Origin of the sequence: Streptomyces sp. NBC_01298 (assembly GCF_035978755.1) — a bacterium.
Classification (GTDB): Bacteria; Actinomycetota; Actinomycetes; order Streptomycetales; family Streptomycetaceae; genus Streptomyces.
On the sequence record NZ_CP108414.1, the window covers coordinates 3,370,942 to 3,425,704 of the forward strand.

Consider the following 54,763-nt stretch of genomic DNA (forward strand, 5'->3'; position numbering starts at 1 on the left):
CGGACGACGAGGAGGTCACCGTCCTGGACGTGGCCATCCAGCAGCTGCCGGCCCGGCGCGACTGGGAGATCGACCGGATCTTCGTACGGAAGGGCAAGTCGGGCGCGCTGCGGCGGCGCGGCGAGACCCTGACCGTGGAGTGGTCGGCGGTGACGGGCTTCTCGCTGGAGGAGCACGGGCAGGGCGCCGAGAACCTGGTCGCCACCTTCGAGCAGATGCGGCCCGCGGACGTGGCGAACGTCCTGCACCACCTGACGCCGAAGCGGCGTGCCGAGGTGGCGAGCGCGCTGGACGACGACCGGCTCGCGGACGTCATGGAGGAGCTGCCCGAGGACGAGCAGGTGGAGATCCTCGGAAAGCTGAAGGAGGAGCGCGCCGCCGACGTCCTGGAGGCGATGGACCCGGACGACGCGGCCGACCTGCTCTCGGAGCTGCCGGAGGACGACAAGGAACGGCTGCTGACGCTGATGCGGCCGGACGACGCCGCCGACGTGCGGCGCCTGCTGTCGTACGAGGAGAACACCGCGGGCGGTCTGATGACCACGGAGCCGATCGTGCTGCGGCCCGACGCGACGGTCGCCGACGCGCTGGCCCGCGTACGGCAGTCGGACCTGTCGCCGGCGCTGGCGGCGCAGGTGTACGTGTGCCGCCCGCCGGACGAGACGCCGACGGGCAAGTACCTGGGCACGGTGCACTTCCAGCGGCTGCTGCGCGATCCGCCGTTCACCCTGGTCAGCTCGATCGTGGACACGGGCCTGGCGCCGCTGCGGCCGGACTCCTCGCTGCCGGTGGTGACCAGCTACCTGGCCGCGTACAACATGGTCGCGGTCCCGGTCGTCGACGAGAGCGGCTCGCTGCTGGGCGCGGTCACCGTGGACGACGTACTGGACCACCTGCTGCCGGACGACTGGCGGGAGACGGACTTCCATTCGGAGGGCCCCGGCGGTCCCGAGGATTCCGAGCGTGCGGAAGGGGCCCTCCGTGGGGACTGAGCGGGGGCGCGGCGAAGAGCCGCGCGAGCGGCGCAGGGAGCAGATCCGGGAGCGGCGCGATCAGGCGCGGGCGCAGGCCCGCGAGCACGGGCTGGCGGAGGCGGCCGCGGAGCGGGCGGAACGTTCCTCCTTCGAACGCGGCGAGCGGGCGAAGGCCGGCCAGTCGACCGGGGCGAGCGCGCTGACGCGCTCGCGCACCCGGCTCGACCTGCCGCGTCCGGCCCGCCGGCGGCTGCTGCCCGAATACGACCCGGAGGCCTTCGGGCGGCTCTCGGAGCGGGTCGCGCGGTTCCTCGGCACGGGCCGGTTCATCGTCTGGATGACCGTCGTCATCATCATCTGGGTGCTGTGGAACATCTTTGCGCCCGAGAGCGTGCGCTTCGACCAGTACCCCTTCATCTTCCTGACGCTGATGCTCTCGCTCCAGGCCTCCTACGCGGCCCCCCTGATCCTGCTGGCGCAGAACCGCCAGGACGACCGGGACCGGGTCAACCTGGAACAGGACCGCAAGCAGAACGAGCGCTCGCTGGCCGACACCGAGTACCTGACCCGGGAGATCGCGGCCCTGCGGATGGGTCTGGGCGAGGTCGCCACGCGCGACTGGATCAGGTCCGAGTTCCAGGATCTGATCAAGGAGATGGACGAGCGGCGGCTATTCCCCGCCGAGAGTGACGAAGGCGACCGCTAGCGGGCTTTCCTGAGGCCCGCCACCGCGCCGTACCATCGGGGCATGGCTACCGACACAAGCTCCGCCTCCGCCGCTGCCTTGCCCGAACAGGACGCGATCCTGGACGCGCTGGCGACGGTGAACGACCCCGAGATCCACCGGCCGATCACCGAGCTGGGCATGGTCAAATCGGTGGAGATCGGTGACGGCGGCGAGGTCGCCGTCACCGTGTTCCTGACCGTGTCGGGCTGCCCCATGCGCGAGACCATCACCAACCTCGTCACCGAGGCCGTGCAGCGGGTCCCCGGCGTCACCTCGGTCGCCGTCACGCTGGACGTGATGAGCGACGAGCAGCGCAAGGACCTCGCGGCGACCCTGCGCGGCGGCACCGCCGAGCGCGAGGTCCCCTTCGCCCAGCCCGGCTCGCTGACCCGCGTCTACGCGGTCGCCTCCGGCAAGGGCGGCGTCGGCAAGTCCTCGGTCACCGTGAACCTGGCGGCGGCGATGGCGGCCGACGGCCTCAAGGTCGGCGTGGTCGACGCCGACATCTACGGCCACAGCGTGCCGCGCATGCTCGGGGTCGAGGGCCGCCCCACCCAGGTCGAGAACATGATCATGCCGCCGTCCTCGCACGGCGTGAAGGTCATCTCCATCGGCATGTTCACCCCGGGCAACGCGCCCGTGGTGTGGCGCGGTCCGATGCTGCACCGGGCCCTCCAGCAGTTCCTGGCCGACGTGTACTGGGGTGACCTGGACGTCCTGCTGCTCGACCTGCCGCCGGGCACGGGCGACATCGCGATCTCCGTGGCGCAGCTCGTGCCGAACGCCGAGATCCTCGTCGTGACCACCCCGCAGCAGGCCGCGGCCGAGGTCGCGGAGCGGGCCGGCTCGATCGCCGTGCAGACGCACCAGAAGATCGTCGGCGTCGTCGAGAACATGTCCGGGCTGCCCTGCCCGCACTGCGACGAGATGGTCGACGTGTTCGGCTCCGGCGGTGGCCAGAAGGTCGCCGACGGCCTGACCAAGACGGTCGGCGCGGCCGTACCGGTGCTGGGCTCGATCCCGATCGACGTCCGCCTGCGCGAGGGCGGCGACGACGGCACCCCGGTCGTCCTGTCCGACCCCGACTCCCCCGCCGGCGCGGCCCTGCGCGCCATCGCGGGCAAGCTCGGCGGCCGTGCCCGCGGCCTGGCCGGCATGTCCCTGGGCATCACCCCGCGCAACAAGTTCTGACATGAGGAAGGGGCCCGCGGCGATGGAATTCCATCGCCGCGGGCCCCTTCCTCGTACGTCCTACTCGTACGCCGCCAGGTCCCCGATCACCGAGAAGCCGAGCCCGTACGCGCTCATCCCGCGCCCGTAGGCTCCGAGGTGCACCCCGCTCCCGGTCGATCCGGCCAGGACCCACCCGAACTCCGACTCGCGGTAGTGGAACGGCGTCGGCTCCCCGTCCACCGGCAGCGACAGCGTCGACCAGTCCGGCCCCGCGAGGTCGTCCGCGAGCTCCCACGCCGCCTCGGTCTGCTGGTCGAGCCAGTCGTCGCGCAGGCTGTGGTCCATCTGCCCCGGCCAGCTGTAGGCCAGCAGCCCCGAGCCGGCCAGCCAGGCCGCCGAGGAGACCGAGGTGGCCTCCAGGACGCCGGTGCCGTCGGCGGTGCGCCGCAGCGGGTTGCTGGCCACGGTGACGACCACCGCGAAGCGCTCCTTCTCCCCGGTGGCGATCTCGCCGCGGGCGGAGGGCTCGTCCCCGTGACCGGTCGAGCCGTGCTCCACGCTGCCGTCGGCGCCGGCGGCGACCTGCATCAGCCAGCGGGGGCCGGCGAAGGCCCCGTCCAGGCCGTACCAGGGGAAGTCCGCCCGCAGGTACCCCTCGGCCGCCCGGCGGGCGGCAGGGACGGGCGGGGCGGCCGCGTCCGGGGACTGCGGAGGGTCCTGGGGTGCGGGCGTCTGCGCCTCGGCGGGCTGCGTGCCTACCCGGCTACTGCGCGTCGTCTCCATCGATACGGCCTCTCGTTCCGTGGGCTCCGGAACGGCCCACCCCCCTCGGGCGTCCTGGATCCGGACTCAAAGGAGGATAGCCACCGGACCGCGGTTCGCCGGGCAGGCGGGCGCGCGCGTGGTCCCGGGTGGCGTCAGGTCGCGTCGGCGTCGAAGCGCGTGAGCTGCTCCTGCGCCGGGGCCGCGGGCTTCTTGACCATGTCCGGTCCGGCGCCCGGCGTGGCGCCGGGGAGGGTGCCGGCGGCGGCCGCGGCCGCGTCGGACTCGTTGCCGTTGACCACGTCGGTGACGTCGTTGAGTTCCTTGCGGAGATCGAAACTGCTCCGGATCTCCTTGAGGTCCTCGTTCTCGGTCAGCTGCTTGCGGATGAAGTTCTTCGGGTTCAGGTCCTCGAACTCGAAGTCCTTGAACTCCGGGCCGAGCTCGGAGCGGATGTCCTGCTTCGCGCTGTCGGAGAACGCGCGGATCTTCCGGATGACGCCCGTGATGTCCTGGATGACCTTGGGCAGCTTGTCCGGGCCGAAGATGAGAATGCCGAGCACCACGATCGTGACCAGCTCGAGTGCGCCTATGTCGTTGAACACCTTGCCCCGCTCCTCGGCTCTCTTCACGTCAGGCCTGTCACACGGTACCCGGCCGGGTCCGCAGGCCAATACACCAGGACCGGCTGATTACCGGCCGGGTTCGGCTTTCACCCGCCCGTCACGAACCGTTCGCCGATCCGAGGACCACCTCCAGCGTGCGCTCCCGTCCCTCGCGCAGCACGGTGAGGGTGAGCGGGTCGCCCGGCCGGTGGGCCCGGATCTTGATCACGAGCTCGTCGCCGCCGTGCACCCGTACCCCGTCGACCTTGGTGATCACATCTCCCGGCTTGATCCCGGCACGGGCTCCGGGGCCGCCCGCGGTGACCGCCGGCTTCCCGCCCTCGCCCTTCTCGCCCACCCGGGCCCCGTCCCCGGAGTAGTCCATGTCCAGGGTGACGCCGATGACGGGATGGGTGGCGCGGCCGGTGCGCATCAGCTCCTCCGCGACGCGCTTGCCCTGGTTCACCGGGATGGCGAAGCCGAGGCCGATGCTGCCGCGCTGCTGTCCGGAGCTGTCCCCGCCGTCGCCTCCGCGGATGGCGCTGTTGATGCCGATGACCTGGGCCCTGGCGTCGAGGAGCGGCCCGCCGGAGTTGCCGGGGTTGATGGGTGCGTCGGTCTGGAGCGCGTCGACGTAACTGACGTCGCTGCCGTCGCCCTTGTCGCCGCCCGCGGTGATGGGGCGGCCGGTGGCGCTGATGATTCCGGCGGTGACCGTGTTGGAGAGGTCGAAGGGGGCCCCGATGGCCACCACCGGGTCTCCGACCTTGACGTTCTCGGAGTTGCCGAGCGCGAGCGGCCGCAGGCCCCGTACCCCGTCCACCTTCACCACGGCCAGGTCGTAGCCGGTGTCGCCGCCGACCAGTTCGGCGGCGACGCTCTCGCCGGTGCTGAAGGTGACCGTTATGGTCCGGGCCCCGTTGACCACGTGGTTGTTGGTGAGGATGTGGCCCTGCCCGTCGAGGACGAAGCCTGTGCCGGTCGAGCTGCTCTCCGCGCCGTTGACGTGCAGGGTGACCACGCCGGGCAGCGCGGCGGCGGCGATCCCGGCCACGCTGTCGGGAGCGCGGCCGCGGTCGGCGGGGGCCGCCTGCGGGAGTTCGAGGCGGGTACCGGCCCGCCGCTCGGCGAGGACGCCGGCGTAGCCGCCGATGCCGCCGGCCAGGAGGGCGATCCCGACGGCGAGGAGGACGCTGTGGCGCAGCCGCGGCCGGCGGGATCCCGTCCTGCCGTGGTCCACCGGCTGGAGCGGCCGCACGTCCCACGGGTCGTACCGCGGCTCGGGCGCGGCCTCCGGCACGGCCGGCGGGGGCGGTACGGGTTCCTCGCGCGCGGCGACGGTCCGCGCGGGCCGGCTCCACCACTGGGGCACCGGCGCGGGGGCCGGGGCAGGGGCCGCCTCCGGATCCGGCTCGGTGTGGGACGCGGATCGGGGAGGCGGGACGGAGGCCTCGTGCGCGCCGGCGGGCGCCGCGGGCCGGCTCCACCACCGGGGCGGCAGGGCGGCGACCGGATCCGCCGCCGGATCGGTCTGCTGACTGTCGGACATGGGCGCTCCCCGCCTACCTGTCGGTCTCCGCCGGCCGCCCGGGGCGGCGCATCTGGCGGAGATTCAACCAGGTCGCCCGTGCCGCCCGCCCCGGCGGGCCGAAGCACGGGCACCCGAACGGGACGGGACGCACCGAACGGCCAAGCCGGGCACGGCCCGGCGCGGGGGCCGGCCTAGGTCGTCTCTTTCGGATCTTGTCGGCCGAGTCCGCGGCGTCTGGCGCCGTGCCTGGGCGTGCTGTCGGGGCGCTCGCGTACTGGGCGTACGTGGTCGCCTCGACAGTGCGGCCAGGCGCGGTGCCAGACGCCGCGGGCCCGGCAAGATCCGAAAGAGACGGCCTAGCGGTACAGGGAGACAGGGCGGGCGGAGGCCGACGCGGTCGGGCGGGACGGTGCCGGGGTCACGAGGGGGTTGACCGGGTGGAGCGTCGGGATGGTGCCCGGCTTCGGCAGCCGGTTCTCCCGGACCACCGCGTCGAACACCGGGACGACGGGTCCCGTCCGCGCGGCCGGAGCCTCACCCCGGGCATTGGGCTCGACCGACTCGATCGGCAGCGTGCCGCCCAGCGCGATCGCGGCGAGCGACACCGCTCCGGCGGCCACGAAGGCGAAGCGGCGCCGCTGGCGGCCCACCTCGTGTATCCGGAAGCCCTGCTGCTGCGGCGCGGCGGCCGCGGGCGGCGCGTAGCCGAAGGACGGGAAGGGGTCGGCGCCCACAGGCGAACCGAAGTGGCCGGCAGGTCCTGACGGCCCGCTCGGGCCCTCGGGGCCGCCTCCGGGCAGCCCCTGCAACCGCGCCAGCAGCCCGGCCGACAGCGGAGGCGGCGCGCTCTCCACGAACATGGTCTTCAGACGCCGCTGCGCATCGGCCTCGGCCTTGCACCGGGCACACGTCGCCAGGTGCGCCAGGACCCGCTCGCGCGCGTCGTGGCTCAACTCCCCGTCCACGAGGGCGGCGAGCCGGTCGCCCAGATGGTGTTCGGCGGGCGACGGGGAGGACGGACTGATCCCGCTCACTCGGCTCCGCCCTCTCCCCCGGCGCCGGGGGCGCCCACCGCCACACCGGCCAGCGCGCGCTGCTCGGCACGGGCCTCGGGAGACCGGTGCTTGAGCGCCTTGCGCAGGTGGGAACGGCCTCGGTGGATACGGCTGCGCACGGTGCCGAGCTTCACGCCGAGCGTGGCGGCGATCTCCTCGTACGACAGGCCCTCGATGTCACAGAGCACCACGGCCGCGCGGAACTCGGGCGCGAGGGTGTCCAGCGCCTGCTGCACGTCGGCGTCGAAGTGGGTGTCGTGCAGCACCTGCTGCGGGGACGGCTCACGGCTCGGCAGCCGCTCGGCGGCGTCGTCGGCGAGGGCGTCGAAACGGATCCGCTGCTTGCGGCGGACCATGTCGAGGAAGAGGTTCGTCGTGATCCGGTGCAGCCAGCCCTCGAACGTGCCGGGCGTGTACGTGGACAGCGAGCGGAAGACGCGGACGAACACTTCCTGCGTCAGGTCCTCGGCATCGTGCTGGTTGCCCGTCAGCCTGTAGGCGAGGCGGTAGACCCGCGCACTGTGCGTGCTGACGATCTCCTCCCACGAGGGAGGGGTCCACGCCTGGGAGCCCGCATCGGCGGCGAACGTCGCGGTGGTTGCGGTGTCTACGGTGCGGAAACGGTCAGCAATGTTGGTCACGGATTTCGGCTCACCGGCCGACCAGAAGAGGCGTCGGAGGACACCCCCACGATCCACAGGCGCAGCCGCACCTCCCCTGTCGGCTCTGGTGGTGTCCAGCGGAATCCCTACCATAGCCACCCCTCCCGTCAGCTCTGGATAAGCATTTTTGCAGTAACTTTGCATGGGCTCCGGGCCCCAGGCCGCTCTTGCGTCTCTACTGCTCTCATCTCTTGCTTCAACGCCCGGTCCCATCTGCGGGTTCCCGACTCCAGCGGATACAGTCACCGTTGCGCCAACTATGGGGACAGGAGAGGGTCATTACCGGCAACCGGCAGACGAGCTGGGCGTTCGCCGACGCGTTTGTCGCCGAAGACGACGCTCTGCGATGGGCCCGCGACCGGTCCAGGGAAGCGGGATTGCGTTCCGTCTCCCCCGGCACCGGGGCAGCGCTGCGCCTGCTCGCCGCCACCGCGGACGCCAAGGCGGTCGCCGAGATCGGCACCGGAACCGGCGTGTCCGGCATCCACCTCCTGCACGGAATGCGTGCGGACGGGGTGCTGACCACGGTGGATCCCGAAGCGGACCGGCAGGCCTTCGCCCGCCAGGCCTTCCGCGCGGCCGGCTTCGCGGGCAACCGCGCCCGCTTCATCCCGGGCCGCGCCCTGGACGTACTGCCCCGGCTGGCCGACGGCGGATACGACCTCGTCTTCTGCGACGGAGACCCGTCCGAGTCCCTCGACTACCTCGCTGAATCGTTGCGCCTGCTCCGCCCCGGCGGACTCGTCTGCTTCGAGGGAGTCTTCTCGGACGGCCGTACGGTCGACTCCGCGGCCCAGCCGGTGGAAGTGCTCCGGGTACGCGAACTGCTGCGCACCGTCCGCGAGACCCCGGCCCTGGAGGCCGCCCTGCTCCCGGTGGGCGACGGCCTGCTGTGCGCGGTCCGGCGCTGAGCCGAGCGGGTCAGCGCGGCAGCGCGAAGGTCGGCGCAGTAGGTCGGCGCAGTAGGTCGGCGCAGTAGGTCAGCGCAGTAGGTCAGCGCAGTAGGTCAGCGCAGTAGGTCAGCGCAGCAGCGCGAAGGTCAGCGCGGCCGTACCGCCCAAGGCGGTGCCGGCGAGGAGCTGCGCCGCGGTGTGCGCCTTCAGGATCAGCCGGGACCAGCCCACGCCGGCGGCGATCAGTACGGCGGGGAGCACCACCGGGCCGAAGACCAGCAGCAGGACCATCACGGTGCCGCCGGCCACCGACATGTGGATGGATATCTGCCAGCCGACCGTCACCAGCAGCGAGGAGACGAGGCCGACCAGCATCGCGACGACGAGCGCGAAGACGTCGGCCGGGGCGCCGAGCACCCGCAGGAGGGTGATCCCGGCGACGACCGAGACCAGACTCAGCCCCATCGGGACGACCCGCTGGCGCCGGACCCGGATGTGCTGGTCGGTCAGCGCCCCGCGCCGGACCCCGAGCAGCACGATCCCGATCGGGACCATTCCGCAGAACAGGGCGGCGAGCAGCCCCCAGCCGAGGCCGGACCACGAACCCGTGCTGTGCCAGCCGACGAGCAGGAGCTGGGCCACCACCAGGTTCGCCGGGGCCAGGCCCTCCGTGAGGACCCGGGCCGCCTTCTCGCGGGGCGTGGAGTCGGCGAAGGAGGGCGGAACGGGTGGCGAGAAGGTCACGGCGCGGCTCCGGCGATCACGGGTGCGGACACGGACACGGGTGCGGGTGCGGGTGCGGGTGCGGGTACACAACACTGCCCCGACCGCTTGGCGCGGCCGGGGCAGTGCAGAGAATGCAGCGAAAGTACTGTCAGTTATCCCTGGGGGATCAGCCGACGACCTTCTTCAGGGCGTCACCCAGGGCGTCCGCCTCGTCCGGAGTCAGCTCGACGACGAGCCGACCGCCGCCCTCGAGCGGTACGCGCATGACGATGCCCCGCCCCTCCTTGGTGACCTCGAGCGGGCCGTCGCCCGTCCGCGGCTTCATGGCCGCCATGCTCGTTCCCCTTCCTGAAACCAGTTCATCGTCAGCCGACGGCCCCATTCAGGCGCCTAGTACCCGGCATCGAACACATTGCTTCCAGGCCATTATCCCGCATGTCAGGACCCGATGACCAACATCGGCTGGGAACGCTTGTGCAACGCGCTTGACCAAAACCACTCATTTCGGGGACACGCCTGCGATACTTCGCCGCCGCGGCACGACTCTGCCCTTCCGTTTATTTGACGCACATCACATGTGCGACCCCCGTCCGGTCCGCCATGCTGACCTTTGCACCGGCCGGTACCGGCCGGTAGCCAGCCCGCGACGAAGGGGGACCCCCGCCATGGCCGACAGCGTGCTCTACGAAGTGACCGACGGACTCGCGACCATCACGATCAACCGTCCCGAGGCCATGAACGCCATGAACACCGAGGCCAAGGTCGCCCTGCGCGACGCGGCCCGGGCGGCGGCCGCGGATCCCGCGGTACGGGCGGTCCTGCTCACCGCGGCCGGCAACCGGGCGTTCTGCGTGGGCCAGGACCTCAAGGAACACGTCGGGTTCCTCGCGGCCGACCGGGAGCACGGCTCCTCGCTGACCATGAACACGGTCGCGGAGCACTACAACCCGATCGTCCGGGCGCTGACGGAGATGCCGAAGCCGGTGGTCGCGGGCGTGAACGGGGTCGCGGCGGGCGCGGGCTTCGGCTTCGCCCTGGCGGCGGACTTCCGCGTGGTCGCGGACACCGCCTCCTTCAACACCTCCTTCGCGGGGGTCGCCCTGACGGCCGACTCGGGCGTCTCGTGGACGCTGCCCCGCCTGATCGGCGGCTCGCGCGCCTCCGATCTGCTGCTCTTCCCCCGGTCCGTGAAGGCCCAGGAGGCGCTGGACCTGGGCATCGCGAACCGCGTCGTCCCCTCGGACGAGCTGGCGGCCGAGGCGCTTGCCGTGGCCCAGCGGCTGGCCGAAGGCCCGACGGTCGCCTACGCGGCGCTAAAGGAGTCCCTGGCGTACGGGGCCTCCCGGTCGCTCTCTGAGGCGCTGGACCAGGAGGACGTCCTCCAGGCCCGTGCCGGGGCCTCCGAAGACCACGGCATCGCCGTGGCGGCCTTCCTCGCGAAGGAAGCTCCGCGCTACCTGGGCCGCTAGCGGCTCCGCCGGGCGAACCGGGCACCGCTGCGCGGGTGCGGGTGCCGCTGAGCGGGGCGAAGTCCCCTACCCGCCCTTCGCCCGTTCCCCGGGCTGCGCCCGGACCCCTCCTGGGGCTCCGCCCCGGGGGACCCTACACCCCGGGACCTAGAAAAACAGCAGGTCCGGGCATGCGAAAAGCCCCGCCCGACACGTGGTCGGACGGGGCTCGTCGTACTGTCTGAGGCTCGGCTACAGGGCAGCGTCGATGTCTGCCCGATCAGCGCGCCATGCCTTCTCGTAGCGTTCCCTGTCGCGCTTGAGACGCTTCTCCGGGGTCATGTCGTCTTCTACATACTCAGCCCGCTTGAGTGCGAGTAGGGCCGCGCGCTCCATGCCCGCAACGGTCTGCCGCACCGTCTTGTGTTGGGCAGGCTTGTTGTCGCGCTCCGAGCGGAGATACAGCCCCCATGCGTCACACAGGATGTCCGCGTACGTCGCCGATACTTCCTCGGTGAGTTCCTGGTGCAGGTACTGCCGCTCACGTGATGCAAGAGCCATCGTCGGCCCCTCCCTTCTGTTCCGTACCGATGGTGTCAGCCGACACTGTCACTGCGGGCTGATCAGCCGCAGAACGATGACTTAACGGCGGTCACGATGCGCGCTGCCTGGTCGTCAGTGAGGCTCGGTACGGTGCCCCCTACGAACCGTGCCTTTGCGTTGGTCTGCACGGTCGCCGCATCCTTGCCGCTCTTGATCTCCTGGCAGACGTTCCGCGCCCGATCAACGGCCTTGTCTTCCTTGGCCACTAGCCCCGGCTCTACGGCCCGGAGAGCGGCTATCAGGGCTTCGGTCTGCACAGCGTCCGGCGACGGAATGGCGGCAGGCTTCGACGGTTCCGGGCTCGGCTTGTCTGCGGGCTTGGCTGCCGCTGTGGCGCTCGGCTTGCCCTCGGGCTTAGCCGTGGCGGGCTCGTCTTCAAACAGGCTCAGCACTCCGCCGAACGCGAGCACTGCCGCGCCAACGATGATCCACGTCTTACGTTCCATGGTGGTCCCCCCACTTGTCTTGCAAGATCGTTCATACCTATCACGCGCTCTGACCTGCCTAGCTGGCACGGTGCACGTCTTCCGACGTCGGCCCCGCTCCGAGCTTTACAGCGTGCTCGGGGCATGCCCACAGCGTCGTACCGGGGCCGCTGGTGCTGTGGATCTCGCGGACCGCTACGGGCGCCCTCGTGAGCGTTTTACAGCCGATGCACAGCGCGACGCGTTCGGGCAGTACGAGCGGGAACGGGTTCTCGGCGGTCATGCGCTGACCCCCGTTGCGGCAAACGCGGAGCGCGGGAAGGGTGCCCCCGCGTACGTGTACGGGTAGTCCACGCCGATGGCCGCGAACTCTGCCGCATACCGCCGTTCCCGCTGGACCGGGGAGAGCACGAGGGTGCTTTCCGCGTCGGTCTCGGGCCGGAAGATCCTGAGCGCGTCCGAACTGCTAGGCCCGGTCCACGGGCGAGACCACGGGCTCACGCTTGCGGCGGGGGCAGGCTCGGGGCGGTAGGCGCTGGAGTGCTTTCCCGGGGCTCGCCGGCTCGGCAGGATTACGAGGAGTAGAGCGGTGACGGACGTCAGTCCGAGCACCATGGGGGCGATAAGCTCGCGCATGTCGTATCAGCTCTCTGATAGCTGGTTCGGCGGAGCCCCGGCGGACCGTTACAGCGGTCTTCCGGGGCGTTTTCGTGTTCGCGGAATCACGCTAAGGCAACACGTCTAACTCGTCTGCCTGTCTAAGTCATCTGCCTGTCTAAGTCGCCTGCCTTTGGCCCGTTGTCTACGCTCTCCCCATGCCCGAGAGCTCGCCCGACTCGTCCCGCGCACGCGCCCCGTACATGCGGGTGCTGGACGCGCTTACTGCCGACATTGAGTCGGGTGCGCTGCCGCCAGGGGCACGGCTGCCGAGTGAGGCAGAGCTCTGCCAGACGCACGGGGTCGCCCGGATGACCGCACGTCGCGCTGTGTCCGTGCTGAGGGAACGCGGGCTCGTCGTGACCGAGTGGGGCAAGGGCAGCCACGTAGCCGAGCGAGCCGGCGAGGACGAGCACCAGGGCGCCTAGTCGGGGTCCCCTTCGGGGTACTTCCGGAAGAGCCGGTCTACTTCACCCCGTGCCTGTATGCGCAGGATGGTTCCGAGCGGGTCCGTCACGACCCATGAGTGCACGGCGGGGTGTTTGTCGAAGAGCACACAGATATAGCCGCGCCCGCTTCCCGGGTGCTGTTCTGCGGGGCACTCGGGACGTTCTTCGAGGGCGTAGTGACGCGTCGATCCCTCGCCCGTCCAGAAGAGCCACAGTGCTTGCGGCTCGTCGGTATTGGCCATGCAGATCATGGCGGCATGTTCGGTGTGCTCGTCCTCGCCGAGCTCGCACAGCACCATGTCGCCGAGTAGATAGAGGGTGGAGGGAGGGTCACCAGGGGCTCCCTGCATGGTGACCATGGCAACGAGCGCGTCTATCTCCGGCACGCTCGTCACGGCGGTGCACTGCAACACGTGAAGTCCTTACGGGAACGGCAGAGCCCCGCCCGGTCCGGAGGGGGAGGGCTCCGGAACGGACGGGGCCGCTGTAGTCAGAGTGCGAGACAGAGCGCTTCGCACGCTTCCGCAGCAGTGGGCCGGTCCGCCGGCGAGGGCATCAACATGGCGTTGACCAACTGGCCGAGCTCACCGGGAATGGTGACCGGGCGGTGCGGCCCGTCGACGATTGCTTGCCGCTGAACGTCGCGCGGGGCGTCGTCGGGGTAGGCGACGTGACGCCAACCGGTCGCGCTGATCATCAGCGAGGCCCCGAGCGCGTAGACGTCGGATGCTCGCGTTGGTACGGCGGTGCCTGTCTCCAGAACGCTGCGGCTGATCTCGGGCGCTTCGTAGTGCACCAGACAGCCCCGGTAAGCAAAGTCGTAGCGTTCGGGGACCGTACGTCCCCGGGCCAATGCAAGATCGATCAACGTCACGCCCTGTTGCCCAACAATCAGATGCGCGGGCTGAACATCGCCGTGGACCCATCCGACACGGTGCAGCTCGGACAGAGCCTCAGTGCACGACAGCGCGTCCAAGACATCCGGTAGCGCCGAGCGTTTTGCCGATCGGCAAGGCTCCCACTTCTCGTACAGGCTCGGGCCCGGGTGCCACGGCTGAATGTTCCACGTTCCTTGCCCCCACTCGCCGTCTCGGATCACGTCCGGACGGAGGGTTCGCAAGACGTAGGCCTCGCGGCTCGGAGCAAGCGCGGTGTGAGCATGGGTCTCGCTCGCGTACCCAACCTTGACCGCGTAGGCGGCAGTTTCCTCCGTCGCACGATTCGCAGCGGTCACATGCCACACCGTCGACCCTCGCCGGTCCAGTACGAGCCGCTGCGATTCCGGGGTGATCACGTCAAGCACTTCGCGCGGGATCTCGCGCGGCGGTGTCGATGTCGTCATGCGTTGTTCCTCCTATGGCGGAGCCGACCACCAGGCCCGGCAGCCGGCTCCGCAGGTTTCACAGGTGGTGCGTCGGGTGTCAGGCGGCCCGGTAGTCCCGGCCACAGTCCGAGTCGCACTGTGCGCCGTCCTTGCCGTTCACGGTCCACCTACGGTCGATGACCATGAATCCGGCCGCCTTCATGGCGCGCGTGGTGCCCTGAACGTCTTCCAGGAGCCGGGGGCCACCGCCGGGGCGCGGGTTGTGGTGCAGCCTGCGGCCCGCGTGGATCTCGGCGAACGCGTCGATGTCGCGGGTGTGCAGGGTGAACGCGTGCACACCCTTGTCTACGGAGTCCGAGGGCACCATCTTGACCGTGGCCCCGCCAACCGTGGCGAGGAACGCAATGGCCTGGTCGGTGATCTCCTCGGCGGTGCCTCGGTCGGTCTCGCCGAAGTGGTCGAGCACGAACTGAGTAATGCTGTCGAACAGCTCGGGCTCGACCAGGCTCCGGCCGGTCCGCAGGTCATTCGCTATGGCGGTCATGTGCGTATCTCCTCGCGTTGGCGGTACAGGAACTGTGCAGGCCTGCCGTTAAACGGGCAGGTGTTTTGCTCCGGCCCCGCCGAGTGGTCGGGCACATCAGCGGGGACGGGAATCTAGGGGTTAAAGCAACTCGTCCAGCGTTGGGGCGATGGCCCAAACCATCTCCAGCTCGACGTCCGTGATTTCCCATGTGTGCCCGCCCGGGTGACGGAGGTACTGACAGCACCCGTCCCCCGAAGGGCAGTCAGGTAGCCAACGCAACTGGTGCGGACGCTGGTCATCAAGCCAGTGCACCCAGCACGCAAACCCATCGTCTCCCTCGTAGACCATTTCGGCGTGTGGGCCGTCGTGGGTTTCGAGAGTGCAGCGCATCTGAAAGGTTTGGTTGTCCATGGCCTTGACCGTGGGTTCACCCAATCCGGCAGCACGGGCCAGGACATCGAGCTCAGACCACAAGACGAGGAGCTTGGCGTTACACACGTACCGTCCGAGGGTCACACGCCCCACCCCTTGGCCACGATGACCGCCACCGTGAACACCCACAGAACCGAGCCGGCAGTCATCAGGGCGACGCTCGCGCGGGTGTGCTGTGCGTGCGCCTGGTGCTCGTTGTCGTCGCTCACTGGAGGCGCTCCACAACGGCCATGTCGGTGAAAGTCCGCTGAAAGCTCCGATGCTTCGAAGTGCCCGAGTGCCCGATACACGCGAGGTCGCACTCAGCCTCGGTAAGTCCCGGTCGCGTCAGCCATCCACAGTCCAAAGCGACACAGCGTGCCCCGACGAGCGGGACCGTCCCGGGGTGCCTACGGATGCGGTGGTTCGCCAACCCGAACACCCGCCTCACGCCGCACGCTCCTCGGAGTCGGGGCGGATCGCCTGCCGCAGCTCGGTCAGCGCCGCTTCCGCGCTCTGGACGATGCAGGCGGACAGTTCGGCCCGGAACAGCGCACGGAACGCGGGGTCCGACTCAATGCGCTGGAGCTCTTCGAACGGTGCGGCCCGAGCCGGCGAGGACCGGGTGAGCACCCGAACGAGTCGGGGGAAGTACTGGTGTAAGCGGTGTTCTGCGGCCCCCACAGCGAGGGCGAGCCGTACCGGGACGTGCGGGATGAACATCGGATGCATGGCCGCTCCCTCTCCGTAGCGGTTCCACTACCAAGCTCGGTCAGCGTGACCTACGCTCGACATCCCTTCAAGTAATCGTCAGGGAAGGAAGGGAAGGGCGGAGCATGGTCAACCGCAAGGAGTTAGACCCCAGCAAGAGCCCCGAAGATGCGTACGGACACCGTTTGCGCAGGCTGCGGGAGGGTCGCGGGTGGAGCCAGGACGAGCTAGCCGAGCGAATGGGATATTCCAGCCAGCATATTTCAGCGGTTGAAACTACTCGCAAACCGCCAACCCCTCGTTTTTCGCGTAAGGCTGACGTCGTGTTCGGCACAGCGGAGACCGCCGATTCGTTCGAGCGCGAGTCTCAACGAATCAAGCACGGTGTCCTACTCGAAGGGTTCCCCGAGTACGTCGCGTTTGAGGGCCGCGCGGTAGAGCTTCGCCTGTTCGAAGTGGGCATTGTTCCGGGTCTGCTTCAGACTCCCGACTATGCGCGCGTCCTTGCCAACAGCGCAGTCACCCGGGGCTCGATCACGGCTGACCAGGCGGACGAGCGCGTGTCCTTCTTGGCGCAGCGGCAGGGGGCATTGGTCCGCCCCAGTCCACCCATGTTGTTCGTGATCATGGATGAGAGCTGTATCCGGCGACCCGTGGGCGGGCACAAGGTGATGGACGCACAGTTGGTGCGGCTGCTTGAGTTCGCGAAGATGTCGAACACGATTCTGCAAGTGGCACCCTTCGCCATAGGCGAGCGCAGAACGTTCAACCGGCCTGTCAACCTGTTGACCATGCCCGACCGCTCCGTGATCGGCTACGCCGAGTCTCAGACCCAGGGGCACCTAGACCGCAACAGCACGTCAGTGCTGCCCATGCTGACGGCCTACCATCAACTCCAAGGCGAAGCCCTGTCGCAAGCGGCTTCAATGACCATGATCGAAGAAGTGCGAAAGGGTACCCCGTGACGACCACCGACACCCCCCGTTGGTTCAAGTCCTCCTACAGCGACAACGGCGGAACCTGCGTAGAGGTGTCCGACCACCTCGCCGGCTCGCTCGGCATCGTCCCCGTTCGGGACTCAAAGGTTTCCGGCGGTCCCGTGCTCAGCTTCCCCATCGCCGCGTTTTCCGCGTTCGTCGCGAGCGTCAAGACCGACCAGCTCGGCGCGCTCTAGCCGACGAGCTCGCGCACCAGGCCCCGCCACTCCACCCCCTTCGGAGCGGCGGGGCTCTGTTGTTTCAGGCAGCGCGCGAGACGAACGACAGCCCGACCGGCGGGGCCTGGTCGGGGGCACGGTCCGTGAGGTACACCCCCCACCCGTCATCGCCACGGCTGCCGACGATCCGGCGCGTGCTGACGCCGTACCGCTCGGTGAGTCCCGCACTTACGAGCAGAGCGGCGAGCCTGAACATGTCCGTACTTGCAGCGTTCCGGTCCTGGTGCCCGACGACGAACACACGTCGCGGAGTCTCAGTCTCGCGATGCGAACTTTCGGTTTCGCTTTGGTGTAGGTCCACCCTTACCCCCTGTATCCCTATGAGCCTGTCTGGCAACCTGTGCGAGAGCGCCCGACCAGGACATTGCGAGTGTCCTGGTCGGGCTTCTTTGCTACGCGGCGACCGTGGGTGCGTCCGCTGGCCAGTGAGTCCACGGCTCCGTTGCCGGAAAGAACTTCCCGGACTCAGCCGACTGCGCCCACTCGTAGTGCCCGATGAGCTCCCCCGAGGGAACGGCGCGGACTAGGACACGAAACCTCGGCGTGCGATGCCCCTTGAGCAGCCGCGCGGCCATGGTGGTGTACGTGCACAGCGCGCGGAGTAGCTGTGTCCCGCTGTTGATGTAGTCGTGCGTGTCTGGCATGTACGGCCCCGCAGGACGCCACTCCCATTGGGCGCCTTTCCGCACAAAGACTTGTACCGCCAGCAGTGCAGTAGGCACCGCTATGTGCTCCATCCCAACCCCCCGGCCAGACAGAAGGGCCGGACCTACCTCCCGCGCAAGTCCGGCCCCTGATGTGTCAGTCAGTGGCCGCTAGTCCCACTTCGTATCTTGCGGAACCACTGTTTCCGTAGGAGCCGGCGAGGTAGACACCGCATCCCATTGGGTGTCCGCACTGGCGAATGTGGCACCGCCGAGGACAAGAACCGCACTACCGACCACGGTGGCTACCAACTTCGGTACCTGGAAACGCAGTTGAAATTTCTTCATGGACCGCTCCCTTGACAAATCGTTCGCATGACTTAACGTGATCATTCCGCTGAACGTCGACTCCCGACGCGTCAGCGGTATAACCACTTGACCTGCTCAGATGCTCAGGCATATGCGAATTACATATGCCGTCGAATCACTATGCGTAGCTTGCCGCGTGCGGGTCCGGCGCGGCAAGCGAATGAGGCTAGAGGCTTCGCAGCCGAAAATTTTCCAGGGGGCAAACATGGACATCTCGAATGAGGGGCGCCGGAAACCGTTCATATCGGAAACGGCACGCGAGCTACTCCGGGAGATGCACGGGGGTCGAGCCGTGTGCAAGGACGAGCCCGCCATTGACGAGTTGCTCGCCCTTGGCTTGGCCAAGTGGGCCACACTTCCAGCGGCCTACGTTGCTTCGGACACTCGGGATGCCGAGCGCGCGTACACACAGCGCATGGCGCAGGAGATCCGGTCAGCCCTGCACCGCATCGAGTCCATGCATGCGTTTGCCGATGACCTGCGGGGGATCGAAGGGGGCGCGGGCGACGGTGGCGTACAGGTCATCGAGGACACTCGCGAGGTGACCGTTGCCCTTGGGCGGGTAGCGGGCTCAGCCAAGTTCAGCGTGCTCACAGCTCACCCCAAGATCCGGAAGCAAGACACGTTGGATCGCGCACTGCCAACGGACCTAGCGATGCTGGCACGCGGGGTAACCTTCCGCACCATCTATCTGGACAACGCGCGAAGTCGGGTTCCTGAGCAAGGCTATGCAGCCGCTATGACAGCAGCCGGCGCGGAGGTCCGTACAGCGCTGCCCGGCTTCGAGCGCATGATCATCGCCGATGAGCGCATTGCCTTTCTTGCAGACCATCTTGGGGACCCGGAACGCGTACCGGCCCTGATGGTCACGCACCCGAGCCTGGTCAAGCTCTTCGTAAACGTCTTCTGGCAACAGTGGGACCGTGCCGAGCCGTGGACAGGCGAGCCCCGACTTGCGGACTCGATTACAACGCCCCGCAGTCGACGCATGCTTCGGCGACTGTCCGAGGGCAAGAACATCAAGGCCATTGCTGCCGAGCTCGACGTTTCTGTGTCGACGCTATACGCGGACCGGAACGCCTTGCATGCGGCAACGGACACAACTACCGAGTTTCAGCTTGCTATTTGGTGGGCCACGTCCGAGCAAGCTCGCCGAGAGCGCGAGAAGGACCGATGACAGACCGCTTAAACGCAAAAAGGCCCCCGCCAATGGCGGGGGCTTCTTTGTGGGCTACCTGATCAGATGGTACGGCGCGGCGAGGACTAGCAGAGGCTCGCCGGCTGCACGGGTCACGGTCGCTACGGTCCGCCCCGACACGTCTCGAACGTGGATGTCCACCAGGGCGCCAACGCGGGTGAGTTCGATGGTTCCGCCGTCACGGGCGGGGAACGTGATCACGCGGTTGCACCCGCCTGGTAGAGCGCGGCAAACCGAGCTTTCCCCTTCACGCGCGCTTGCTTGACCTGGTAGGGCGTTGCGCCCATGTCGTCAGCAAGGACCGAGTCCGGGCCGTCGCCATAGAAACCCACGGGCGCTATGCCGTGGTCAGCCTTGAGTACGTGACGCTGCCTGTCGCTCAACTTGCCGAGCACGAAATGGACTTGGTCCCGTACAGCCTTTCGCGAAGTGCTCGCGTAGTCGGTCGAGTCCACCAGGTCCGCAGGTACACCGGACTTGAACGCGATTACATCGCCGAGTGTGAAGTACTCGCCGAAATCGCGCTCGTTGTACGGCCGGTCCAAAGAATCGATACCGAGCCAGGACAGCAGTGCAGCGTATGCCCGCTCTCGCGACATCTTGCGCGGCCCCATCGCGTCGGTGCATGCAACGCGCACAGCGTCGTACGGGTATCCACCAGCAAGGGTGATAGCGAGCTCAAAGTCACGTGCGGTGCGCTCGGAAACCCCGGGCCGGCGGATAGAGCGCCACTGGTCGGCCATAGCTGTACGCAGAGCCTTATCCAGGTAAGCCATAAACTCACGAGGTGTTTCACCTTCGAACTTTGCAAGGCACTGCCAGACCATTATGCGGCCTTCCTGTGCAAGATCCTCCGCAAGATCGCGGTCTATGCGCCCCGAAGCCTTTGCGTACTCGTTGGCTCGCTGAATTATCAAGGTCTCGGTTTCCGCGATGACTGCGGAAACGGCGTCAATGTCATTTCCCTTGGCCGCTGCTATCTGCTCTGCGGTGAAGTGCGTCATGGGGCGTGCTCCGTGCTCGGGTGGCTTTGCCCTCTGTGGAGGGCGGAGGTTTCCCGGAACAGGGCGCACGGAGCCCAAAAGGGGCCCGAGGCCATGACTGAACGCGCATTGAAAAGGGCATGGAAAAGCCCCGTCCCGGATTAGCAGGACGGGGCTTGCGCATTGCCTTCGCCTTTGCTGCGCACTACTCAAGTTGGAAATGAGTGCGGCAGCCACGGCTCATATCTGCAATGAGACCGTTAGTCTTTTAGCTGATCAATGGGCGTTTCCTATTCGATTGCATCGGGATAACGTCACCTACTGCGCCTGCGGTACAGGGCAGACGGGCACTCCTCCTCAGGGATGACTCGGAAGAGTCAAGGTCACGCAGAGGTAACGGCCTAGTAGTCGGCCCCGTACAGCGACCCCCAAGACCGTCCGCCGATCTCGGCACCCGCAACGATGGGCACTCCGTAGAGCGGAAAAGTCATGCACCGCTCGAACTCGCGGGCAATCTCTTCGGCCTCGCCGGCTGGTGCTGACGCCAACAGCTCGTCATGGATTGGCAAGCGGCAATAGTCGAGTAGGCCAGCCGACTGGATATTTAGCATGGCCATCCCGAGGACATCCCTTGCCGCACTCTGGCAGGCGTAATTGACTACGGCGTAAGTGCGGTCACGGTCCAGCGGAAGCCTGCGGCCGGTCGCCGAAATAAACACCATGCCGTTTTGGAAGGCCTGTCGCTGCCATCGCGAGGACGCCCGTTTGATCTCGGGGAAGGCCCGGTCGTAGGCGGCAACCGCTTGCGCAATTTCAGATTCGGGGGCGCCGGTCTGCCTCGCAATGGTGGCAACTCCACCCCCATAAACCTTGCCGAATCCGGCCCCCTTGAACACCTTCCGATCCTTAGGGGTGGCAGCGTCGCCCTTGATCAGGTGAGCGGTGTAGGCGTGAATATCGAATGCGTCACCGCCGTTGATGAATCCGGATTTCATGGCCTTGACGTCGGCGAGGGCTGCCAACACGCGCATCTCGATTGCCTGAAAGTCTGTCGAGATCATGAGGTGTCCGGGCTCGGCGAGAATGGCGCGGCGAATCACGTGGTCCGAGCTCGGAAGCTGATGGAGCCCGTCTGTGACAGACATGCGGCCCGTGCGTGCCGCGAGAGGCGATATCACCGGGTGTATGCGTCCCGCAGCGTCGAGTTTGGACATGAACCGCTCGGCGTAGCTGGTGCCCCACTTGTTGGCGCGCTTGGCGTGAAGTACCGCATGTGCTACCGGGTTTGGGGTCCGCGCCCCGATGCGCTGCCAGTCCCGGTCAAGGTCCGCCAGGGGCAGCAGTACGGCCTTATCAACTTTGAGCGCGCCGGAGTCGGTCCGCTCGGTAAGCGTCTCTCCCATGCCCTGAAGCGCTTCCGCCACCTGTGCGGGGCTGCCGACTGCGGATACTCCATATCGGGCCGCTATGGCGCTGTGCTCGGCTGCCTCCTCGGCGAGCCGGCGAGCGAGCGGGGCCGCGTAGTCCTGGTCGACCAGAAGCCCTCGGCGCTGCATGACCGCGCACAGTTCCGCTATCTGGTGCTCGTACGTCACGAGCTCTTCGCGGACCCCGAGCCGTGCGAGCTCGCGCTGTAGAACCGGGGCGAGTCGGGCCGTCAGTAGTACGTCAAGTCCCGCGTAGAGCGCATAGGTTGGATTGGTGAGAGGGATTCCCGCCCATCCGGTTTCCTTGGTCAGTCCGAGGGACCTGAATACGGCTGTGAGCCCGCCCTGAGTGTCCGGGGCGGCAGGGTCCACCCATCGGGCCGCAAGGGGCTTGAGCGCCGTTCCTATGCCGCCCTCTTGCGGCTGCCTGGGGTCGCAGAGCGCCGCGAGAATTCGGGTATCCGTGGTGTGTGGGGCGAGCTCTTCGAGCGGGATTCCCGCGCACTGTCCGAGGACGAGCCAGTCATAGGCTGCGTTGTGAATCAGGATTTCTCGTGACCGCAAGAGTGCGTCACGGGCGTAAGTCGAATGAGACCCGCCCCGCTCGTACAGAATCACCCAAGCGTCGCGCTTGTCGCCGAACTGCACCGTGCGGAGCCGAAAGGAAGGGCTGAACACGTCCAACCCTGTCGTCTCTGTATCTACAGCGATCGGACCCCGAGCCCGCGCCCGATAGAACCATGTCCAGAACTCGCCGAGATCCTCTGTGGTCTCGGGTACGTGCACTGTGACGGGCTCGCCGGCTAGCTGATGTCGATAGGTGATCATGTCTCCCCCGTGAAATGAAAGAAGGGGCCACCCACCAGTTAAGGTGAGCAGCCCCTTGTATGCCGTATCTACTTGCCGAAAATCCCCGGACCTACTGCGTCAGGGCTTTCGTCTGCGAGGCGGAGACAGCCCAGGGAAATACCCTTCTTGTTGCGCTTCTTGGTGGCCCCGCGCTCCTCCATAGCGGAATAGAAACCCTGTCGCGTCCAACGCTCTCGGGCGGGTAGGTTTTCGTCCTCGCACCATTCCAAGTAGATGTTGAACGCGTCGTTACCGGTCATGGTCACGGACTCATCCGCCCATTCGAGAACTCCCGGCAGAAAGCCCGCTAGCGGGTCCGAGGTCTCTCGGTACTCCTGCGATGCACCAGTAATGCGCTCAGGATCTTGGAGACCGTCCCGATACCAGGCCACGGCTCCGCGTACGGCCCAGGCTGCAATCCCTTCTGCCTCGGCGAGTAGCTTTCTGTCTAGTGCGGGGTCTCGCTCCTCGGGAGAGAACCACCGCTTGAATGGAATCAACTTGACGCGGCGCCAAAGCCCTTCATCCTGGCTTTTAAATTTAGGTTTGTGATTGGTGGCGAGGAGTAGAAGGAACGAGGGCCGGAACTCGAAGAACTCTTGCCGCAGGAACCGTGCGGAAATCATGTCTTTGCCAGTCACGCGTTTAAGGATTGATTCCGACATTGCCTTACCGGACTCGCCCTCAGACGCCATGACGAGCCGGGCACCCCGGAGTGCCGCGATATCATTTGGAATACCGCCGCTCTTCCGTTCTTCAAACGTGCTGAACGGAGTCGTGCGGGTGATGCTGCGGAACACTGACGTGATGGTGTCCACGAGTACGCTCTTACCGTTCGCCCCCTTTCCCCAGAGCACGCCGAATCCTTGCTCTGTGGTGTGGCCGGTAATGCCGTAGCCGATGAGCCGCTGAATGTAGGCGGGCATGTCCGGCATGCCGGGGAAGACTTCGGCGAGGAAGGATTCCCAGCGGGGGCACTGAGCATCAGGGACGTAATCAATGTCAAGCGTGTACGTCAGTAGGTCCGCCTGGTCGTGCGGGTGCAGCCGGCCCGTCTTCAAGTCGACTGTCCCGTTGCGGAAGTTGAGCACGTCGGGGCGGTCATCAAAGTCCGTGGCTTCAATGCTGACGTTGGGTACCGAACAAAGCTCGGTTAGCAGAGCGTCAATGCGCGAAGTCATCGTGAATCCGCGTGCGAGCTGGTTCTGTCCGGCGAGGACGAGCGCGGCCCCCATCCGATGGATTTCCTGCCGTACGCGCATGTCGGAGCGGACCCAAACCCGTCCGTCCCACGTGTAAAAGCCGAGCCCCGCCGCATACCGGATGCGGCCCCCGGACCACGCGACGAGTGCATGGGCGTTCATGGCGTCGCTCTCGCCGAATGTGCTGACGAGCTTGGACAGGATCTCGGCGGCTTCCGCGCCCTGGTCGCGGGACACGGTGTCAGCGCCGGTCCGGTTGGCGAGCTCGGCGGACCGTGCTTCCCGCTCCCGCTCTGCGGTATCCCGCACGGGACGAGCTCCCTTGACCGCACGGTGTAGATCAGCGGCGAACCGCTCCGGGGCCGCTTCGCGCCAGTCGGTCAAGTCCCAGTCGCGCACGGGTATTTCAAGCTTGAGCGCGTCTACGCCGTGTGCGGCTAGACCCTCGGCGAGGCGGGAGGAGAATCCCGTTCCCGCGCTGTCGTTGTCCCCGCAGATGATGACGAGCTGTCCGCGCAGTCCCTCGGCGAGCTCGGCAACCAGCTCGGGCGAGCCGGCGAGCGAGGCACCCCGTACGGCAACAGCGTCATAGCCGACCGCCACGGCCGTAAGAGCGTCTCCGGGCCCCTCAGTGATTAGGACCGTGCTGTATCCGCCCTGCCCCCGCATCACGCCGTATGTGGCCCAACGATGGCCCTTCGGGTTGGCGAGGGACAGCCATCGGCCCGGACACTCGCCCGTCAGATCCCGGCCCTGTAGGCCCCTGGTCACTCCGTCGAATCCGACCAGGGGGACCGTAAGACGGGGGTAGGCCTGGTAGGCACGGGACACGTACGGGAAGCCCCCGGCCTGGTCCCCGTGGTCCACACCGAGCCCGAGATCCGCAGCGGTCTCTAGGTCGAGCCCGAAGCGGTCGGCGAGGTAGGTACGAGCTCGCTGCGGCCAGTCGCCGGCAAAGTCCGCGAGGGCGAGCGAGGCCCGGTCCGCGTAGGCAGCGAGAGCGGCAGTCAGCGCGACGGGAACGAGCTTGGGACGTTCAGCAGGTACGACGGCACCAGGGCCGGTCACGTCGAAGAGATCGCCCCACGTGAGCCGCACCGCTGCAATCACGTCGGCGGTCTCGCAGCCGGCGCGGCACGTAATCCGCACTTTGGAGTTCGTACCGCGCCAGATACGGAGAGACGGACGGGAATCGGGGTGCGCGGGACACTGTGCGGCGTACCCTCCGTCTGCCTCCTCGCTTACCGACGCGAAGCGCCCGAGGAGATCAGCGAAGATCACGGAACACCCCCGGCTCGGCCACGTTCCGGCGGTAGTCCCCGATCAGGTGCCCGAGATCGCGCACGGTCGTCGTCATGTACCAACGGCCGGAGTCGAGACCCCGCAGCGAGACAGACCAGCCGTACAGCGCGGCAAACTCGTCCGTGGGCATCCCGAGGGCGAGGCGAATACGGGTCCACGTCCGGACCGACACATGCACACGTCCCATGTCGACGCTCGACCCTCGTACCTTTCGCACTGCGAGCCCGTACGGAAATCCCGCGTGCACCGCTTCAATTTCTGCCTGTCGAATCCACGCGGGAACAGCCGGAGACTTCACGTCCTTACATTCAAGGATGAACGGGGGCGCGTGCACGTCCCCAACGTCCCTAGCACCCTCTTGTGCGGCCCGGCGGACGTTGCCCGGATGGAATGGGTCAAGGAACACCCCGGAGCCGTCTACGAGCCCGAGGAAGCGGTTTAGGTGGTCCCTTACAGCGCTCTCCCACGCGGTGCCGCGTGCCTTATTCGGGTTAGCCACGTTCGGCCCCCTGGTGAATCTGTGCCCCCCGGGCCATGGCATGTGCTGCCGCAGCGAGTATGCGAATCCAATCTTTGCGGCTCTTCCAACCGGTCATCAGGTACAGCTCATCGCCCCGACCAAGTGAACGGATCTCGCCGAGTGCGGGTGCCTGGTGTTCTGTTACTGCAAGCTTCATATTTCCCCCCATGCAAAAGGGCCGGACAGCACCACGCGGGTACGTCCGGCCCTTTCGTTGTTCTCTTACTGGTTTCGCTCGCCCGGAATAATCAGACGGACGTGTTCCGAGCCGATCCACTCCTTTCGGAGCGTGCGCCGCTTCGCGAATCCCGACTCTGTCCCGGTCGGGCTGATTCGGAGCATCGGCCGTAGGCGGCCATCGACAAGACGAGCCGTTACCTTGTCCACAATGGCGTCAGCCATACGGACCCGATTTGCCTGCCGAGCCGCGTAGGCGACTAGATCGCCCTTGTAAAGCTCTTCGCCGGCATAGTCGGTGACGACTCCGCGCTTACCCATTGGTTTCCTCCTTGTAGTTCAGTAGATGCAGGTAGGCCGTAAAGGCTTGCTGCGATACGACGCCGTTACCAGCCGCCTTAAGCTGCCTCGCCCGATTGAGTCCCGGAATATGGGTGATCCACCCTCGGGGAAGACCCATCAGCCACTCGGCAAAAACCGATGCGAGGCGACGTCCGCCACGCGGGCCGAACTCGACCGGAATGGGCGCCGGAGTGCCCATCAGGGTTTCCCAGCGGTGCACAGCGGGTGCGAACTCTGCCCACCATTCCGGCGGGCTGTGAAAGGCGCCCGGGGTCTCCTCGGCAATGTCCGGATCTACGGGCAGCAGGAAACTAACCTCATCGTCGAGATTCGGTCCGTGCCCACCCGCGCGGCGCTTATCAGGATGCTGTGCAGCCCCGTTCGACCCGAGATTTGCCGTAGGGGTTTTGAACAGCTTGTGTGCCCGCTCCTTATCGAAGATTCGGGCAACTGCGGTAACGAGATCGTCCCCGCCGGCTCCGGGCCGGTCCGCTTTTGCGAAATCAGGTCCGCGCGATGCGTCGGAGGCTGTCGGAGTCGGCAATAGGGGTGGCGATGCAGAACCAGCGATCTCGCATGTGGGGGGCTCCAGTAGCGGACGCTCGGAAGCAACACCACCTTGCGTCATACCCGCTCTCGGCCAAGCCCCCGAGTACGTGCGCCAAGCCTCGGTTTCGGATGGCGGATACGTTCTCCAGGAAAATGAGCCGTGGTCGAAGAATGCGAACGGCCCCGAGGACGCTTTCCCAAATACCCGACCTCTCGCCATGAATCCCCGCCCGCTTCCCCGCATTGCTGATGTCCTGACAGGGGAACCCTGCCGTAATGACGTCCACCTGATCTTTCAGCGTGGACCAATCGAATTGTGTAATGTCGCCGATGTTCGGCGCGTGCGGATACCGGGTCGCCAGGATCAGCGAGGCGTACGGGTCTACTTCCGCTACGTACCTGATCCTGTCCCCGGTCAGAGCTTCAACAGCCCTGCCGATACCCCCGTATCCGGCGCACAGCTCCAGAATCGGAATGTGCTTCCCCCTCGGATAGGAAGGGGCCCCGAGGACTGCCCCGGGACCCCTCAGCCGGCTAGAAAGTCGGCTCGGCCACAGCGTCAGACCAGGACTTGAGAACCTTGATTACAGGCTTTCGGTACGACACGTCCCGGCCCATCTTCGTCGTGTACTCGACCAGCTCAAGTTCAATGGTCGCCAGGGCCTCGCCCCCAACCTTTTCGAGCGCGTTCTCAACCTCGTGCAGAACTTCCGCAAGCTTCCAAGAGCCCGTCTGGAATCGGAACAGCCCGAGCTCGTAATCCTCGGCGAGACGGAAGAGAACAGAAATCGACGGAGACGGACCGCGCTTCGTCTTTGCAGCGGCCTTCCGGTCCTCCATCAGAGCGGGGCAGCGGCACGGCATACCCCGATCTTCATCCGGGGAAAGGAACTCCACGCCGTCGCAGTGGTGGATAAGCTGCGAACCGTTCCACAGCTTGAGATCCGACGTAACAGCGCTCGGGCCAGAAAGAACGACCTTGACCTTATTGGTGGTCGTCAGAACCTCAATGAAGTTCTCAGACGTGGAATCGGTCTCCACCGCCTGTCCGCCCATGAGCTGTGCAATAGCGTCGGCAACTTCCGGATCTCCGGTAGTCACGCGCCACTCGGACAGAGCAACGGGAATGCCGTCCGTCTGCTTTCCGCCGTGGAAGCGACCAACGGTGTCATCGGAAAACGAACCCTTGGGCTTGGCGTTAGGGTCGGTCTCGAAAATGCGAAGTGCCATGTTTTGAAATCCCCCTGGTTTTGGGCATGAAAAAAGACGAGCCGCGTTCATTGCGGATCGCCTGGTATCAGGTACTGCGGGTGTTAGCTCGCTCGGCGCTGTGTTCCGGTGATGAGCCGGCGAACGCTCTGCGCAATCGGGCTGCCGAATACCGTCTTGCTGATTTCACGGTCCCACTGGAAAACGTGCCGCAGCGTCAGAAAGACATTGAAGATCTCTTCGTCAATCCGGACGGGCTTGAAAACCCAACCCTCCGGGGTGATGTGCAGAACTGCCGCACCGTCCACCTTCGGCATGGGCTCCGAAGTTCCATCGGGTGAAACAATCCGGTCGGCATGGGCATAGGCGGAAAGCTGTAGGGCCACGTCCGGGTAAGCAGACTTGGATGTCTTCCAGTCGACTAGGAGCGTGTGCCATTCGCCGTTTTCGTGATCGGGCTTTCCGTCCTCGCCGAGCCGGACACGGATGATCGCGTCAAATGAACCTGCATAGGCGTGCTCGTCGGACCAGCACACATCCTCGGCCCGGATAAGCTGCGGACGCACAGCGAGTAGGAATTCCGCGAAACCGAGCCGGTAGGGTTCAAGGTCGGGATGCACCCTGCCGATTTCCTCCAGCCGGATCATGCGCTCAAAGAGATCGTGCGCGTCCGATCCGACCTTCGCCCGAAGGCTCGTGTACCGGGTGTGACTGTTCCGCAGGAAGTCGATTGCTCCGGCGGGGTCGCGTTCAGCAATAGCGCGTACGGCGTCCAAGTTCTCGACTGCCGTTTCAGCGGTCATGCGAGCGGCCCAGAAGGTCAGGAAAGGCTTTGGGAGCATGCCGACAACGGAAGTGACTCCGGGAACCTTTTCGGCGGTCTCAGGGCTGATGTAGTAGCGCGAGCCACTGCGCTTGATAGTCCGGATCTGTCCGGGCATGGGTATCCCCTCGGGGGTTAGTGGGTTGGGAGGGGTGGCAGAGTGACGATTCCTTCCTATTTTTTTGAATCACAAGAAAAAATAAGAAAGAAGGGGAAGAAGGGCCACTCTCGCCACCCCGTAACGCTGGTAGGTCAGCGCCGTACCGCGAGGCGGTCGGCTGCGCTGTGCAGCTCGGCGAGCGACCCGCCGTTGATGAGCTCGGCATCGGCGAGAAACCCGTCTAGGGCGGTCTCGCTCACGTGCTGCCGCTGGTCCTCGCCGGCTGGACCCTGGTGCCCGGGACGGACCACACGGACGAGCAGAAAGCCCCGGCGGGTAAGCGCCCGAGCTTCGTTGACGTGCCGTACGTCCGTGATGACCACGGGCAGCCCCCACCTATCCGCCACGTCTACTTTGGCGAGGGCGAGGCGAATCCAGTGCTCGGGGTCATGGGCCCGGATTGACTCCCCGAGCCGCTGCAACGTCCGCCGAACTTCCGGGGCCCCCTTGGCCCGGTCCCACCCATGACGCCGTACAGCGTCAGACAGGCGGAGCGGGATCGGTCCGTATCCGGTCGGCTCGCTGCCGATGATCGGGTCGAGCCCGAGTGCGGCATCCCGCAGCGGATCGGCGAACGCCACCCGCGTGAACTGGTAGCGCTGAACGAGCCGGGCGGCAGCCGCATCCTTCCCGGCCCCCGCCCGACCCATCAGGGCTACATGCCTGTAGCTCACTCCTCGGTCACGGCCTGGTGCTCGCCGAGCTCGCCAGCTACGGCGGTCTTACCGTCCTCGGTCCGCTGTACCGCCTCGCCGATACCGAGCACCGCCGCAGCGAGACCAAGAATCAGGGCCGACGGCAGCGCCGGAACGTAGTGGACGACCAGGGCGAGCGCGGCAACGAGTACCGCATAGATCCGGGCCGGATGAGTCTTGATGAACTGCATTGAAAATCCTCCTAGTTGGTTGTGTCAGACCGCAGGCACGCGCAGTGCGTCCCACGTGGAGCGACCGGGCCACCCGTCCGCGTCGGAGCCGGTAAAGCCCCGCTTGCGCTGCCATGCCGCATAGCTCTGACGGTCCGCATCGGTCCACTGCGGACCGGGACCCTCGGAGTACCGACCGCATCCCTCGGCGGCGAGCCGGATACCCATAGCTGTGATCAGCGGGCTACGGGGCGAGGACTTGAACCAGTCGGCCCCCGGGAACGGGGCGGTGCCTCGCGGCTGGTCGTAGGCGGGCCGGCCGAACCCGAGGATCACGGACCGATTCCGGGTGCGCCGGTATACGCCGTCCCCGTTGCCCTGCGACCCGCTGTTGCCCGAACTCGTGTTGCCCTCGATGCTGCGGACCGCTGAGCCCGGGGCAGAGTCCTCGGTCACGATGCCGACGTGATCGGCGACCGGGCCCCCGTCCCACGTGAAGAACACGATGTCTCCGCGCTTCGCGGGACTGTTCTTGCCGATCCACTGGCCGCGAGCCTTGAACCAATTCACGTGGGAAGGGCAATAGGCAAAGTGCCCGACCGTACCCGCGTTGCCGCTCTCCTCGGCCCACTTCGATACCGCCATGTCACACCACGGATTGAAGTTCAGCCCATACCAGCGGCCATAAGTCGTGTCGTTGTTACGTCCTTCCTTATATCCGAGTGCAGCCGTTGCGGCACTAATCATCGCGTCTACGGTTCCCACAGTTCCTCCTGATTTTGGGCACGAAAAAGCCCCGCCCGGTATCCCCGGAACGGGGCTCGCTTGTGGTGCTGTTTGGCTATGCCTTACCGGTGGCCTTTGCTACGGCCACACCAGCGGCTACGACTCCCGACGCTGCGGCAACCGGCAGCGCGTACCGCCACCGCTCTAGGTCCCGGATTCGGGTTTCGTGGTCGTCCACGTCGGCCCGCAGTTCCTCGCCCTTTTCGGCGACGGATCGCATGTCCTCGCGGAGCCCGACCACTTCGTCATAGATTTCGCGGGCGCCGATCTCGACTACGCCGAGCCGGTTTTCCGTCTCACGTTCTGCCATTCATCCCCCTCGTTAGGGCGGGGGCGCGTTCGGGTTGGTCGGCGGATCAGGGACGAGCCCTGTATCGGCCGGTACCCCGTTTGCTTTGGTTCCTCGGAGCGTAAGGATTTGCGTTACGCGTCCGTCGTCACCCCCGCTGGTTTTGATTCCGACGACCCAGGCAAGGGTGTCGAGTGCTGCCCCCGTGCGGTCCACAACGCGCACCACGTCACCTAGTTCTAGGCGAGGGTCCGCGAGGATTTCGACGGATTGCAGTGATGGAATCGGGTACTGTCCGGCTGCCAGAATGGCGCCCGCCAGTTCAGCGGCAGAGTCCCGGTACTGCACCCATTCAGTGCCCTGGTGCTCGTAGACCTGTACCCCGTAAGCTCGCTGTGAGGCTGAGCTCTGTACCGTGGACAGTGCGTCCGTTGGGCCGGCTGGGCTATCTGCCGAAGTGGTCCGGGCAAAGGCACTTACACCGTGGTAATACACCGTGTACGAGGCTCTATTGCGCATGGATAGGGTGACCTGCCCACCGTCGCGGGTGAGCGTCACTTCTACTGCCCCGTATACCCCCGCCGAGTCGCTGTCTGCCGTTGCCTTGATCGAAACACAGTCAGGCAGACGGTCCACATAGACGTTGGGTGTACGCGGGTCCCATTGGTCCTCGCCGATTGGCAATACTCGCGTCAGAGTAGCTCCGGCTGCGATTGCCGTACCCGTGCGCGCTTCGGCTACCGGGGTTAGCTGGTCTCCCTTCACGCGCCCCCAGTTAGACCACTTCACGGCCACATAGTTCCGGCAAGCGTCGATTTCCTCGCCCACTGTGAGCGACGCCAATTCGCGCGTGGACGAGACAGTTAGGGCGGGTTGTGTCGGAACGGTTTCCCACCGCGTGTGGTCACGCCAGCGGAAGAATCCGTTACTGTCGAATTCGGCTGTCGCAAGCGTTGTCTTGGCTATCTGTGTAATAACATCCCATGCGCTTCCTTCGACACGGGGAATGTTCTCCAGCGGAAACCGTGGCTTACTGAGCGAGGCCCCGCGCTTCCACGTTCCGGCCTGACTGAATTCGGCAGGCGAGTTGGGCCGGCTGGCTTGCTGCGAAACTTGGAAGCATTCAGCCCGTATCTGCTTTATGGACAGTCGGACTTGGTCCAGGTTTGCGGGCGGTACCGGGGTAGCGCTCAAGACCGCGTCGCTGAAAGTCTGCGCCACGCCGATTTGATTGGTCACTACCGGCGAAAGGGTGGGAACTCCAGTGGTAGACCAGGACAGCCACCATCCGATGTGCCAGAGGCCCGGGGCTTTTAGCTGGTCGAATGTCCATTGGAGGGCTTGGTTAGCGTTGTAGTCGGCATTCGTCCCGTTCCAGACGGTGAGCTTTCCCGACTGGAAATTGGCTTCCATGGTGACGTAGCAGCGGTATACGCCATTGGCGATCCATGTCGTGTGGATGCGGGCAATGCCTTCATCGGACGTTGTGTTCCCGGTGGTGTCGAGCCAGTGTTCAAGCCACAGCCCATCGGAGCGCCGGTTTACGGGTTTGGTTCGCGGAATGTAGTCCGCATTCGATATGCGGTCATCACCGAGTGCGGCTGACTCCCAGGGCGCTTTGTAATCGGTCCAGTAAGACCACAGTCCCGAAGTACCTTCCAAGTAGCCGATGTTCGGGGCGACTCCGCCATGCAGCGAGGCATAGAGAATCGCCGTCGAGCGCGGGGGCGGGCACGTGTGAATACCGCCGAGTCGTAGCAGATGGTCCACGACCCATACGGGGGAGGCAGCCCAGCTTGTGGCCACGCCGAAAGTCAGCTCGTTCGCCAACACCCTGTCCGGGCGTGGCAGTCGGGCGGGAAAGCGCAGCCGCTCGGCTCCGTCAAGTGCGGACACCTTGACGGCATCCTCGCCCGAGCTCGCCGAACGCGTGCGCACGGTGCCCCGGAACGTGTCGAGCGGGTATCCACCGACTCCCCATGCGTGCACCACTGACTGACTCGGGCGGACGATGTCCCCGGTAGCCCTCGGAGCCCACGGCCCGTAGAGAGCGGGTGCGGGCTTTCCTGCGGTCCCTGACAACGTCACGTCGAGCTGTGCGGACGAGCTCCCGCTGAAAGCCCGCATGCTCGCCGGCAAGTCGGTTGCGTACGCCCTGTCCAACGACCAGTTGCGGACCTGCGGCCCGAGCTCACGACCGGCGAGGCGAACAGAGTGCGAGGCGGTGCGCTCGCCCTCGGACAGCGCGGCCGTGATGAGCGGCATCGTCATCTTCACGTGGTCACCTCGACCAGCTCAAGCGAGACGGACCGCAGGTCTGCCGAGCCGGCCGCCGAGCTCTGCGAGTAGCCCGTGACCGAGTAAGGCCGCATGCTCTCGCCCGGGGGCACGCTCGGAGCGGCGTAGATCTCCAGCGAGGCGGCCCCGATGGCTGTAGCCGGAGTAACCGCCCCGAGCTCCACCACGGGCCACACAAAGGATGCTCCGGCGGGCGCTCTGCCTATGGCTGTGTCTCGGGACTGACTGACGATCGCTCCCGCGCTGTCCGTCCATTGGAGCGTTGTTGTGCTTGCTCCGGGCACCACGTGCGTCAGGCTCACCAGCTCGCCCGGATTGACCGCGAAGCGGGTGGCCGTGCCAAAGCTGAGACTTGAATTCGCGCCCGAGCTGACGAGCATCGTCTTACCGCCGCTCACGGACAGCGTGACTCCGGTCCCCGGCGTGAAGTCCCCGACCGGTGCCGTACCGCCCTGTACGGCTGTGCTGAATCCCTGCCGCTTGACTGTTCGGGCGGTCACGTCCTCGGGGTGTGCCTCGCGCAGTACCGCCCCTGTCATGGGGAGGTCTACAAACGGCTTGTTGAACCACATCACGGGTACGACATACGCGGCTCCCTCCGGGGCTGTGGCAATGAACGGACGGTCGATTTTCGCGCTGGTGCTTCCCGTTGACGAAACACTCGCTCCGGTAGTGCTCTGAAAGTAGTAGCGCCATTCGTTGGCCGCTCCGACCATGCCGGGGGCCCAAAAGCTGACCTGCATTCCCGGGGCTACCGGATACGGCGTCCCGTCCGGCCGCTTGTACTGAATGCGCATGCTGCCACCGGATACCGGCATGGAAATCCGGAGGATGTCCCAATCCAGCGAGGCCGGAGGGAAGATTACGGCCGAATCATGCACCCATTCGTCCTGTGTGGACAGCATGATTCGACCCGCGCCCTGTGTGGCAGTGAGCCAGTTGTCCGAGCCAGGGTCCACCACGTGAATGGGTCCCGGCCCGTCTACGCGGCGTGCGAGACGGTCGACGTGATACGCATCCTCGGACTGCATTGCGTCCCATGACAGGGACAGCCGGCGCGGCTGTGTGGGGGGCGCCCAAGTGGTCACGCCACCGCCGAGCGAACGGAATTCCTTTACTCCTAGTTCGGGGCTCCGGTCCATTTCTGCACCATCGGTGATCTCACGTAGCGCACCTAGGCGCCCGATCCACATACTCAAAATGTCACCTCCTAGCTAGCTGACGCTGTCCGTATTCCACCGCGCGGGCTATCTCTTGCTCGCCGACCTTTACGACGATCTCGCGGCCCTGGTCAGCCTCCAAAGCCCGCAGGACAGCCGCAAGGGCTTTGTCCTTTGCGCTGGACTCATTGGCGAGGCGGACCGGGCCGGCTGCCCGTACCGAGCCGATATCGGGCACCTTGACCATTGCCTGTAGGCGTGCGTCTAGGGATGCTTGTTCGTCGTCGATTCCCTCGGCGATACCGGCGGGAAGCCAACGACCGATTTCGTCCCGCATGAGACGGGAAGGAGAATGGATACCCAACGCGTCGGCGATGGGCCCGGGAATGGTGTTACGGGCCCAGCCGATAAGCTTGTCTCGGAGCCAGGCGCCCATACTCTGGACACCCGACCAAAGGCCGCGCACCAAATCCGCACCCTTGCCGACGAGATAATTCCCGAAGTCGCCGAGCCCGTCGCGAATTCTCGGGCCTAGCCCGTCCATCCAACGCGCAAATTCGTCCAGCTTCGCTATCGCGTTCCGGCCAAAGTCGGCCACCCAACGAACAGCCCCGACAAAGGCCTGACCGAGACTTCCCAGCCACCCAATCACATTGCCGATCCAGCCGATAGCCGTACCAATTGCCGAGAACAGCCCCGAAAAGATTGGTCCTGCAAGTTGCAGAATGACCGGAATGACGACACTAAGAATGCTCGCGGCGAGCTTGGCAAGCCATTCGATCACGGTCACGACAACCGAAATGACCGGCTGCGCTTTGTCGAACAGCTCTTGCAGCTTTCCGCCGATCATCTGTACCGCAGGCACAACCCGCGAGGTGATGAACTCAGAAAGCGCCGCGAGGACCGGTTGCACCTTCTCGTAGACGGTCGCGTATATCCGCATCAGGGCCGGTATCACGGTCTCGGTGAAGATCAGGACTATCCGCGTGACGATGGGCGCCAGCGAGCTGTAAAGAGCGCTGTAGAACGCCATGAAAGCGGGAATGACCTGCCCTGAGACAACCGACCAGACACCCTGTAGGGCGGGAAGTACGCTGGTCTGAAACTGCGTAACCAGAGCGCTCACGCTCGGGGATACCGCGTCACGGATCGTCGTTCCGAGACCGAGCAGAGTTTGCCCGAAACCCGCAATGGACGACCCGCCGGCCCCGGACGAGAATGCCGAAAGGAAACCCCCGACTACATCGCGGGCCGTCCCGAGCGCCGGACCGAGAACATCTTTTGCCGTACTCGCAAAGCTGATGAGCGGCGGCAACACCTTGTCGCCAATAAAGTTGGTAACCGCTACTTCAGCAGTGCGCTTGAACTGCTCAATCTTGGCCGACGCATTATTGTGGAGTGCGTCCGCCATTTTGTCGGCAGCACCCGCAGTATCACCCATGGCCTTTACGGCAGTCTTGGGGTCCAGCGCGTAAAGGGCCTGCCCGAGATCCTCGGACTTCGTACCGAAAAGCCCGACGCTTGCCGCACTCCGCTCGGCAGGGTCCTTAATGGCCTTGAGGCCGTCTAGGACTTGCTGCAAGCCCGCTTTTGCTTCGGGTCCGCCACGCGCAATCTTCTTGGTCATTTCGGCGGCATTCAGCCCGATAGCAACGTACGCATCGGTACTTGCCTTGCTGCCGTCTGTTGCTCTGATCTGAAATTCCTTCAGAGCGTCGGCAACGGTATCCGTGTCTCGGGCACCCGCAAGCATTCCTTGGGACATGAGCCCCATGGCGTCCGCAGCGGACAGACCGAGATCCCGGAACTTCGTGGAATACTCGTTGAACGTGTCCGCCATGTCATCGGCACGCGGACCCATCTTTTGCATTCCGGCAGTCAGGATGTCGAGCGCTTCCGCCCCATCCTTGGCTAGACCGTTCTTGAGCATCTGCCCAACGGCATTGCTCGTCTGACCTAGGTCGAGCTCGAACGTGTCGGAAAGATTCTTGACCTTACCGGTAATCGCTTCGATTTGGGCATTGGTTGCATCCGGCGGAAGGATGCCCGCACGCATAACGCCGGATATCGCGTCCGCAGCTTCCGCAACACTCTCCCCGACACCGTGCGCGTAGAGCTGTCCGGCAGCCTTTCCGTACCGGGCCGCTTCCGCCGGGGTCGAGCCGAGCTGTGCCTGAATCTTTCCGTTGATAGCGGTCTGATCCAGAGCATCCATAAAGCCTTTGGCGAGGACTGCCGCAGCGGCAATGCCGACCGCCGCAAGCCCGCCCTTAAGGATGCCGCCCATCTTGCCCGTGAAGCCCTCGCCGGCTGTCTGTCCAGCTTCCTGCCCAGCCGATTCCGCAGGCCCGGTAACCGCCCGGTCAAGCTCGCCTGCGAACCCTTCAATTTCGGGGACGATGGACACATAGCCCATGCCTACTTCGACGGCCATTACTCGTCACCCGCCCCGGGTTGCAGGCGGACAAGGAACTCTGCGACTTCCTGCGGGGTGCGACGTGTTCCGCCGATCCGGTCGGACCTTAGGCCAGGGCGGGGAATCGGAGTAGGGCGACGGGACGGACTCTTAGAGCCCGCGTTTCCGCGCTGCCAATTCGCTTCGGCGAGACGGTCGTGAACTGCCGCGAGGAGATGCGTTTCCAGGGACCAACCGGCGTCCTCGCCGGCCATCGACCGGGCAAGGGCGGAGTCCGCAGGCAGATGGGTAATCAGAGCCCGTACACGCCGCCATGTGAGCCCCGAATCGGGGCGGTGGACGTCTCGGATATCCGTGCCGTAGTAACGCTGTAGATCGCTCTCTATGGCCTCCCCGTGCTCACTCAGGAGTCGGCAGAGGCCGGAAATTCCCCCAGCGGCGCGCCCTCGTAGTTCTGCCACTGACGGAACAGCTCGCCCACTGCGGCAAGGGGCAGGGGCAGCGCGTTAAAGCGTTCCCACTGGTCGCCCAGACCGGTCCGCAGTAGCGTCGTAATATCCGCCGTGGACGGATTCACGACGTTGACGGTTTCAAGAATGCTCTTGTCGATCTCGCCCGCAGACGGCATGGAATATTCGGCATCGGCAAGGGTGAAGCGGAAAGGCTCGCGTCGTGCCTCGCGGACCCAAAGGTCCAGATTGAAAGTTGTGCTCATTGGTAAATCCCCCGTGGATTGTGCTGTGTTGGTAGATCAGGCGGAACGTTTCTGCTACCCGCCCCACGCGGGGTCATCGCTGTACTTGATTGCGACCGTGCCGGAAGCGTCCGGGTAGGCGGTGATGGTGAGCTCGTACGAAATCGCTTCGTCGGACTTGTAAGTGATTTCGCCGGTTTCGGTTACCTCGCCGTCCGGAATGACGATGCGAATGTGTGCGTCGCCGTCGACCAGATCGAAACCGAAGGCACGCCGGTCCGGGCCGGGTGCCTTAATCGCAAGTACCGACTTGCCAGTCGTGGTAACGACCTTGGAACCCTTGTGGTAGAGCTCTAGAACGGTCTTGTTCGACTCGATGGCCGTAAAGGAGAACGTCACTTCGGAAGAACTGATGACCTTGCGGACGGTCTGCCCGCCCTGCCAGCCCTTAATTTCCGTGGTGTCCGTCGAGTTGGATTCGGTGATTCCGTCATCAGAAATCCAGCCGATATCCTTGAAAGCGGCAGGCCAAGCGGCCACCGCATCGACCGGGCCAGCGGTCTTAGGCGGTGCAACGTAAGCGGCGCCGGTAATGGCGACGCGAACCGCATTAGCGGAAAGTGGCATGGGTGTCCCCTTGAACGTAAATGGATTTGATTTCTAGGCGGGCTTCGGAGTGTCGAGCACTCGGCCACGCACGTGAATGTCAGCGGCGTACGCGTATCGCGCCGAGCTGGTCTTTTCGTCGGGTAGCCACTGCGGGCCGCCCACTTCGGTCACGCTGTAGACCGTCACGCCGCCACGGATTCCGGGCATGGCTCCGACGAGCCCGCGCACCAGGGCACACAGGTCATGGGCAGTTGCTTCGGTTGCAGCCCACACGTGGAAGTCGAGCCGGGCCCGGTCGCTTACAGGGGTGGCCCTGGTGCCCCCGACCCGTTGCACCTGAACGAAGCGTGTGGGGCGGGGCGAGGGGATGCGGGACACGACCGGTACGGACTCGCCGGCTGCCGCGAGGGCGGTACGGAGATAGCCCGTAGCGACCGCCACAGCATCCGGCATGACGATCACGGGCAGGCTCATCCGCCACCCCGCAGGTTTCGCAGCAGAGCGGCCCTGGTGCCCGCAGCATCCCCGTGCTTCTTGTAGTTGCCGATCACAGCGGCACGCCAACGGCGGGACCCGAGTGCGCTATCCGTCTTGAATTCGGCACCGTCGCCGGACGCCGCTTCCGCCATACGCTCGGCAACTCGGCGGACTTCGGCCCCGGCCTGGTCGGACTTCATCAGTCCATTGATGTTGCGCATGTTCGGACGGAACCTCATCAGCCGATCACCTCCTTTAGCCTCGCTTCGGCGTGATGCAGTCGCCCCCCGACGACCCATCGCGCAACATCCCCGTCTGTCTCCTGAAGTCGCCCGAGGGCAATCACGCGGTCTCCGGGCGCTAGGTCGATATCGACCCCGCGTCGGGTTGTCAGCCGGAGCCCACTGGTCACGGCGGGACGGTCCCCGTCTTCCTCGGTCGAGGAGTCGGGCTGTACCGACACGCCGCGAACCGTGGTGCGGGTTGCACTCGACCAATTCCGCTCGCTCGTCTCGTTGCCGTACCGGTCCACCACGAGCGGGGCCCGGAGGATCACAACCGTCTGTCCGTAGTGGAGGGTCACCAGGGCGCCCCCTTGCCGAGACCGACCACGGCAGCGCGAGGGCGGTACCGGGCGAGCTGGTCACGCTCAATCGGGGCGAGCGAAGCGCCGATGGTCTCGGCCGCGTAGGTGACCGAGACGGACCCGACGCTCTCTTGCCGTAGGTCCGAAGGGTTGGTCAGCACACGGCCGGCGAGCGTGAGCACGATGGCCCGTACGTCCGCCGGGACCGTCGCGTATCCGTGTGTGTAGGTGACGTAGACGGGGCCGGTCCCGAGCTGCCGGAAATGGAGCTCGTCCCGCCACAGCCGGTAGTCCTCGGGCGGCAGGTCCATCCCCCCGCGCCGTACCCGCTGCACCGAGACAACCGGTCGTTGGGGTAGCGGGGCGTACTGGCCGCGCGTGGCCACGGCCACCGTGCTCGTTCCCCTGGTGAATCTCTGCCGTGCCTCGCTGCGAACGATCGCCGACGCGGTGTCGAGCACCAGGGCAGCACCCTCGGGCATCTCGGCCGGCTCGCGCTGTATCCACGCTGCGAGCTCAGCAACGGTGGCCAATGCTGGGAGTGCCATTACGCGTTACCTCCCCTATTCGATTTCTTGTGTGCCGCACTCAAGACAGCGCCGCACGGTCCGAGCCGCCCCGGACGAGTCGAGAACGGGAAAGCTCTCCACTCGGTCCGGGGCAGCGCACGAATCCGTGTGCGGAATCTTCGGGACGGACACCCGCTTACGCGGCGGCATCCGATTCCCCCTTACTTGGCGAGGACGCCGTTAAGACGCGCAGCGCCACGGCCACCGAAGATCGCGAGTCCGGTGTAAAACTCGATTCGCGTCCGGTAAGAGGGCTTGGTCTCAAGCTCGCCCAGGTCCGTGACCTGAATGCCGCCGTTGGTGAGACCGGTAACCGCTCGGTCGTCCTCGGACTGTCCGAAGCGCACGGCGTAAATGCTGGACGCGTCGACTGCCGAGCCCTGAGTTTCCGTCTGCGGGAGAATGTCCGCGCCCGCAGCAGTCTGGCCGGGGTCAAGGATCGGAATTCCGTTGTACGTCGCTACGAGCTTTCCGGTAAGAGCCTCGCGGACCATTTCGAAACCGCCGATCCGGCGAGCCGCAGAACGCACCTTCGCGATCACCTGCCGGTTTGCGTACAGCGCCCCGTTAGTGCTGTTCAGGCCCGGGACCTGTGCAACAAGCTGATCCATCAGGTCGAAGAACTTGTGGGAATCGTCAGCGCCAGCGCCCACAATCGGGGCACCGTTCGTGCCCGCGCTCAGTACCTGCCCACCGGTCAGGCGCTTCCGCAGACCGTCAAAGGACTTGGAATCGGTAGCGGTGTCGCCGTTGAAAAATGTTTCGGCGAACTTGTAGGACGCCGCCTTGATCTTCATGCGGGTCTGAATGGCGCGCTGGTCGTTCAGGTTGCCGCGAGTCTGGACAATGAACTTGTCGACGTCCGCGTCACCGCCGAGAATGACCAGGCTTTCAGACTTCTGGTTCACGGTGCCCGTGCTCTCGGCGTACGCCTCATTGACCGTTCGGAACTGAACGCCCGGGAGGGTGCCCTCCTCGTTGTAGGCGTACGCGTTGCCCTGAATGGTCAGCAGCGGGATACGGTCGAGGATGCTGGATTCCTGCACGAACGTCTCTATGACGCCGCGCTGGAGATCCGTGGTCGAGAGCTTTGCAGCCTCGGGAAGGGTCAGTGCCATTTAGTAAATCCCCCTGGTTTTGGGCATGAAAAAAGGGACGGCACTCGGATTGAGTGCGTCCCCGGAATCGGGTTAAGCGGTGAAAGGTCAGCCCGTGCGGTAGGCACGCCGCAGACGGTCCTGCGGGGTAGCGGGCTCGGGCTCGCCAGACTCGCGCTGACCGGCGCCTACGTCGCCCCACATCGGGGCCTGTCGGTTCGGGTCCAGCGCTGCGGCAAGGTAAGGCTTGTCCTTGATCAGCTTTTCGACGGCAGCCGATACCGCCTTAACGTCGACCTCCCCGCCCTTGCCGGTAAGCGCGGCAGCGTCGACCAGGGCGAGCGCGTCGGACGGATCGCGCAGCCGGCCCGCCGCAGCGGCTCGGATCTCGGCACGAACGAGCTGCACCCTGAACTCTTCGCGGATCTCGGCCCGCAGTGCGGCAACATCGTCCGGCTTCTGTGCAGCGTTCGAGCGGCGCAGCCGGGCCGCTTCCGCCTCAGCCTCCGTGGCGCGGTTCTCGGCAGCCTCTCGGGCAGTGCGCTCGGCAGTCAGCTCCTTGGGCTCGGCACCCTCGGCCGGCTGGTCGCCCTCGGGCTTGGCGCCCTGGTGCTCGTCCTCACCGATCTTCGGCTCGTCCGCAGCGTTCGTGTTCGGCGTATCCGCCATGAGTCCCCCTAAATGATGTAGCCGTGTTTCTTGAGCATGGCTATTTGATGTTCGCGGGATTCCCCAGCGAGCTTGAATATCGTTTCGGGCATGAGCCGTGCCTCTTTGGCTCGCTCGTAGCGTTTGCCCGGAACCTTCTGAAACTCGGAGCGCATAGCCTGCGACCCAAGCCCACGTTTCGTCACACCCTCGGTCGTAACCGCCATAGGGCCACGCCCAGTTAGGGCGGTAGCCATACCTCGGCGAGCGTTGATGATCTGCCCAAGATCCGCCCCGGCTGCAAGTGCCTTGACTCCTGCCTCGCCGAGCCGTTTGTGTTGCTCCTCGGGGCTCATCTCTCGGAACAAGTCCTCGGGGCTCTTGCTCGCCTTCCATTCGTCATTGGTCATGGGCTGCATGCCGCAGTCGCATTTGGGATGACGCTTGAAACCTGTGCTGTAGCTGTACTGACGACCGGCGAGAATGATGCAGCGTGCACAAGCGGGAAGCTTGACCACGCGGACATAGGACACACAGCGTGGATGGGCAGCCATGGCAACCGAGTTGGCAGCACGGGCGGTATCCGCAATCTGAGTGCTCACCATCATGGACATTTGCGTAAGCCCCCGTAGCGCGGCCAGTTCGGCACTCTCGCCGGCTGCCAGACTCTGAGCCGTTGTGAGGCTCGGCAGGTACAGCAGCGAGGCGAGCGGACGAGCGTCGGACGCAATGCCGACCAGGCCGGAGGGATTGACCGTTCCGAGCGGAGCCGCTGCGGCCCCTTGGGCTGCCATCGACGCACCGACAAAGAGTTGCGCGCCCTGAGTTGCGGAGAGTTGCCCCGCCAGGACAGCGCGGAGAATCTGCGCTCCCGTCTCCCCCTGCATGGCTGACAGAATCCGGTCCGCAGGCACATCCCGCCAAAGCCCTTGGATAGCCGCTACGACGGCCCGGGAAATGCTTTGGGCTTGGGTGTACCGCGCGGCTGCCAAATCGTCTACTAGGGCCATCAGGCAGCCTCTACGGGCGGACCCTCGGGCTGGTCCTGGTCCTGGTCGGGCTTGGGGCCGAAGAGATCGGCCATGCCGCCCCCGAGGATCGCTGAAGCCTGGTCATCCCGCATGCTCTTCCATCGGTTGATGACTTCGGGCGTGACTCCGGGGATTCGCTCCCAAAGGGCTTCGTCCGGTACGCCGATGGCTTTCATCTTGACCAGCGCATCGGAGTACTGACTATCGCTTCGAAACTGCGGGTCCCGCCAAATGACACCACCGAGCGCAAGCGACTCCGCCCGTTCCGGCTCACCGTTGGCAAGAGCTTCAAGCCGCATGATCTCGCGGAGCGCGGAGCCAAAATGACGCTGCCTCTCTGTGACCTTTGCGACTAGTCCGGCCTCACTGGCCGCGAGGGCATCGGCGCTCACCTGAATTAGAGCGCCGGTTAGGTACGTAGCGGGTGTGCGGGTCTGAGCGGCAATGTGCTCGACTGCCTTGTCAATAACCCGCAAGTAGTTGTCGAGATCAGCGGCGGAGAATTCGGCAATGGATGCGCCTTCCTTCTCCAGCCACAGCAGACGGTCCGACCGGAATTTGTCGAGCGGCAAATCTTCCTCGCCGACCACTTCGCCCGTGTCATCGGTGATCTCCCGCACGGGGCGATCCATTCCGAGCACAGCGCGAGCGGGAAGAGCGAGACCGTCTGAGGCGGTCATCAGGTGAGCCCAAAGGGTGTTCACCGCATCCTGTAGCGGCAGCACCGTTGCAAGCTCACTGCGGGGCGAGCCATGCAGTCGAGAACGGTTCTGCAATTCAACCAGCGGCACCACGCCGAGCGGATTAGGGATATGGCTCGGCTCGCCACGGGAAAGCCCCGCAGTGCGTCCGGTCCATGCTCCGCCCTCACGGTTCGGACGTTGCCACCGGTACACCATTTTGGGCGTGAACAGTGTTGAGAATTCCGTGTCGGAGTCCCGCCATGTGATCAGGCCGGCTGAACGGGCGCGGCGACGTCCCGGCACGTACTCGACAATGGCGCTGGACGCGTGCTGAAAGGTGATTTCAACGCTCATCGTTGCCCCAAACCAGCGCATACGAGCGCCCGGTAATCAGGGCTTCAAGCAGTGCCAGACCGATTTCTACGTCACACTCCGACCGGCGCCACGCCTTACCAGCGGCATCGTCAACCGAACCGTCTTCCAACCGAAACCCAATCGGCACCAGTCGTTCAACCGTGGCATCCGGCACCACGGCGCACCAGTTGTCGGAGAACTCATCGAAGAGCCCGCCTGTTTGCGTGCTGAACTCCGGCGAGGAAAACAGGAGGGGCCGCTTACCCTCGTAGGCATCTGACCATTTCTTAGCGGCGGTCTTACGGCGCTGCACTTTGGCGTATAGCCGTTCCGTCATCTGTAGCGGTGTCTCCGTCATGAACCCCCCTCGGGCATAAAGAAACCCCGGCCGGCTGTTCCCGAGCGGGGTGTTAGGCACTCGCAGCGCGAGGGCGCTTAAGCGGTCTACGTACGTACCCGTCCAGTGCCATGACCGCAGCGGCAATCCCGTCAATGCGAGCTGATGACTTGCCCCGGTCGGGCTTGACGGGCCTAAGGTTGTCGTTACCGTCTCGGTAGACTTCGACAACGGATGCATTCCAGCGGAGCACGGGGTTACCGCCGTGGCGTATCTGCCCCTCGCGCAGTAGCCGTTCAAGCTCTTTCGATCCGGGCGACATTCCTAGATAGGTCTGCGCGATAGGCACCACGTCGACACCGCGCGTTTTCGCTTCGATGCGCTGGACGAGCTGACCCGCAAACATGCGGTCATAGCTGATTCGCTGAACGTCCAGCCGGCGACAGTCCGCAATGATCTGCTTTTCAATCGCGTCATAGTCAATTGCGTCGCCCTCGGTGAGCGTGAGTAATCCGTCCGCCACCCATTGCCGCAGCGGGACCTGTAGCTGTTGTTCTAGCTCGTCTACGCGCTCTTCCGGCAGCCAGAAACGAGCGACTAGTTCCAGCTCGACCCCGGGCACGCGGGACTCAACAGCGAGAACCCATGCGGAAAGGTCAGAGACCGCCGAAAGGTCTACCCCGCCCCATGCCCGGCGGTATCGAAACGCTTTGTCGTTCACCTCTCCGGCATTCTCGTCCCACAGCGCGATAGGCAGCCACCGTGAAGCGGCCCGCATTCGGCGGTTGAGGGACAGTCGGCAGAAGGTGGGGAAATAGGATGGAGTCGACTTGGCCTTTGCGGCCTCGCGGCGCATGTAGGCAAGCGACGGAGAGGCACCCAAACCGGGGTTGGCCTTACGCCATGTGTCCTCGCTGAAAGGGTCGTCTGATTCCTCGGCAGCCCAAATGACGCCGTAGTGTCCGGGGTCATCAACGATGCCGTCTGCACAGCGGCGGGTGTAGACATGTTTCTCGTCGTAGATGCTGCCCTCGGTGCCCTCGTCCGCAGTCGTAATGAAGATGACGAGCGGCTGATCTCGGGCACCGGTACCGGTCTCGATAGCGTCGATAAGGTCACGGCGCTTGTGCACGTGGACCTCATCCACAATGGCACCGCTGACATTGAGTCCGTGTGCGGTTTCGGCGATCTTCGAAAGGGCCCGGAAGACTCCGCCCGTGCGGGGTACCCGGATAAGGCCCCTGAGAACCTCTACACGGCCCCTTACGGCCCGCGAAGTAAGGGCCATGCGCTTCGCGTCATCAAAGACACGTTCAGCCTGCGGAAGGCTGCCAGCCGCCGCATAGACTTCGGCGCCAATCTCTCGGTCAGCGAGGAGCAACACCAACCCGATGCCGCTGCTAAGCGTGCTCTTGCCGTTCTTACGCGGCACTTCAATCCATGCCGAGCGGACCACGCGGACAGCGCGGCCAAGCTCTTCCGAGTAGGCGAGCCATCCGAAAATTGGAGCGATGACCCAAACGACCTGCCACGGCGAGAGCTTGAGCGGAGTGGAGCCCCAACGGCCCTTTGTGTGCTTGAACGTCTGGATAGCGCCGATGGCTCGCCGGGCGGACTCCACATCGAAGAACGCGCCCGGAGCCTGCGAGGCCTGTACGGCCGTAACGAGGGGGCGGGAACGTATCGCATCGGCTATCTCGTCATCGGTAAGCCCGAGCTCGTACAGCGCGTCCAGGGGTACGGGAAGCCCGTCAGTCAAAGATCCCATCATCGTCGCCCCCGCTGAATTCCGGCGGGGTGATCCGAGTTGCCGATGCGGGGCTCAGCCCCAACTCGCCGACCAGCGAACGGAAGTGACTCCGGTACTGGTGGGCAATCGTCACCCAAGGATTCTTGACGTTCCCGCGCTCTGTCTCGACTACTAGGCCGTTACGGGACAGCTCCCGCTCTGCCTGCCATAGGCGAGCGGCTGTCACGCAATACTCGATAGCGGTTTCCCGCTGTGGATCAGTGAGGCCGGCCGAGTGCACCAGGGCCGGAATCGTCCGCGCCCAAACATCAGCGGCCATACGCCGCACATCAGCGGAGCCGGTACCGGGCAGGCGGTCCGACCAGTCAGGCTCGACAGGCGCAGTCGGAGCGAAGCGGGCACCCTCGGAATTGCGGTCCGGGCGGAAGGTCCCTTCCCGGACAGCCTGAATATGGGGTTTCGGTTTCTGTCCGGGGACAGCCATGTGAATTCACCTCCGCGAAAGCGGTCTAATTAGCCATGGGAGTTTTTTGCCTCCCTGCCGCTCGGGAAGGAGAGGGGTTGACCCCCTCCCCCTGGTCAGAACGGCGGGAGCTCGCGCGATTCGCGCCGCGAACGAGCCTCAGCAGCGAATCCGCCCGGCTGATGCCTTGCTGTCTCGCGGTTGTGGCAGGCAACGCACAGCGGACGAAGATGACCCGCAGCATCAGGGTTCGCGTCACCCCGTGCGATCAACTCGCGTCGGGACAGCGGGAAGTGGTCCGCCACGTTCGCCAGACGGCCACACAGCACGCACCAGGGATGCCGGTACAGGTAGGCACGTCGGATGCGCTGCCAGCGCGTGTCATAGACAGCGCCACCACGTGAAGCACGGTCCGCGTTCGCCTCGCGCTCATGCTCGGCACAGCGTCCGCCGGCTCGGGTGAGCTCAGGACAGCCGGGTACCGAGCACGGGGGACGGGGCTTACGGGGCATAGGGGATCACCTCCAATCTGACTAGGGGTAGTGGCGGCGTGACGTTCTGGCATGTCATGATCGGCGTCGAACTACGGCCATGACGCACAGCTAGGAGTCTGAGATGTCCGAAGAGTTGGGCAAGATCGAGCCCGTTGTTTACGGGGTTGCTGAAGACTTCCTCCTGCGCATTGCGGCGGAAGACGAGAAGGACACCGCCGACAAGGCCGCTGCAAAGGCTGCCGCTGAAACTCCAGCGAACGAGGACGAGCCCAACAAGTCCGCCTGACGCAGCACAGTAAGGTCGAGCCGTCCGCCTCGGCGGATAGAGCCCGCTTCAGCGAGGACGAGCGACACACGGCCCTCGGATTCGTCCGGGGGCTTCGTCGTTACGCGGGGTGTACGGACTCGAACCGTGTTCTTCCGCCGTGTTCAGCCCCGGGACCAACCGGGCGCCTACTGCGGTCTGCGTGCGCACCTACACCGCACCCCTTCCCCACCCGCACGAGTCTGGTTAGGACCCGTCCGGGGCGGTGTCTGTGAATCCCTTTGCGAGGATGGCCACGACCATCAACAGCACTGCAAAGCAGCGGAGTCAGAACGGCGGACCAGCAGCCCCGAAGTCCTCGCGCGTCTTGAGCTTGTGACACGGACGGCAGAGCGGCTGAACGTTCCCGTCCGTGTCCGTCCCACCCAACGCAAGCGGCTGTATGTGGTCCACGTCGATGTTCGACGCGAGGACATGCCGACCACAGCGCACGCACTTCCAGCGCCCCGACTTCCGGATGATCCGGCGGAGCCGAGCGGCAGCCGAGTTGCCCAGTGCGAGAACCTCCCGACGCTTCCGCCGAGCCCGTACCGCAGGACGCTCCTCGTAAGCCCGGTAGTGGAGCTCACAGCGGCCCCGATGGCTCGCAGGCTCCGGACAGTCGATACAGCGCATGCGACCCCCTTGTCATTGCTCCTGGTGCTCGTTGTTGCGTGCCCGCCCAGGGACTTGAACCCCGGAACTCTGCGGCCGATATCCCCGAGTCGGGGCCGGTACCGCGCACCTCTCACCGTTGGGTCAGCGGGCCGTAAGGGTGCTACCAGGTAGCGTCAGTTTTGGTTGACAAGCTCTGCGCTCGTCGTGCTCCTGGTGCTCGTTGTCGATCGGCGTAAGCCCTGGTCGGACCGTGCCGCAGTGCGTGTTCCCGACTGGATTCGAACCAGCATCGACCGCCGGATTGTTGTAAGACGGCCGTTCGCAACCAATGAACTGCGGGGACGGGTTGCCCTCGCCGGCGAACCGGTCCAGACGAGTTGGGGACCACACGCGCTTACAACCCCTTTCGGCGCACCCCGGAGGGTGGGTTACTCATGGGCGGTGTGGTCCCCGCTCGCGCTGCCACACGTCGACTCCTGGCCACCCCGGTAACGCGGGGTGCGGTGTAGCACGGGCAACGCTGTATCCGAGAGCGGGCACTCAGTCCGCCCGGTTCCCCCGTTGGGTGGGTGCGCGGTAGTCCCGCTCTCGGAAGTAGTGGAGGGCGAAGGTTTCCCGCGTCCGTCTGGACTGTTCGGTCCCTTGCTTCCCCAGTAGTGGAGGGCGAAGGTTTCCAGTGCCGCTCGGACACTCGAACCGCTCGCTCTCTCCCCAGCTGTGGAGGGCGAAGGTTTCCCGCGTCCATCCGGACGAGCGGGCCGTTCACTCTCTCCCCACAGTGGAGGGCGGAGGTTTCCCGCGTCCGAAGAGGTGACGCGGTGCCGAAGGAGACCCTGGTTCTCTTTCTTTCTATTTTTTCTATGTGTTTCTAAAAAATGGTTGAACTCAACACCCCAACACCAACCGCTTCGCTGTAGAGCCGAGAGCTCCAAGCCCGAGGGCAGCCAGCGAGGGGGCACGAGGGGCCCTGTACGCCCGTCTGCGGACATGGGAAAGCCCCGGCGGTCCCGAGGGATGCCGGGGCGGTCCCGAGGGATGCCGGGGCGGTGCGGCTCGGCTGATTACTCGGTGCCCTCCGTGGCCAGACTCATGCGGGCGGCTCGCAGGTCTCGATTCACTTCTTCGATCTTCTTGTCACATGTTTTAATTTCATCCTCTAGCCTAGCCACCTCTGCGGAATTTCCGCGTCGGCTTTCGTTCTTCAGCGCATCGGCTAGCTCTTTCCTCTCATGCTGGAGGGTTGAGAGCCTATGGGTGGCTTCTGCGACTTTTTCGTCGCTCATTTGTTCCCCTTTGAGGCGTAGGACTGTATAGGTCGCCAAGATCATAGTCAGCGCGAATGTGGCGTGTGGCGGTTCTGCGCAAGTTGGCAGCAGAAAGCCCCGGCGGTCCGAAGGGACTACCGGGGCGAGGCGGGCTGGTCGTACTGCTTCCAGGACGAACCTGTAAGGCACCAGCCCTAGCCCGCACACCCATGTCGGCGCGGGGTGCGAAGAGCGTACCGGGCCGCGAGGGGCACGCAGAAAGCCCCGGATGATCACGGGGGCCGTCCGGGGCTGTTCTGTCCTTACAGGGCCGCTAGGCGGCTTGCTCGAACCCGTCTGCGTCGGGCTCGGCACCTTCCGGGGTGGCCCATGCGATGGTGACGCGCTTCATCCCGTCGAAGCGCCGTCCGCGTCCCGGAGACTTCGTCACGGTCACGGTGTCTATGGCGAGTCCGAGTAGGTCGCGCTGCATCCGTGCGTCGGCAGTGTTCCAGTACGCCTCACCCCTGCCGCTCAGCAGGAACGAGAGGGACACGGGACCGCTGTTGCCGACCAGCTCGGCGAGGGCCGTTTCAGCCTTGCTGATCCGTGCTTCGGCAGCGTTCTTGTGGGGGATGCGGTATCGGGCGGAGCGGCCCGTATAGAAGTCCGCAGCGTCGTCCGCGTGGAACTTGTCGAGCTTGGCTTGTGCGGCTTTCAGCTCGGCGCGTGCGTCCCTGATGACCTGTGTCTCCTCGGGCCGCGTAATGGCCTGCCAACGCTCGGCCACGGCAACCAACAGCGGGTCCTCATCGTCGGTGACTGCGAGCCGCTCGGACCACGTTTGCACCACGTACTTTTCGACGGCCTTGCGGGTGACGAACGCGGGATCGGCGCACGCTTCGGCTCCGTCGCCGTAGCGGGTGCAGGCGTACGAGTCCCCTTCCAACGTCATGGCGCTGCCGCAGGATGCACACCGCATGCGGCTTGTCAGCGCTCGGACAGCGCGGCCCGGAGTGGGGGCAGCCTTGCTGATGGTCTGGTTCCCGGACAGCACACGGCGGGCACGCTCGGCGAGCTCGGACGGGATCATGTGCGGCAGCGTTTCGTCCGTGACGACACGAATCCGCTCGCCCTGTGCGTCAAGGAAGGGCACGCGGTCGCGGTGAGCCTTCCCGCCGGGGCAGTGCGTGAGCCACCCCTCATATACCGGATGGATGATGATCGCTCGGACCGCATCGGCACGCCACGGAACACCCGTTCCGGTCCGCAGACCCTCGCTGTTGAGTTGGCGGGTCAGCGCGCGGGACGACATGCCCTCACTGATGGCCTTGAACACGCGCTGGACGATCTCCCACGGGGTTACTTCCCGCCTGTCGGCAACGGTGCACATGTACGGGGTGAGATCCGGGACGAGCTTCCGCGTACCGGGGACCGCGACCAACCCGAACGGCGCCTTAGACAGCCAACGGCCCTCGGTACGCTGCCGGGATTTGGTGCCGCGCACGTTGTGAGAAAGGCGCTGCGAGTACTCGCGTGCGTTCTCGGCCCGGTCGATGATCCATCGGCGGTCCCGCTCGTCCATCGAGTCGAGACGCTCGTAGTCGAAGATCACGCGTGCCTTGCCGAGGATCGGTACTACCGCTTCGGCGCCCTTGCGGGAAAATCGGTCGAGCGCGTAGCACCACAGCGCGGGTACCTCGCCGGCGAGCACGGCAGACATGGCCTGGTCGTACTTAGGGCGCTGCACATCCGACCAGGCGGACAGGTTCTCTTTCCACACCTTCCGCACGCAATACCCGTGCTCGTCTGCCCATGCCCGCCCACGGTCCTCCTGCGCCCGGATGGACAGTGCACGCTCGCCCTCGCGGACGATCTTTGACTTACGGAGGAGGAGGTCTACATACGGTCGTCCGTGGCACGGGCACAGCCCGTCAGTAGTCTGGTTCATGCCCTGTGTGGAGGGCGAGAGGTTCCCGGAGAGACGTGCGAGGGTGCTCGTAGACATGGAAAAGCCTTTGTGACCTGCGGAAACGGCCCGCTACCGAGTAGAACCCAGGGTGTTTGTTCCACTCCAGACCCCGCGCCTCAAACGCCGGCGAGGCTGGGTTTATCCAGCCCCTCCGGCGCTTGAGGAGCGCGGGTCCGGGGGCCAGCCCCCGGCTGGGGGTCCCCCCGGACGGAGTCTGGGGGATGGTGGAAGGGCGGGTAGGGGACCTCGCCCCGCAGGGCCGGCCCCGCCGCAGCGGCGACGCCGGGTCAGGAGCAGGCCGGGCCGGGCCCGGTCAGGGCAAGTCGCGGGACACGCAGCGGGCCAGGTGGTCGTTGACGAGGCCGCAGGCCTGCATCAGGGCGTAGGCCGTCGTGGGGCCCACGAAGCGGATGCCGGCCTTCTTGAGGGCCTTGGCCAGGGCCGTGGACTCCGGGGTCACCGCCGGGATCTCGGTGGTGCTCTTCGGGGCCCGCCCCGGCGCCGGGGCGTGGGACCAGACGAGGGCGTCGAGTTCGCCCGCCTCCCACCCGGCCAGGGTCTTCGCGTTGGCGAGGGTCGCCTCGATCTTGGCCCGGTTGCGGATGATCCCCTCGTCGGCGAGGAGCCGCTCCACGTCCGCCGCCCCGAACTCGGCCACCTCGGCGATCTCGAAGCCCGCGAAGGCCGCCCGGAACCCCTCGCGCCGGCGCAGGATCGTCAGCCAGGACAGTCCCGACTGGAAGGCCTCCAGGCACAGCCGCTCGTACAGCGCGTCGTCCCCGTGGACCGGCCGGCCCCACTCCGTGTCGTGGTAGGCGACGTAGTCCTCGGTGGCCAGCCCCCAAGGGCACCGCAGACCCCCGTCGGGGCCGGCGAGCACTCCGCTCACTGCCCGTCGCCCTTGATCAGGTCCACGGCGCCCTCGGCGGGCCCGGTAGCGGGCCCGGTAGCGGGCGCGGGCGCGGCAGCCCCGGTGAGTTCGGCGATGCGGGCGTCACGCTCCGCCAGTTCCGCCGCCAGCCGCTCCAGTACGTCGTCCACGTCGGACATCCGGTAGCCCCGCGGGGCCACGGGCAGGCGCAGCTCGTCGATGTCCGCCCGTACGACGGGCCGGTTCTCCGGCAGGGCGTCGGACAGCCGGTCGGGCTCGGCATCCGGCAGCACGGCCTCGGACCCCCCGCCGGCCACCGCGAGGGTGACTCCCGCGACGACCACGACCAGCGCGATGAGCAAGAACGCGAACACGATCAACTCCCCTGAGAGACTCCGGCCACCAGGTTAAGGTCGCAGGCGAGGCGCGAGGGTCGCCGAAGGAGGAAAGAGCGGGATGCTGCGACTGGGCAGGCGCGAGTTCGACGACCACGAGCCGGTGATCATGGCCATCGTGAACCGGACCCCCGACTCCTTCTACGACCAGGGAGCGACCTTCCGCGACGAGCCGGCCCTGGACCGGGTCGAGCAGGCGGTCGCCGAGGGCGCGGCGATCATCGACATCGGCGGGGTGAAGGCCGGCCCCGGCGAGCACGTGGACGCGGTGGAGGAGGCCCGGCGCACGGTGGGCTTCGTCGCCGAGGTGCGCCGCCGCCACCCCGACGTGGTGATCAGCGTCGACACCTGGCGCCACGAGGTCGGAGAGGCCGTCTGCGAGGCCGGGGCGGACCTCCTCAACGACGCGTGGGGCGGGGTCGACCCGAAGCTCGCGGAGGTCGCCGCGCGGTACGGCGCGGGCATCGTCTGCACGCACGCGGGCGGGGTCGAACCGCGGACCCGGCCGCACCGGACCGCGTACGAGGACGTGATGGAGGACATCCTCCGCGTCACGGTCGGCCTGGCCGAGCGCGCGGCGGCCCTGGGTGTCCCCCGCGAGTCGATCATGATCGACCCGGGTCACGACTTCGGGAAGAACACCCGCCACTCCCTGGAGGCCACCCGCCGCCTCTCGGAGATGACGGAGACGGGCTGGCCGGTCCTGGTCTCCCTCTCCAACAAGGACTTCGTCGGCGAGACCCTCGACAAGCCGGTCAAGGAGCGCCTCCTGGGCACCCTGGCCACGACGGCCGTCTCGGCCTGGCTGGGCGCCCAGGTCTACCGCGTCCACGAGGTCGCGGAAACCAAACAGATCCTGGACATGGTCCGCGCCATCCAGGGCCACCGACCCCCGACGGTCGCCCGCCGGGGGCTGGCGTAGTCGTCGGCGGCTCCTACAGGCCGACTTCCTTCGTCACGAGCGCGATCGCCTCGTCCACGTCGTCGGTGACGTGGAAGAGGTAGAGGTCCTTCTCCGAGGCCTTGCCCTGGGCGATGACCGTGTTCTTCAGCCAGTCGATGAGCCCGCTCCAGTACGACGTGCCGAACAGCACGATCGGGAAGCGGGTGATCTTCTGCGTCTGGACCAGGGTCAGGGCCTCGAACATCTCGTCGAGGGTGCCGAGCCCGCCCGGCAGGACCACGAAGCCCTGGCTGTACTTCACGAACATCGTCTTGCGGACGAAGAAGTAGCGGAAGTTCAGCCCGAGGTCTACGTGCTCGTTGAGCCCCTGCTCGAAGGGCAGCTCGATGCCCAGGCCGACCGAGAGGCCGTTCGCCTCACGCGCGCCCTTGTTCGCCGCCTCCATCGCGCCCGGGCCGCCGCCCGTGATCACCGCGAAGCCGGCCTCCACGAGCGCGCCGCCGATCCGCACGCCCGCCTCGTACTCCGCGGAGCCCACCGGCGTCCGGGCGGAGCCGAACACGCTGATCGCCGGCGGCAGCTCCGCCAGCGTGCCGAAGCCCTCGATGAACTCCGACTGGATGCGCAGGACCCGCCACGGATCGGTGTGCACCCACTCGGAGGGCCCGGCCGAATCCAGCAGCCGCTGGTCCGTCGTACTGCCGGCCTGCACCTGGCCCCGCCTCCTCAGCACCGGCCCGAGCTGCTGCTCCTCGGGCCGACGACGAGCGGACCCTTCAGGGTTGCCCATGATGTGCTCCCTCCTGCTGATCGTTGGATCAGGTTAGGCGCACCGGGGTGACGACCAACGGAACTCGACGAGTTCCTGGCGTGGCCGGAAAGACTCATCGAGCGAACAGGCGCTCGACAACTCGCTGAAACCGGTGAGGAACGAGCGACCGACACACAGACTCACGTCCGATCCCATAGCTTCACGTCCCATGAAGCTGGTGGTTCAGGTGAAGCTCCTGCCGACGTCCTCACAGGCATTGGCACTGGCCTCGACCCTGCATGCCTGCAACCAGGCGGCTTCATGGGTGGCGGAGGCGGCCTTCGAGCAGAAGACCCTCCGCAACTTCGATCTCCGGAAGCACACCTACAGTGAGGTCAAGGCACGTTGGGGTCTCGGCGCGCAGGCCGCCCAGCACGTGATCAAAAAGGTTGCCGACGCGTACACGGCCCTCATCGCGAACTCACGGGCGGGCAACCTTGGCCGACCCGGCTCCGCCCGACACCGCCGCGCGACGGAGAAACCGCTCGCTTTCCGGTCAACAGCCGCTCAGCCCTACGACGACCGCATGCTCTCGTGGCAGACCACCTCGCGCACGGTGTCGATCTGGACCACGGCCGGACGCCTAAAGGGAATGGCGTACACGGGAAGTCCCGCCCAGCTGGAGATGGTCGCCGCGAACCGTCGCGGCGAATCGGACCTGATCCACCGCGACGGTTCGTGGTACCTCTCCGCCACCTGCGAGGTACCGGAAGCCCTTCCGAACGCGCGGCCCACGGACTTCCTCGGCGTGGACCTCGGGATCGTCAACATCGCCACGACGAGCGACGGCGAGATCATGGCCGGGCGGCGACTCAACCGGCTGCGGAAGCGTGACCGGGACGTCCGCACCAAACTTCAGCGCAAGGGAACGAAATCCGCCAAGCGGCGCATCCAGCGCAGGCGCCGCAAGGAAGCCCGGCGGACCCGGGACGTCAACCACAAGATCGCCAAACACATCGTGGCCGAGGCTGAACGCACCGGGCGCGGAATCGGTCTGGAGAACCTGACCGGGATCCGCGAACGGGTACGGCTGAGGAAGCCCCAACGGGCCATGGTGCACAGCTGGGCATTCGCCCAGCTCGGCGCGTTCATCGCCTACAAGGCTCGCCGGGCCGGAGTGCCGGTGGTGTACGTCGACCCGGCGTACACCTCCCGCACTTGCTCCGAGTGCGGGCACGTCGACAAGGCGAACCGGGTCTCACAGGCCCGCTTCGCCTGCCGGTCCTGCGGATTCTTTGATCACGCAGACCGCAACGGCTCCCGCACCATCCGCGCACGCGCGCTGATGGTGTGGCGAAGCGGGGCCCCGTCACCGGCCCCAGCCGTCCCGCAGCAGCGGGACGGCCTGACGCGGACGACACACCACACCCGGTGATGCGCCGTAACGCAAGCTCGGCTCTCAGGAA

General features: G+C 65.9%; 63 protein-coding genes, 1 tRNA gene and 2 pseudogenes (2 of these 66 running past the window's edge). 12 read left to right on the plus strand and 54 right to left on the minus strand.

What is annotated here, in order from left to right:
• The 3 genes from OG730_RS14930 to OG730_RS14940 form a co-directional block, all read left to right on the plus strand.
• Window positions 1-992, plus strand: partial view of a magnesium transporter MgtE N-terminal domain-containing protein gene (locus tag OG730_RS14930; RefSeq protein WP_266880959.1) — the 3' portion only. Its footprint begins 316 nt before the window's first position; 992 of the gene's 1,308 nt are visible here — the last part of the coding sequence; the start codon falls outside the window, past its left edge; its stop codon occupies window positions 990-992.
• Window positions 993-1,083: 91 nt separating this feature from the next.
• Complete coding sequence (locus OG730_RS14935; RefSeq protein ID WP_442815193.1) at window positions 1,084-1,680, plus strand: DUF1003 domain-containing protein; 597 nt, start codon at window positions 1,084-1,086, stop codon at window positions 1,678-1,680.
• Window positions 1,681-1,722: 42 nt separating this feature from the next.
• On the plus strand, window positions 1,723-2,892 hold the full coding sequence (locus OG730_RS14940) for an Mrp/NBP35 family ATP-binding protein (protein ID WP_327304703.1): 1,170 nt from the start codon (window positions 1,723-1,725) through the stop codon (window positions 2,890-2,892).
• A 60-nt stretch (window positions 2,893-2,952) separates the two neighbouring features.
• On the opposite strand, the gene OG730_RS14945 is transcribed toward OG730_RS14940, so the two are convergent.
• The 5 genes from OG730_RS14945 to sigE all read right to left on the minus strand — a co-directional run bounded on the left by OG730_RS14945 (window position 2,953) and on the right by sigE (window position 7,582).
• Window positions 2,953-3,657, minus strand: a complete 705-nt coding sequence (locus OG730_RS14945) for a hypothetical protein (protein WP_327304704.1) — start codon at window positions 3,655-3,657, stop codon at window positions 2,953-2,955.
• A 134-nt stretch (window positions 3,658-3,791) separates the two neighbouring features.
• Window positions 3,792-4,241: a sec-independent translocase gene (locus OG730_RS14950; RefSeq protein WP_327309271.1), complete on the minus strand. Its 450-nt coding sequence runs from the start codon at window positions 4,239-4,241 to the stop codon at window positions 3,792-3,794.
• A 118-nt stretch (window positions 4,242-4,359) separates the two neighbouring features.
• Entirely contained in the window at window positions 4,360-5,790 is a 1,431-nt protein-coding gene (locus OG730_RS14955; protein WP_327304705.1) for a S1C family serine protease, read from the minus strand.
• A gap of 338 nt (window positions 5,791-6,128) precedes the next feature.
• The gene (locus OG730_RS14960; protein WP_442814925.1) at window positions 6,129-6,806 is read right to left on the minus strand and encodes an anti-sigma factor family protein; all 678 of its coding nucleotides are present in this window, start codon (window positions 6,804-6,806) and stop codon (window positions 6,129-6,131) included.
• Entirely contained in the window at window positions 6,803-7,582 is a 780-nt protein-coding gene (gene sigE / locus OG730_RS14965) for an RNA polymerase sigma factor SigE (RefSeq protein WP_243335949.1), read from the minus strand. The genes OG730_RS14960 and sigE overlap by 4 nt, the downstream gene beginning before the upstream one ends.
• Window positions 7,583-7,737: 155 nt before the next feature.
• Here sigE and OG730_RS14970 point away from each other — a divergent pair, with 155 nt between their 5' ends.
• Window positions 7,738-8,400 (plus strand): O-methyltransferase, encoded by a 663-nt coding sequence (locus OG730_RS14970; protein WP_250741749.1) that lies wholly within the window; start codon window positions 7,738-7,740, stop codon window positions 8,398-8,400.
• A gap of 108 nt (window positions 8,401-8,508) precedes the next feature.
• Here OG730_RS14970 and OG730_RS14975 read toward each other — a convergent pair whose 3' ends face one another.
• Together OG730_RS14975 and OG730_RS14980 are read right to left on the minus strand one after the other, a co-directional pair.
• Window positions 8,509-9,126: a hypothetical protein gene (locus tag OG730_RS14975; protein WP_327304706.1), complete on the minus strand. Its 618-nt coding sequence runs from the start codon at window positions 9,124-9,126 to the stop codon at window positions 8,509-8,511.
• A 148-nt stretch (window positions 9,127-9,274) separates the two neighbouring features.
• Window positions 9,275-9,442, minus strand: a complete 168-nt coding sequence (locus OG730_RS14980; protein WP_003966491.1) for a DUF3117 domain-containing protein — start codon at window positions 9,440-9,442, stop codon at window positions 9,275-9,277.
• Between the two features lie 331 nt (window positions 9,443-9,773).
• Here OG730_RS14980 and OG730_RS14985 point away from each other — a divergent pair, with 331 nt between their 5' ends.
• A complete protein-coding gene (locus tag OG730_RS14985) occupies window positions 9,774-10,577 on the plus strand; it encodes a 2-cyclohexenylcarbonyl CoA isomerase (RefSeq protein ID WP_327304707.1) in 804 nt (267 codons plus the stop codon).
• A gap of 231 nt (window positions 10,578-10,808) precedes the next feature.
• Here OG730_RS14985 and OG730_RS14990 read toward each other — a convergent pair whose 3' ends face one another.
• Both OG730_RS14990 and OG730_RS14995 read right to left on the minus strand, forming a co-directional pair.
• Entirely contained in the window at window positions 10,809-11,117 is a 309-nt protein-coding gene (locus OG730_RS14990) for a hypothetical protein (protein ID WP_327304708.1), read from the minus strand.
• A gap of 62 nt (window positions 11,118-11,179) precedes the next feature.
• On the minus strand, window positions 11,180-11,605 hold the full coding sequence (locus OG730_RS14995) for a DUF732 domain-containing protein (RefSeq protein ID WP_327304709.1): 426 nt from the start codon (window positions 11,603-11,605) through the stop codon (window positions 11,180-11,182).
• A gap of 794 nt (window positions 11,606-12,399) precedes the next feature.
• On the opposite strand from OG730_RS14995, the gene OG730_RS15000 reads away from it, so the two are divergent.
• Entirely contained in the window at window positions 12,400-12,669 is a 270-nt protein-coding gene (locus tag OG730_RS15000) for a GntR family transcriptional regulator (RefSeq protein ID WP_327304710.1), read from the plus strand.
• On the opposite strand, the gene OG730_RS15005 is transcribed toward OG730_RS15000, so the two are convergent.
• The 5 genes from OG730_RS15005 to OG730_RS15025 form a co-directional block, all read right to left on the minus strand.
• Complete coding sequence (locus OG730_RS15005) at window positions 12,666-13,103, minus strand: hypothetical protein (RefSeq protein ID WP_327304711.1); 438 nt, start codon at window positions 13,101-13,103, stop codon at window positions 12,666-12,668. The two genes, OG730_RS15000 and OG730_RS15005, sit on opposite strands and share 4 nt — an antisense overlap.
• A gap of 77 nt (window positions 13,104-13,180) precedes the next feature.
• Window positions 13,181-14,032 carry a protein kinase domain-containing protein gene (locus tag OG730_RS15010; protein WP_327304712.1) on the minus strand — a complete coding sequence of 284 codons (852 nt, stop codon included), beginning with the start codon at window positions 14,030-14,032 and terminating at the stop codon, window positions 13,181-13,183.
• A gap of 79 nt (window positions 14,033-14,111) precedes the next feature.
• Entirely contained in the window at window positions 14,112-14,558 is a 447-nt protein-coding gene (locus tag OG730_RS15015; RefSeq protein WP_327304713.1) for a glycine-rich domain-containing protein, read from the minus strand.
• 494 nt (window positions 14,559-15,052) lie between these two features.
• Window positions 15,053-15,181, minus strand: coding sequence for a hypothetical protein (locus tag OG730_RS15020; protein WP_327304714.1), 129 nt, complete (start codon window positions 15,179-15,181; stop codon window positions 15,053-15,055).
• Between the two features lie 217 nt (window positions 15,182-15,398).
• On the minus strand, window positions 15,399-15,683 hold the full coding sequence (locus tag OG730_RS15025) for a hypothetical protein (protein ID WP_327304715.1): 285 nt from the start codon (window positions 15,681-15,683) through the stop codon (window positions 15,399-15,401).
• 104 nt (window positions 15,684-15,787) lie between these two features.
• Between OG730_RS15025 and OG730_RS15030 the strand changes: the two genes are divergently transcribed.
• Window positions 15,788-16,627: a helix-turn-helix domain-containing protein gene (locus tag OG730_RS15030; protein WP_327304716.1), complete on the plus strand. Its 840-nt coding sequence runs from the start codon at window positions 15,788-15,790 to the stop codon at window positions 16,625-16,627.
• Complete coding sequence (locus OG730_RS15035; RefSeq protein ID WP_327304717.1) at window positions 16,624-16,836, plus strand: DUF397 domain-containing protein; 213 nt, start codon at window positions 16,624-16,626, stop codon at window positions 16,834-16,836. Before OG730_RS15030 ends, OG730_RS15035 begins: the two co-directional genes overlap by 4 nt.
• 64 nt (window positions 16,837-16,900) lie before the next feature.
• On the opposite strand, the gene OG730_RS15040 is transcribed toward OG730_RS15035, so the two are convergent.
• Together OG730_RS15040 and OG730_RS15045 are read right to left on the minus strand one after the other, a co-directional pair.
• Window positions 16,901-17,074 carry a hypothetical protein gene (locus OG730_RS15040; RefSeq protein WP_327304718.1) on the minus strand — a complete coding sequence of 58 codons (174 nt, stop codon included), beginning with the start codon at window positions 17,072-17,074 and terminating at the stop codon, window positions 16,901-16,903.
• Between the two features lie 196 nt (window positions 17,075-17,270).
• Complete coding sequence (locus OG730_RS15045; RefSeq protein ID WP_327304719.1) at window positions 17,271-17,522, minus strand: hypothetical protein; 252 nt, start codon at window positions 17,520-17,522, stop codon at window positions 17,271-17,273.
• A gap of 574 nt (window positions 17,523-18,096) precedes the next feature.
• Between OG730_RS15045 and OG730_RS15050 the strand changes: the two genes are divergently transcribed.
• Window positions 18,097-19,068, plus strand: coding sequence for a helix-turn-helix domain-containing protein (locus OG730_RS15050; protein ID WP_327304720.1), 972 nt, complete (start codon window positions 18,097-18,099; stop codon window positions 19,066-19,068).
• A gap of 218 nt (window positions 19,069-19,286) precedes the next feature.
• On the opposite strand, the gene OG730_RS15055 is transcribed toward OG730_RS15050, so the two are convergent.
• From OG730_RS15055 to OG730_RS15200, 30 genes and pseudogenes are all read right to left on the minus strand, one after another.
• Window positions 19,287-20,093 carry a sigma factor gene (locus OG730_RS15055; RefSeq protein ID WP_327304721.1) on the minus strand — a complete coding sequence of 269 codons (807 nt, stop codon included), beginning with the start codon at window positions 20,091-20,093 and terminating at the stop codon, window positions 19,287-19,289.
• Window positions 20,094-20,473: 380 nt separating this feature from the next.
• Entirely contained in the window at window positions 20,474-22,327 is a 1,854-nt protein-coding gene (locus OG730_RS15060; protein WP_327304722.1) for a DNA polymerase, read from the minus strand.
• 68 nt (window positions 22,328-22,395) lie between these two features.
• Window positions 22,396-24,660, minus strand: a complete 2,265-nt coding sequence (locus OG730_RS15065) for a phage/plasmid primase, P4 family (protein WP_327304723.1) — start codon at window positions 24,658-24,660, stop codon at window positions 22,396-22,398.
• Window positions 24,661-24,817: 157 nt separating this feature from the next.
• Window positions 24,818-25,039, minus strand: coding sequence for a hypothetical protein (locus OG730_RS15070; protein WP_327304724.1), 222 nt, complete (start codon window positions 25,037-25,039; stop codon window positions 24,818-24,820).
• 555 nt (window positions 25,040-25,594) lie between these two features.
• Window positions 25,595-25,870 carry a hypothetical protein gene (locus OG730_RS15075; protein ID WP_327304725.1) on the minus strand — a complete coding sequence of 92 codons (276 nt, stop codon included), beginning with the start codon at window positions 25,868-25,870 and terminating at the stop codon, window positions 25,595-25,597.
• Window positions 25,863-26,435, minus strand: a complete 573-nt coding sequence (locus OG730_RS15080) for a DNA (cytosine-5-)-methyltransferase (protein ID WP_327304726.1) — start codon at window positions 26,433-26,435, stop codon at window positions 25,863-25,865. The genes OG730_RS15075 and OG730_RS15080 overlap by 8 nt, the downstream gene beginning before the upstream one ends.
• Window positions 26,395-27,003, minus strand: coding sequence for a DNA cytosine methyltransferase (locus OG730_RS15085; protein ID WP_327309272.1), 609 nt, complete (start codon window positions 27,001-27,003; stop codon window positions 26,395-26,397). Before OG730_RS15085 ends, OG730_RS15080 begins: the two co-directional genes overlap by 41 nt.
• On the minus strand, window positions 26,975-27,670 hold the full coding sequence (locus OG730_RS15090) for a recombination directionality factor (protein ID WP_327304727.1): 696 nt from the start codon (window positions 27,668-27,670) through the stop codon (window positions 26,975-26,977). Before OG730_RS15090 ends, OG730_RS15085 begins: the two co-directional genes overlap by 29 nt.
• An 83-nt stretch (window positions 27,671-27,753) precedes the next feature.
• On the minus strand, window positions 27,754-28,590 hold the full coding sequence (locus OG730_RS15095) for a hypothetical protein (protein WP_327304728.1): 837 nt from the start codon (window positions 28,588-28,590) through the stop codon (window positions 27,754-27,756).
• 134 nt (window positions 28,591-28,724) lie between these two features.
• Window positions 28,725-29,306 carry a deoxynucleotide monophosphate kinase family protein gene (locus OG730_RS15100; protein ID WP_327304729.1) on the minus strand — a complete coding sequence of 194 codons (582 nt, stop codon included), beginning with the start codon at window positions 29,304-29,306 and terminating at the stop codon, window positions 28,725-28,727.
• Window positions 29,303-29,518, minus strand: a complete 216-nt coding sequence (locus tag OG730_RS15105; protein ID WP_327304730.1) for a hypothetical protein — start codon at window positions 29,516-29,518, stop codon at window positions 29,303-29,305. Before OG730_RS15105 ends, OG730_RS15100 begins: the two co-directional genes overlap by 4 nt.
• Window positions 29,519-29,542: 24 nt before the next feature.
• Window positions 29,543-29,782: pseudogene (locus tag OG730_RS15110) on the minus strand (peptidoglycan-binding protein); the annotation flags it as partial.
• A 132-nt stretch (window positions 29,783-29,914) separates the two neighbouring features.
• Window positions 29,915-30,244: pseudogene (locus OG730_RS15115) on the minus strand (CHAP domain-containing protein); the annotation flags it as partial.
• Between the two features lie 94 nt (window positions 30,245-30,338).
• On the minus strand, window positions 30,339-30,593 hold the full coding sequence (locus tag OG730_RS15120; protein ID WP_327304731.1) for a hypothetical protein: 255 nt from the start codon (window positions 30,591-30,593) through the stop codon (window positions 30,339-30,341).
• Between the two features lie 12 nt (window positions 30,594-30,605).
• Window positions 30,606-32,468: a hypothetical protein gene (locus OG730_RS15125; protein ID WP_327304732.1), complete on the minus strand. Its 1,863-nt coding sequence runs from the start codon at window positions 32,466-32,468 to the stop codon at window positions 30,606-30,608.
• A gap of 377 nt (window positions 32,469-32,845) precedes the next feature.
• Entirely contained in the window at window positions 32,846-33,775 is a 930-nt protein-coding gene (locus OG730_RS15130) for a hypothetical protein (RefSeq protein ID WP_327304733.1), read from the minus strand.
• A 298-nt stretch (window positions 33,776-34,073) separates the two neighbouring features.
• Window positions 34,074-36,464, minus strand: a complete 2,391-nt coding sequence (locus OG730_RS15135) for a phage tail tape measure protein (RefSeq protein WP_327304734.1) — start codon at window positions 36,462-36,464, stop codon at window positions 34,074-34,076.
• 385 nt (window positions 36,465-36,849) lie between these two features.
• The gene (locus OG730_RS15140) at window positions 36,850-37,161 is read right to left on the minus strand and encodes a hypothetical protein (RefSeq protein WP_327304735.1); all 312 of its coding nucleotides are present in this window, start codon (window positions 37,159-37,161) and stop codon (window positions 36,850-36,852) included.
• Between the two features lie 54 nt (window positions 37,162-37,215).
• Window positions 37,216-37,767, minus strand: coding sequence for a phage tail tube protein (locus OG730_RS15145; protein ID WP_327304736.1), 552 nt, complete (start codon window positions 37,765-37,767; stop codon window positions 37,216-37,218).
• A gap of 33 nt (window positions 37,768-37,800) precedes the next feature.
• Window positions 37,801-38,223, minus strand: a complete 423-nt coding sequence (locus tag OG730_RS15150) for a hypothetical protein (protein ID WP_327304737.1) — start codon at window positions 38,221-38,223, stop codon at window positions 37,801-37,803.
• Window positions 38,220-38,447, minus strand: coding sequence for a hypothetical protein (locus OG730_RS15155; protein ID WP_327304738.1), 228 nt, complete (start codon window positions 38,445-38,447; stop codon window positions 38,220-38,222). Before OG730_RS15155 ends, OG730_RS15150 begins: the two co-directional genes overlap by 4 nt.
• 17 nt (window positions 38,448-38,464) lie before the next feature.
• Window positions 38,465-38,809, minus strand: a complete 345-nt coding sequence (locus tag OG730_RS15160) for a hypothetical protein (RefSeq protein ID WP_327304739.1) — start codon at window positions 38,807-38,809, stop codon at window positions 38,465-38,467.
• Window positions 38,806-39,360, minus strand: a complete 555-nt coding sequence (locus OG730_RS15165) for a hypothetical protein (protein ID WP_327304740.1) — start codon at window positions 39,358-39,360, stop codon at window positions 38,806-38,808. The genes OG730_RS15160 and OG730_RS15165 overlap by 4 nt, the downstream gene beginning before the upstream one ends.
• Before the next feature lie 182 nt (window positions 39,361-39,542).
• Window positions 39,543-40,499 carry a major capsid protein gene (locus OG730_RS15170; protein ID WP_327304741.1) on the minus strand — a complete coding sequence of 319 codons (957 nt, stop codon included), beginning with the start codon at window positions 40,497-40,499 and terminating at the stop codon, window positions 39,543-39,545.
• Window positions 40,500-40,586: 87 nt separating this feature from the next.
• Window positions 40,587-41,147 (minus strand): hypothetical protein, encoded by a 561-nt coding sequence (locus OG730_RS15175; protein WP_327304742.1) that lies wholly within the window; start codon window positions 41,145-41,147, stop codon window positions 40,587-40,589.
• Between the two features lie 8 nt (window positions 41,148-41,155).
• Window positions 41,156-42,013, minus strand: coding sequence for a VG15 protein (locus OG730_RS15180; protein ID WP_327304743.1), 858 nt, complete (start codon window positions 42,011-42,013; stop codon window positions 41,156-41,158).
• Window positions 42,014-42,135: 122 nt separating this feature from the next.
• Window positions 42,136-43,194, minus strand: a complete 1,059-nt coding sequence (locus OG730_RS15185) for a phage portal protein (protein ID WP_327304744.1) — start codon at window positions 43,192-43,194, stop codon at window positions 42,136-42,138.
• Complete coding sequence (locus tag OG730_RS15190) at window positions 43,184-43,552, minus strand: hypothetical protein (RefSeq protein WP_327304745.1); 369 nt, start codon at window positions 43,550-43,552, stop codon at window positions 43,184-43,186. Before OG730_RS15190 ends, OG730_RS15185 begins: the two co-directional genes overlap by 11 nt.
• Window positions 43,553-43,604: 52 nt before the next feature.
• Window positions 43,605-45,290 (minus strand): terminase large subunit, encoded by a 1,686-nt coding sequence (locus OG730_RS15195; RefSeq protein ID WP_327304746.1) that lies wholly within the window; start codon window positions 45,288-45,290, stop codon window positions 43,605-43,607.
• A complete protein-coding gene (locus tag OG730_RS15200) occupies window positions 45,283-45,765 on the minus strand; it encodes a P27 family phage terminase small subunit (RefSeq protein WP_327304747.1) in 483 nt (160 codons plus the stop codon). The genes OG730_RS15195 and OG730_RS15200 overlap by 8 nt, the downstream gene beginning before the upstream one ends.
• Window positions 45,766-46,359: 594 nt before the next feature.
• Here OG730_RS15200 and OG730_RS15205 point away from each other — a divergent pair.
• Window positions 46,360-46,524: a hypothetical protein gene (locus OG730_RS15205; protein WP_164494120.1), complete on the plus strand. Its 165-nt coding sequence runs from the start codon at window positions 46,360-46,362 to the stop codon at window positions 46,522-46,524.
• A 306-nt stretch (window positions 46,525-46,830) separates the two neighbouring features.
• Here OG730_RS15205 and OG730_RS15210 read toward each other — a convergent pair whose 3' ends face one another.
• The 6 genes from OG730_RS15210 to OG730_RS15235 form a co-directional block, all read right to left on the minus strand.
• Complete coding sequence (locus tag OG730_RS15210) at window positions 46,831-47,178, minus strand: HNH endonuclease (protein ID WP_327304748.1); 348 nt, start codon at window positions 47,176-47,178, stop codon at window positions 46,831-46,833.
• 245 nt (window positions 47,179-47,423) lie between these two features.
• A tRNA-OTHER gene (locus OG730_RS15215) sits at window positions 47,424-47,503 on the minus strand.
• A 718-nt stretch (window positions 47,504-48,221) separates the two neighbouring features.
• Window positions 48,222-48,443: a hypothetical protein gene (locus OG730_RS15220; protein WP_327304749.1), complete on the minus strand. Its 222-nt coding sequence runs from the start codon at window positions 48,441-48,443 to the stop codon at window positions 48,222-48,224.
• A 295-nt stretch (window positions 48,444-48,738) separates the two neighbouring features.
• Window positions 48,739-50,412: a recombinase family protein gene (locus OG730_RS15225; protein WP_327304750.1), complete on the minus strand. Its 1,674-nt coding sequence runs from the start codon at window positions 50,410-50,412 to the stop codon at window positions 48,739-48,741.
• 277 nt (window positions 50,413-50,689) lie between these two features.
• Window positions 50,690-51,265 (minus strand): DNA-3-methyladenine glycosylase I, encoded by a 576-nt coding sequence (locus OG730_RS15230; protein ID WP_327304751.1) that lies wholly within the window; start codon window positions 51,263-51,265, stop codon window positions 50,690-50,692.
• Window positions 51,262-51,627, minus strand: coding sequence for a DivIVA domain-containing protein (locus OG730_RS15235; protein ID WP_327304752.1), 366 nt, complete (start codon window positions 51,625-51,627; stop codon window positions 51,262-51,264). Before OG730_RS15235 ends, OG730_RS15230 begins: the two co-directional genes overlap by 4 nt.
• Before the next feature lie 76 nt (window positions 51,628-51,703).
• On the opposite strand from OG730_RS15235, the gene folP reads away from it, so the two are divergent.
• Window positions 51,704-52,564 (plus strand): dihydropteroate synthase, encoded by an 861-nt coding sequence (gene folP / locus OG730_RS15240; protein ID WP_327304753.1) that lies wholly within the window; start codon window positions 51,704-51,706, stop codon window positions 52,562-52,564.
• Between the two features lie 13 nt (window positions 52,565-52,577).
• Here folP and OG730_RS15245 read toward each other — a convergent pair whose 3' ends face one another.
• Window positions 52,578-53,336 carry an LOG family protein gene (locus OG730_RS15245; protein ID WP_327304754.1) on the minus strand — a complete coding sequence of 253 codons (759 nt, stop codon included), beginning with the start codon at window positions 53,334-53,336 and terminating at the stop codon, window positions 52,578-52,580.
• 190 nt (window positions 53,337-53,526) lie between these two features.
• Here OG730_RS15245 and OG730_RS15250 point away from each other — a divergent pair, with 190 nt between their 5' ends.
• Window positions 53,527-54,732, plus strand: a complete 1,206-nt coding sequence (locus OG730_RS15250; protein ID WP_327304755.1) for an RNA-guided endonuclease InsQ/TnpB family protein — start codon at window positions 53,527-53,529, stop codon at window positions 54,730-54,732.
• 24 nt (window positions 54,733-54,756) lie between these two features.
• Here the strand turns inward: OG730_RS15250 and dapE are convergent, their stop codons facing one another.
• On the minus strand, window positions 54,757-54,763 hold the 3' portion of the coding sequence (dapE, locus tag OG730_RS15255) for a succinyl-diaminopimelate desuccinylase (RefSeq protein WP_327304756.1). It continues 1,088 nt past the right edge of the window; only the last 7 of its 1,095 coding nucleotides appear in the window; its start codon lies beyond the right edge, outside the window — the gene reads right to left on this strand; the stop codon is at window positions 54,757-54,759.

Bases quoted from the DNA above. Each gene is read 5' to 3' on its own strand.
- OG730_RS14940 (WP_327304703.1), top strand. From the start codon at position 1,723: ATGGCTACCGACACAAGCTCCGCCTCCGCCGCTGCCTTGCCCGAACAG.
- OG730_RS14945 (WP_327304704.1), bottom strand. From the start codon at position 3,657: ATGGAGACGACGCGCAGTAGCCGGGTAGGCACGCAGCCCGCCGAGGCG.
- OG730_RS14955 (WP_327304705.1), bottom strand. From the start codon at position 5,790: ATGTCCGACAGTCAGCAGACCGATCCGGCGGCGGATCCGGTCGCCGCC.
- sigE (WP_243335949.1), bottom strand. From the start codon at position 7,582: ATGGTAGGGATTCCGCTGGACACCACCAGAGCCGACAGGGGAGGTGCG.
- OG730_RS14980 (WP_003966491.1), bottom strand. From the start codon at position 9,442: ATGGCGGCCATGAAGCCGCGGACGGGCGACGGCCCGCTCGAGGTCACC.
- OG730_RS14985 (WP_327304707.1), top strand. From the start codon at position 9,774: ATGGCCGACAGCGTGCTCTACGAAGTGACCGACGGACTCGCGACCATC.
- OG730_RS14990 (WP_327304708.1), bottom strand. From the start codon at position 11,117: ATGGCTCTTGCATCACGTGAGCGGCAGTACCTGCACCAGGAACTCACC.
- OG730_RS14995 (WP_327304709.1), bottom strand. From the start codon at position 11,605: ATGGAACGTAAGACGTGGATCATCGTTGGCGCGGCAGTGCTCGCGTTC.
- OG730_RS15000 (WP_327304710.1), top strand. From the start codon at position 12,400: ATGCCCGAGAGCTCGCCCGACTCGTCCCGCGCACGCGCCCCGTACATG.
- OG730_RS15010 (WP_327304712.1), bottom strand. From the start codon at position 14,032: ATGACGACATCGACACCGCCGCGCGAGATCCCGCGCGAAGTGCTTGAC.
- OG730_RS15015 (WP_327304713.1), bottom strand. From the start codon at position 14,558: ATGACCGCCATAGCGAATGACCTGCGGACCGGCCGGAGCCTGGTCGAG.
- OG730_RS15025 (WP_327304715.1), bottom strand. From the start codon at position 15,683: ATGCATCCGATGTTCATCCCGCACGTCCCGGTACGGCTCGCCCTCGCT.
- OG730_RS15030 (WP_327304716.1), top strand. From the start codon at position 15,788: ATGGTCAACCGCAAGGAGTTAGACCCCAGCAAGAGCCCCGAAGATGCG.
- OG730_RS15040 (WP_327304718.1), bottom strand. From the start codon at position 17,074: ATGTTCAGGCTCGCCGCTCTGCTCGTAAGTGCGGGACTCACCGAGCGG.
- OG730_RS15045 (WP_327304719.1), bottom strand. From the start codon at position 17,522: ATGCCAGACACGCACGACTACATCAACAGCGGGACACAGCTACTCCGC.
- OG730_RS15050 (WP_327304720.1), top strand. From the start codon at position 18,097: ATGGACATCTCGAATGAGGGGCGCCGGAAACCGTTCATATCGGAAACG.
- OG730_RS15055 (WP_327304721.1), bottom strand. From the start codon at position 20,093: ATGACGCACTTCACCGCAGAGCAGATAGCAGCGGCCAAGGGAAATGAC.
- OG730_RS15060 (WP_327304722.1), bottom strand. From the start codon at position 22,327: ATGATCACCTATCGACATCAGCTAGCCGGCGAGCCCGTCACAGTGCAC.
- OG730_RS15070 (WP_327304724.1), bottom strand. From the start codon at position 25,039: ATGGGACGTGTGCATGTGTCGGTCCGGACGTGGACCCGTATTCGCCTC.
- OG730_RS15075 (WP_327304725.1), bottom strand. From the start codon at position 25,870: ATGGGTAAGCGCGGAGTCGTCACCGACTATGCCGGCGAAGAGCTTTAC.
- OG730_RS15090 (WP_327304727.1), bottom strand. From the start codon at position 27,670: ATGGCACTTCGCATTTTCGAGACCGACCCTAACGCCAAGCCCAAGGGT.
- OG730_RS15095 (WP_327304728.1), bottom strand. From the start codon at position 28,590: ATGCCCGGACAGATCCGGACTATCAAGCGCAGTGGCTCGCGCTACTAC.
- OG730_RS15105 (WP_327304730.1), bottom strand. From the start codon at position 29,518: ATGCAGTTCATCAAGACTCATCCGGCCCGGATCTATGCGGTACTCGTT.
- OG730_RS15120 (WP_327304731.1), bottom strand. From the start codon at position 30,593: ATGGCAGAACGTGAGACGGAAAACCGGCTCGGCGTAGTCGAGATCGGC.
- OG730_RS15130 (WP_327304733.1), bottom strand. From the start codon at position 33,775: ATGCTGTCCACACAGGACGAATGGGTGCATGATTCGGCCGTAATCTTC.
- OG730_RS15135 (WP_327304734.1), bottom strand. From the start codon at position 36,464: ATGGCCGTCGAAGTAGGCATGGGCTATGTGTCCATCGTCCCCGAAATT.
- OG730_RS15140 (WP_327304735.1), bottom strand. From the start codon at position 37,161: ATGAGCACAACTTTCAATCTGGACCTTTGGGTCCGCGAGGCACGACGC.
- OG730_RS15145 (WP_327304736.1), bottom strand. From the start codon at position 37,767: ATGCCACTTTCCGCTAATGCGGTTCGCGTCGCCATTACCGGCGCCGCT.
- OG730_RS15150 (WP_327304737.1), bottom strand. From the start codon at position 38,223: ATGAGCCTGCCCGTGATCGTCATGCCGGATGCTGTGGCGGTCGCTACG.
- OG730_RS15155 (WP_327304738.1), bottom strand. From the start codon at position 38,447: ATGCGCAACATCAATGGACTGATGAAGTCCGACCAGGCCGGGGCCGAA.
- OG730_RS15165 (WP_327304740.1), bottom strand. From the start codon at position 39,360: ATGGCACTCCCAGCATTGGCCACCGTTGCTGAGCTCGCAGCGTGGATA.
- OG730_RS15170 (WP_327304741.1), bottom strand. From the start codon at position 40,499: ATGGCACTGACCCTTCCCGAGGCTGCAAAGCTCTCGACCACGGATCTC.
- OG730_RS15175 (WP_327304742.1), bottom strand. From the start codon at position 41,147: ATGGCGGATACGCCGAACACGAACGCTGCGGACGAGCCGAAGATCGGT.
- OG730_RS15180 (WP_327304743.1), bottom strand. From the start codon at position 42,013: ATGCAGGGGGAGACGGGAGCGCAGATTCTCCGCGCTGTCCTGGCGGGG.
- OG730_RS15185 (WP_327304744.1), bottom strand. From the start codon at position 43,194: ATGAGCGTTGAAATCACCTTTCAGCACGCGTCCAGCGCCATTGTCGAG.
- OG730_RS15190 (WP_327304745.1), bottom strand. From the start codon at position 43,552: ATGACGGAGACACCGCTACAGATGACGGAACGGCTATACGCCAAAGTG.
- OG730_RS15200 (WP_327304747.1), bottom strand. From the start codon at position 45,765: ATGGCTGTCCCCGGACAGAAACCGAAACCCCATATTCAGGCTGTCCGG.
- OG730_RS15205 (WP_164494120.1), top strand. From the start codon at position 46,360: ATGTCCGAAGAGTTGGGCAAGATCGAGCCCGTTGTTTACGGGGTTGCT.
- OG730_RS15210 (WP_327304748.1), bottom strand. From the start codon at position 47,178: ATGCGCTGTATCGACTGTCCGGAGCCTGCGAGCCATCGGGGCCGCTGT.
- OG730_RS15220 (WP_327304749.1), bottom strand. From the start codon at position 48,443: ATGAGCGACGAAAAAGTCGCAGAAGCCACCCATAGGCTCTCAACCCTC.
- OG730_RS15225 (WP_327304750.1), bottom strand. From the start codon at position 50,412: ATGTCTACGAGCACCCTCGCACGTCTCTCCGGGAACCTCTCGCCCTCC.
- folP (WP_327304753.1), top strand. From the start codon at position 51,704: ATGCTGCGACTGGGCAGGCGCGAGTTCGACGACCACGAGCCGGTGATC.
- OG730_RS15245 (WP_327304754.1), bottom strand. From the start codon at position 53,336: ATGGGCAACCCTGAAGGGTCCGCTCGTCGTCGGCCCGAGGAGCAGCAG.
- OG730_RS15250 (WP_327304755.1), top strand. From the start codon at position 53,527: ATGAAGCTGGTGGTTCAGGTGAAGCTCCTGCCGACGTCCTCACAGGCA.